This window comes from Paraburkholderia sp. BR14312, from assembly GCF_040948675.1.
GTDB classification, from domain to species: domain Bacteria; phylum Pseudomonadota; class Gammaproteobacteria; order Burkholderiales; family Burkholderiaceae; genus Paraburkholderia; species Paraburkholderia nodosa_A.
In genome coordinates this window covers 394,401-450,962 of record NZ_JBFPKI010000003.1, presented here as the reverse complement: position 1 = coordinate 450,962, position 56,562 = coordinate 394,401, and the positions used below count along the sequence as shown (strand labels likewise).

49 protein-coding genes (2 of these 49 running past the window's edge) are annotated in these 56,562 nt (G+C 63.7%); 29 read left to right on the top strand and 20 right to left on the bottom strand.

Annotated features, from left to right (window positions below):
* Together AB3X98_RS11290 and AB3X98_RS11285 are read right to left on the bottom strand one after the other, a co-directional pair.
* Positions 1-1,767 carry the 5' portion of a winged helix-turn-helix domain-containing protein gene (locus AB3X98_RS11290; RefSeq protein WP_368603948.1) on the bottom strand. The gene continues 51 nt to the left of window position 1, outside the view, so the window shows 1,767 of its 1,818 coding nt (coding positions 1-1,767); it begins with the start codon at positions 1,765-1,767; its stop codon lies beyond the left edge, outside the window.
* Positions 1,768-2,009: 242 nt separating this feature from the next.
* Complete coding sequence (locus AB3X98_RS11285) at positions 2,010-2,822, bottom strand: crotonase/enoyl-CoA hydratase family protein (RefSeq protein WP_368603947.1); 813 nt, start codon at positions 2,820-2,822, stop codon at positions 2,010-2,012.
* A gap of 119 nt (positions 2,823-2,941) precedes the next feature.
* Here AB3X98_RS11285 and AB3X98_RS11280 point away from each other — a divergent pair, with 119 nt between their 5' ends.
* The gene (locus AB3X98_RS11280; RefSeq protein WP_368603946.1) at positions 2,942-3,472 is read left to right on the top strand and encodes a hypothetical protein; all 531 of its coding nucleotides are present in this window, start codon (positions 2,942-2,944) and stop codon (positions 3,470-3,472) included.
* Positions 3,473-3,570: 98 nt separating this feature from the next.
* On the opposite strand, the gene AB3X98_RS11275 is transcribed toward AB3X98_RS11280, so the two are convergent.
* On the bottom strand, positions 3,571-4,533 hold the full coding sequence (locus AB3X98_RS11275) for a LysR family transcriptional regulator (protein WP_368603945.1): 963 nt from the start codon (positions 4,531-4,533) through the stop codon (positions 3,571-3,573).
* 588 nt (positions 4,534-5,121) lie between these two features.
* Between AB3X98_RS11275 and aspT (AB3X98_RS11270) the strand changes: the two genes are divergently transcribed.
* From aspT (AB3X98_RS11270) to AB3X98_RS11260, 3 genes are all read left to right on the top strand, one after another.
* Positions 5,122-6,804 carry an aspartate-alanine antiporter gene (aspT, locus tag AB3X98_RS11270; RefSeq protein WP_368603944.1) on the top strand — a complete coding sequence of 561 codons (1,683 nt, stop codon included), beginning with the start codon at positions 5,122-5,124 and terminating at the stop codon, positions 6,802-6,804.
* Positions 6,805-6,901: 97 nt separating this feature from the next.
* Positions 6,902-8,587, top strand: a complete 1,686-nt coding sequence (aspT, locus tag AB3X98_RS11265) for an aspartate-alanine antiporter (protein WP_368603943.1) — start codon at positions 6,902-6,904, stop codon at positions 8,585-8,587.
* 71 nt (positions 8,588-8,658) lie between these two features.
* Positions 8,659-10,320 (top strand): bifunctional aspartate transaminase/aspartate 4-decarboxylase, encoded by a 1,662-nt coding sequence (locus tag AB3X98_RS11260; RefSeq protein ID WP_368603942.1) that lies wholly within the window; start codon positions 8,659-8,661, stop codon positions 10,318-10,320.
* A gap of 144 nt (positions 10,321-10,464) precedes the next feature.
* Here AB3X98_RS11260 and AB3X98_RS11255 read toward each other — a convergent pair whose 3' ends face one another.
* Positions 10,465-11,049 carry a YceI family protein gene (locus AB3X98_RS11255; RefSeq protein ID WP_368610246.1) on the bottom strand — a complete coding sequence of 195 codons (585 nt, stop codon included), beginning with the start codon at positions 11,047-11,049 and terminating at the stop codon, positions 10,465-10,467.
* Positions 11,050-11,537: 488 nt separating this feature from the next.
* On the opposite strand from AB3X98_RS11255, the gene AB3X98_RS11250 reads away from it, so the two are divergent.
* The 3 genes from AB3X98_RS11250 to AB3X98_RS11240 are packed head-to-tail and all read left to right on the top strand — an operon-like array spanning position 11,538 to position 13,586.
* Positions 11,538-12,131 carry a cytochrome b/b6 domain-containing protein gene (locus AB3X98_RS11250; RefSeq protein ID WP_368603940.1) on the top strand — a complete coding sequence of 198 codons (594 nt, stop codon included), beginning with the start codon at positions 11,538-11,540 and terminating at the stop codon, positions 12,129-12,131.
* Between the two features lie 6 nt (positions 12,132-12,137).
* Positions 12,138-12,923 (top strand): molybdopterin-dependent oxidoreductase, encoded by a 786-nt coding sequence (locus AB3X98_RS11245; protein WP_368603939.1) that lies wholly within the window; start codon positions 12,138-12,140, stop codon positions 12,921-12,923.
* Positions 12,924-12,971: 48 nt separating this feature from the next.
* Positions 12,972-13,586 (top strand): hypothetical protein, encoded by a 615-nt coding sequence (locus tag AB3X98_RS11240; protein WP_069267741.1) that lies wholly within the window; start codon positions 12,972-12,974, stop codon positions 13,584-13,586.
* Positions 13,587-14,044: 458 nt separating this feature from the next.
* Here the strand turns inward: AB3X98_RS11240 and AB3X98_RS11235 are convergent, their stop codons facing one another.
* A complete protein-coding gene (locus AB3X98_RS11235) occupies positions 14,045-15,295 on the bottom strand; it encodes an MFS transporter (RefSeq protein ID WP_083245529.1) in 1,251 nt (416 codons plus the stop codon).
* Between the two features lie 475 nt (positions 15,296-15,770).
* Here AB3X98_RS11235 and xdhA point away from each other — a divergent pair, with 475 nt between their 5' ends.
* Genes xdhA through xdhC form a run of 3 tightly spaced genes read left to right on the top strand, consistent with a single transcriptional unit; the run spans position 15,771 to position 20,303 of the window.
* Positions 15,771-17,309 (top strand): xanthine dehydrogenase small subunit, encoded by a 1,539-nt coding sequence (gene xdhA / locus AB3X98_RS11230; RefSeq protein ID WP_368603938.1) that lies wholly within the window; start codon positions 15,771-15,773, stop codon positions 17,307-17,309.
* A gap of 40 nt (positions 17,310-17,349) precedes the next feature.
* Entirely contained in the window at positions 17,350-19,716 is a 2,367-nt protein-coding gene (xdhB, locus tag AB3X98_RS11225) for a xanthine dehydrogenase molybdopterin binding subunit (RefSeq protein WP_368603937.1), read from the top strand.
* On the top strand, positions 19,713-20,303 hold the full coding sequence (gene xdhC / locus AB3X98_RS11220) for a xanthine dehydrogenase accessory protein XdhC (RefSeq protein WP_368603936.1): 591 nt from the start codon (positions 19,713-19,715) through the stop codon (positions 20,301-20,303). The genes xdhB and xdhC overlap by 4 nt, the downstream gene beginning before the upstream one ends.
* A gap of 74 nt (positions 20,304-20,377) precedes the next feature.
* On the opposite strand, the gene AB3X98_RS11215 is transcribed toward xdhC, so the two are convergent.
* From AB3X98_RS11215 to AB3X98_RS11205, 3 genes are all read right to left on the bottom strand, one after another.
* Entirely contained in the window at positions 20,378-21,388 is a 1,011-nt protein-coding gene (locus AB3X98_RS11215; RefSeq protein ID WP_368603935.1) for a LysR family transcriptional regulator, read from the bottom strand.
* 159 nt (positions 21,389-21,547) lie between these two features.
* On the bottom strand, positions 21,548-22,201 hold the full coding sequence (locus tag AB3X98_RS11210; protein WP_342947738.1) for a 2-hydroxychromene-2-carboxylate isomerase: 654 nt from the start codon (positions 22,199-22,201) through the stop codon (positions 21,548-21,550).
* A 79-nt stretch (positions 22,202-22,280) separates the two neighbouring features.
* Entirely contained in the window at positions 22,281-23,780 is a 1,500-nt protein-coding gene (locus AB3X98_RS11205) for a TAXI family TRAP transporter solute-binding subunit (protein ID WP_368603934.1), read from the bottom strand.
* A 571-nt stretch (positions 23,781-24,351) separates the two neighbouring features.
* Between AB3X98_RS11205 and AB3X98_RS11200 the strand changes: the two genes are divergently transcribed.
* Positions 24,352-24,705, top strand: coding sequence for a BON domain-containing protein (locus AB3X98_RS11200; protein WP_368603933.1), 354 nt, complete (start codon positions 24,352-24,354; stop codon positions 24,703-24,705).
* 334 nt (positions 24,706-25,039) lie between these two features.
* A complete protein-coding gene (locus tag AB3X98_RS11195) occupies positions 25,040-25,300 on the top strand; it encodes a hypothetical protein (protein WP_158757093.1) in 261 nt (86 codons plus the stop codon).
* A 40-nt stretch (positions 25,301-25,340) separates the two neighbouring features.
* Here AB3X98_RS11195 and AB3X98_RS11190 read toward each other — a convergent pair whose 3' ends face one another.
* Positions 25,341-26,129, bottom strand: a complete 789-nt coding sequence (locus tag AB3X98_RS11190; RefSeq protein WP_368603932.1) for a sulfite exporter TauE/SafE family protein — start codon at positions 26,127-26,129, stop codon at positions 25,341-25,343.
* 323 nt (positions 26,130-26,452) lie between these two features.
* On the opposite strand from AB3X98_RS11190, the gene rarD reads away from it, so the two are divergent.
* A complete protein-coding gene (gene rarD / locus AB3X98_RS11185; protein WP_342947740.1) occupies positions 26,453-27,340 on the top strand; it encodes an EamA family transporter RarD in 888 nt (295 codons plus the stop codon).
* 173 nt (positions 27,341-27,513) lie between these two features.
* Complete coding sequence (locus AB3X98_RS11180; protein ID WP_342947741.1) at positions 27,514-27,894, top strand: DUF5594 family protein; 381 nt, start codon at positions 27,514-27,516, stop codon at positions 27,892-27,894.
* Between the two features lie 24 nt (positions 27,895-27,918).
* Here AB3X98_RS11180 and AB3X98_RS11175 read toward each other — a convergent pair whose 3' ends face one another.
* From AB3X98_RS11175 to AB3X98_RS11160, 4 genes are read right to left on the bottom strand one after another with little or no spacing between them, the layout of a single operon-like run.
* Positions 27,919-29,535 carry a sulfur transferase domain-containing protein gene (locus tag AB3X98_RS11175; RefSeq protein WP_368603931.1) on the bottom strand — a complete coding sequence of 539 codons (1,617 nt, stop codon included), beginning with the start codon at positions 29,533-29,535 and terminating at the stop codon, positions 27,919-27,921.
* Positions 29,536-29,575: 40 nt separating this feature from the next.
* Positions 29,576-30,028 carry a YeeE/YedE family protein gene (locus AB3X98_RS11170; protein WP_069267731.1) on the bottom strand — a complete coding sequence of 151 codons (453 nt, stop codon included), beginning with the start codon at positions 30,026-30,028 and terminating at the stop codon, positions 29,576-29,578.
* A 1-nt stretch (position 30,029) separates the two neighbouring features.
* Complete coding sequence (locus AB3X98_RS11165) at positions 30,030-30,464, bottom strand: YeeE/YedE family protein (protein WP_368603930.1); 435 nt, start codon at positions 30,462-30,464, stop codon at positions 30,030-30,032.
* A complete protein-coding gene (locus AB3X98_RS11160) occupies positions 30,461-30,796 on the bottom strand; it encodes a metalloregulator ArsR/SmtB family transcription factor (RefSeq protein WP_028202089.1) in 336 nt (111 codons plus the stop codon). Before AB3X98_RS11160 ends, AB3X98_RS11165 begins: the two co-directional genes overlap by 4 nt.
* A 116-nt stretch (positions 30,797-30,912) precedes the next feature.
* On the opposite strand from AB3X98_RS11160, the gene AB3X98_RS11155 reads away from it, so the two are divergent.
* Positions 30,913-31,800 (top strand): MBL fold metallo-hydrolase, encoded by an 888-nt coding sequence (locus tag AB3X98_RS11155; protein WP_368603929.1) that lies wholly within the window; start codon positions 30,913-30,915, stop codon positions 31,798-31,800.
* Between the two features lie 88 nt (positions 31,801-31,888).
* Here the strand turns inward: AB3X98_RS11155 and AB3X98_RS11150 are convergent, their stop codons facing one another.
* A complete protein-coding gene (locus AB3X98_RS11150) occupies positions 31,889-33,085 on the bottom strand; it encodes an acyltransferase family protein (RefSeq protein WP_368603928.1) in 1,197 nt (398 codons plus the stop codon).
* 176 nt (positions 33,086-33,261) lie between these two features.
* On the opposite strand from AB3X98_RS11150, the gene AB3X98_RS11145 reads away from it, so the two are divergent.
* Positions 33,262-34,230, top strand: coding sequence for a zinc-binding alcohol dehydrogenase family protein (locus AB3X98_RS11145; protein WP_368603927.1), 969 nt, complete (start codon positions 33,262-33,264; stop codon positions 34,228-34,230).
* A gap of 28 nt (positions 34,231-34,258) precedes the next feature.
* Positions 34,259-34,435 (top strand): DUF1427 family protein, encoded by a 177-nt coding sequence (locus AB3X98_RS11140; RefSeq protein WP_342947748.1) that lies wholly within the window; start codon positions 34,259-34,261, stop codon positions 34,433-34,435.
* Between the two features lie 70 nt (positions 34,436-34,505).
* On the opposite strand, the gene AB3X98_RS11135 is transcribed toward AB3X98_RS11140, so the two are convergent.
* Entirely contained in the window at positions 34,506-34,961 is a 456-nt protein-coding gene (locus AB3X98_RS11135) for a host attachment protein (protein WP_028202093.1), read from the bottom strand.
* 306 nt (positions 34,962-35,267) lie between these two features.
* Between AB3X98_RS11135 and AB3X98_RS11130 the strand changes: the two genes are divergently transcribed.
* Positions 35,268-35,960 carry a pyridoxamine 5'-phosphate oxidase family protein gene (locus AB3X98_RS11130; protein WP_368603926.1) on the top strand — a complete coding sequence of 231 codons (693 nt, stop codon included), beginning with the start codon at positions 35,268-35,270 and terminating at the stop codon, positions 35,958-35,960.
* A 35-nt stretch (positions 35,961-35,995) separates the two neighbouring features.
* Here AB3X98_RS11130 and AB3X98_RS11125 read toward each other — a convergent pair whose 3' ends face one another.
* The 3 genes from AB3X98_RS11125 to AB3X98_RS11115 all read right to left on the bottom strand — a co-directional run bounded on the left by AB3X98_RS11125 (position 35,996) and on the right by AB3X98_RS11115 (position 38,689).
* Positions 35,996-36,130: an entericidin A/B family lipoprotein gene (locus tag AB3X98_RS11125; protein WP_069267714.1), complete on the bottom strand. Its 135-nt coding sequence runs from the start codon at positions 36,128-36,130 to the stop codon at positions 35,996-35,998.
* A 159-nt stretch (positions 36,131-36,289) separates the two neighbouring features.
* On the bottom strand, positions 36,290-37,393 hold the full coding sequence (locus tag AB3X98_RS11120) for a glycosyltransferase (protein WP_069267713.1): 1,104 nt from the start codon (positions 37,391-37,393) through the stop codon (positions 36,290-36,292).
* A 90-nt stretch (positions 37,394-37,483) separates the two neighbouring features.
* Positions 37,484-38,689, bottom strand: a complete 1,206-nt coding sequence (locus tag AB3X98_RS11115; protein ID WP_368603925.1) for a calcium-binding protein — start codon at positions 38,687-38,689, stop codon at positions 37,484-37,486.
* A 755-nt stretch (positions 38,690-39,444) separates the two neighbouring features.
* Here AB3X98_RS11115 and AB3X98_RS11110 point away from each other — a divergent pair.
* From AB3X98_RS11110 to AB3X98_RS11060, 11 genes are all read left to right on the top strand, one after another.
* A complete protein-coding gene (locus AB3X98_RS11110) occupies positions 39,445-40,551 on the top strand; it encodes a sugar transferase (RefSeq protein WP_368603924.1) in 1,107 nt (368 codons plus the stop codon).
* Positions 40,552-40,828: 277 nt separating this feature from the next.
* The gene (locus AB3X98_RS11105; RefSeq protein WP_342947752.1) at positions 40,829-41,923 is read left to right on the top strand and encodes a polysaccharide biosynthesis/export family protein; all 1,095 of its coding nucleotides are present in this window, start codon (positions 40,829-40,831) and stop codon (positions 41,921-41,923) included.
* Positions 41,924-42,035: 112 nt separating this feature from the next.
* On the top strand, positions 42,036-44,234 hold the full coding sequence (locus tag AB3X98_RS11100) for a GNVR domain-containing protein (protein WP_368610245.1): 2,199 nt from the start codon (positions 42,036-42,038) through the stop codon (positions 44,232-44,234).
* Positions 44,235-44,624: 390 nt separating this feature from the next.
* Entirely contained in the window at positions 44,625-45,728 is a 1,104-nt protein-coding gene (locus AB3X98_RS11095; RefSeq protein ID WP_368603976.1) for a glycosyltransferase family 4 protein, read from the top strand.
* On the top strand, positions 45,716-46,933 hold the full coding sequence (locus AB3X98_RS11090) for a glycosyltransferase family 4 protein (RefSeq protein WP_368603975.1): 1,218 nt from the start codon (positions 45,716-45,718) through the stop codon (positions 46,931-46,933). Before AB3X98_RS11095 ends, AB3X98_RS11090 begins: the two co-directional genes overlap by 13 nt.
* A gap of 63 nt (positions 46,934-46,996) precedes the next feature.
* Positions 46,997-48,397 carry a hypothetical protein gene (locus AB3X98_RS11085; protein ID WP_368603922.1) on the top strand — a complete coding sequence of 467 codons (1,401 nt, stop codon included), beginning with the start codon at positions 46,997-46,999 and terminating at the stop codon, positions 48,395-48,397.
* Complete coding sequence (locus AB3X98_RS11080) at positions 48,390-49,688, top strand: oligosaccharide flippase family protein (protein ID WP_368603921.1); 1,299 nt, start codon at positions 48,390-48,392, stop codon at positions 49,686-49,688. Before AB3X98_RS11085 ends, AB3X98_RS11080 begins: the two co-directional genes overlap by 8 nt.
* Before the next feature lie 172 nt (positions 49,689-49,860).
* Positions 49,861-50,769, top strand: coding sequence for a glycosyltransferase family 2 protein (locus AB3X98_RS11075; protein ID WP_368603920.1), 909 nt, complete (start codon positions 49,861-49,863; stop codon positions 50,767-50,769).
* Between the two features lie 7 nt (positions 50,770-50,776).
* A complete protein-coding gene (locus tag AB3X98_RS11070) occupies positions 50,777-51,871 on the top strand; it encodes an acyltransferase family protein (protein WP_368603919.1) in 1,095 nt (364 codons plus the stop codon).
* 239 nt (positions 51,872-52,110) lie between these two features.
* Positions 52,111-53,217, top strand: a complete 1,107-nt coding sequence (locus AB3X98_RS11065) for a glycosyltransferase family 4 protein (protein WP_368603918.1) — start codon at positions 52,111-52,113, stop codon at positions 53,215-53,217.
* Between the two features lie 35 nt (positions 53,218-53,252).
* A complete protein-coding gene (locus tag AB3X98_RS11060; RefSeq protein WP_368603917.1) occupies positions 53,253-54,329 on the top strand; it encodes a glycosyltransferase in 1,077 nt (358 codons plus the stop codon).
* Between the two features lie 76 nt (positions 54,330-54,405).
* On the opposite strand, the gene AB3X98_RS11055 is transcribed toward AB3X98_RS11060, so the two are convergent.
* The gene (locus AB3X98_RS11055; RefSeq protein ID WP_368603916.1) at positions 54,406-55,320 is read right to left on the bottom strand and encodes a transcriptional regulator; all 915 of its coding nucleotides are present in this window, start codon (positions 55,318-55,320) and stop codon (positions 54,406-54,408) included.
* Positions 55,271-56,562, bottom strand: partial view of a hypothetical protein gene (locus AB3X98_RS11050; RefSeq protein ID WP_368603915.1) — the 3' portion only. It continues 613 nt past the right edge of the window; 1,292 of the gene's 1,905 nt are visible here — the last part of the coding sequence; the start codon falls outside the window, past its right edge; its stop codon occupies positions 55,271-55,273. Before AB3X98_RS11050 ends, AB3X98_RS11055 begins: the two co-directional genes overlap by 50 nt.

The following is a 56,562-nucleotide window of genomic DNA, read 5'->3' as shown; positions in this document are numbered from 1 at the left end:
CGTCGGGCGCCAGGGCGCGAACCATGGATTCGTGCGCAACTCACATAGCCGCGAACTGCGCTCGGCCAGCGCCGTTTCGAGCCAGCGGAACATTTCGTCGGGCTGCGCGAGCCGCGCGTGGGCCTCGGCGATGAGCAGCGGCGAGGTGTATCGCGCCCGCCGCCGCGCGAGCAGATCTTCCAGATACCAGCGCAGCACCGCGTCATAGCCGCCCGTTTCCCAGCGGGCGCGAATGGTGGTCGCACGCGCCTGCTGGTTGCAGCGTTCGAGCGCCTCCACGGTGGCGTCCACGGCCTGCGCATACAGCTTTTTCACTTCGAACGCCGTAGCGAGCAACTGATAGACGAGCGGCGGATGGTCCATGTGCCCCGGCGCGAGATATTCACTCACGACTTCCGCATGCCTGCCCGACATCACCATGCCGAACGCGCGCGACCCCTGGAACGCCAGCGGATCGATGCGCTCGGCGCGCTCCATCGCGGCGTCGCCTTCGGCGCGGCGTCCCGCCGCCACCAGCATGCGCGCATAGAGCCGATGCGCCTCCGGGTAACTCGGGTTGCGCCGCAGGGCATCCTTGAAGCCGGCCTCGGCCTGGTCCCAGTCCCAGTCGTAGAAGTAGCGCACGGCCGCGAGCGCGTGATGCGCCTCGGGCAGATCGGGGTCGAGTTCGAGCGCGCTTTCGGCGAGCGAGCGCGCAACCGGCCAGCCGTCGTCGGGCGCGACGAAGCCATGCACAACCGTCGATCCGTAGTAGTTCGAAAGGCCCGTATAGCCGAGCGCATAACTCGGGTCGTGCTCGAGCGCGGACTCGAAGTAGGTTCGGCTGCGCACGAAGTCTTCGCCGTCGATGCCGTGATGCGCGCAAAAGCCCGCTTCGAAATGCACGCGTCGATACCAGAAGAAACGCCCGCGCACATACGCGTCGTGCGCGGCGGGATCGACAGGCAGGCGCCGCTCGAGGCGCGTGCGCTGCTGCTCGGAAAGCGTGGTCGCCAGGTTCTCGGCGAGCGCCGCGACCGCTTCCTTGAGGATGTCGAGTGCGCCTTGCGTGGCGCTTTCGTGCGCGCGGCTCCAGATCTGCGCTTCGTCGGCGCAGCGGATCAGACGCGTGAGGATGCGGGTTTGCTGCCCCGCGCGCGTGAGCGAGCCTTCGAGCACGTAGTCGAGCTTCAGTTCGCGCGCGATCTCGCCGATACTCTTTTGTGTCGCGCGGTAACGCGCCGCCGTGGTGCGCGCGATCGTGAGGAGGCGCTCGGGGTTGAGCGCGCCGAGGGTAACTGAGATCTCATCGGCGAGGGCGCTGCACAGGCTGTCCTGGCTCGCGTCGCCGGTGTGGTTGGTGAACGGCAGCACCAGCATGCGTACGGCGGGCGGCGCGTGCTCGCTCTCGCGCGGGGTTAGCGGGTCGCGCGCGGCAGCCGACGCACCGTGAACCTCGGACGGCTCGGGCAGGATGCCGTCGAACCGGTAGCCCTTGCCCTTCACGGTGATGAGGTGGCGCGGTTTGGCGGGGTCGTCGGCGAGCGCGATGCGGATCTTGCGGATCGCCGTGTTCAGGCCGTTGTCGGTGTCGCGAAAGGGGCTGCCGGCCCACAGCCGGTCGACGATGTCCGCGCGCGAGATCAACTCGCCGCGGCGCGAGGCCAGCAGGATCAGAAGATCCATCGGCAACCGCTCCAGCTTGACCTCCATACCTTCTCGGCGCAACTGGTACCGCTCGACGTCGAGTTCGAAGTCCGCGAAGCGGATGATTCGATCCGTCGGCATGAGATCTCTCCCGTGATGCGGCATCAGGGAAGGGGGCGCCGGGGCGGTTCGTCTGAAGATTGCCGTTAGACGACGCAGCAGTCCTCAGCGTCATTACACATGGCGGCAGGGGCGGGGGCAGCGGCGCGGATCAGTTTCAATGTAGTGGGTCGGGCGCGCGCCTTCAAGCGTCAAGCGCTGCGCATTGTGGCCATCGACACGTCAATCGGCTGTCGCGACGTTCGCGTGCGATTTTGTTTAGCTCACTTCTGTTTCAGCGGATCGAGCGGTTCGCCGTGACGGCCCGCGCCGGCCGCGAAGCGCGCCGCGAGTGCGAGCCCCTCGTCGAGCACCGCGCGATAGCCGAGCGCGCCTTCGCGGCGCAACGCCTCGGCAGTGTCGGGCAGCATGCTGTGTTCGAGCGCCGAGCGGCGGTCCGCGAGCAACGCGGCTTGGGGCGACGCCGCGAGTTGTGCGGCAAGTTGCTCGGCGGCCTCGCGCGCGCCGCCTTTGGCGACCACACGATTGGCGAGGCCGAACGCGAGGGCTTCCTGCGCATCGACCGCGCGCCCCGTGAGGATCAGATCGAGTGCGCGCGATAGCCCGATCAGGCGCGGCAGGCGCACCGTGCCGCCGTCGATGAGCGGCACGCCCACACGGCGGCAGAACACGCCGAGCACGGCGTCTTCTTCGACCACGCGCAGGTCGCACAGGAGTGCGAGTTCGAGGCCGCCCGCAACGGCGTAGCCTGAAATCGCAGCGATTACGGGCTTGCTGAGCGACATGCGCGTGGGGCCGAGCGGGCCCGCGCCGCTGCCGTCCGCGCGGATTTCATTGCGGCGTTCGGGGTCGGCGAGCGCGGTGAGGTCCGCGCCCGCGCAGAACGTGCCGCCCGCGCCGTACAGCACACCCGCGAGCCATGCGGGATTTTCTTCGAAGCGTGCAAAGGCGGCAGCGAGTGCAGTCGCAACGGGTCTGTCGATGGCGTTGCGCTGCGCCGGGCGGTCGAGCACGACAATTGCTACGTGTTCCTGGCTTTCGATACGCACGTGCTCGCCGAAGGTTTCGATCGTCATGTGTCAGTCCTCGATGCGCCCCGCATTCGTCATAAAAATTTAATGGCTCATCCGTAGCTTAGGCCGGTTTCATTTCCTGAACTACGTCTCCACCAAAAGCACGCATGCAATCGACGTCCATGTCCAGCATCACCTCCCTTTCGGATTCCTCGCCGTATCCCGCTTGTGGACCTCTTTGGACTGTCCCGTTGCCCGACCACGACGCGTATGACCATGTGCGCTTCAAGCGCGTCTTCACGACCGACGGCACGCGCCACGTCGTCGTGATCGTCGATCTGCAAAAGCTGCTTCTCTGTGCCGACCGCGACGACACCGACTACGTGCTCAAGCCCGTCGACGACTGGCATAGCGGCAAGATTCGCGGCATACGCGAGTTTCTCGATCCGGACAACGAGCGCGTGCCGCAGATGCCCTACGTGACGATCAGCAAACGCCGCGTGGCGGGGCTGGCCGGATGGCTCGGACTTGCGCACGAGGGGGTAGTGGCGTTTCGCAACGGCCAGCATCGCGCGCGCTACCTCTCCTGGGCGGGGGCATTGTGGCTACCCGTGGAAGTGCACGAGCGCGAGGCGGCATTGCTGCGCGAACTGTGCGGCGCGGGCGACGGGGGCCTGCTGGTTCCGGTCGACGGCAGTTCGCCCCGACTCTGATGCATCGTCGCGCGAACGGCATGTTCGCTAACGGCGCATTTGCAAGCAGCATGTTCTCAAACCATCGGGTCGGCACACTACGCCCGCTCGCTGTGTGCTCACGCCACGCTCAGCGGCCGGCTCGCTGCGCCATTGGAACTCGCCGCGATGGGCGATCCATGACGCGCAAGCTCGAAATGCTCGACCGTGTAGTCGACGAAGCGACGCGTCTTCGCGGGCAAATACTGGCGGCTCGGATAGACGATGGACATGCGGGCGTCGGGATCGTCGATGTCATAGTCGGGCAGTAGCCGCCGCAACGTGCCCGCGGTAAAGTCGTCGGCGACGAGCGGCGCGGGCACGACCGCCACGCCCATGCCGGCCAGCGCGGCGAGCCGCACCATCAGCATGTTGTTGACGGCGTAGCCGGGCTGCAGCGTGACCTGCTGCGCTCGCTCGCCGGGCTTCGCGAACTGCCATGTCGCGCTGCGCTCCTCGGGAGGCAGCGCGACCGCCGCGCATTGCGCGAGCTCCTCGGGGGTATGCGGCTCGCCGTGCTCGGCGAGCCATGCGGGCGCCGCGCAGGGGACGAACGTCGTGGTGCCGAGCGCGCGCTCCACGCACTCGCCGTTGCGTGCGGGCGTGGCGCCGACGATGCCCACGTCGAAGCCGTCTTCCATGAGATCCACGGGCCGTTCGGCGAGCGTGAGGCGCACGTTCACGCGAGGATACAGACGCCGGTAGCCGTCGATGAGCGGCGTGAGCGTGGCAAGCGAGAGCGCGCCGGCGGCCACCACGCGCAGCGTGCCGCTCGGCTCGCTTTCCGTGTGCGCCAGTGAGCGCTCCAGATGATCGAGTTCCTCCAGCACGCAACGACAGCCTTCGAGGTAGCGCTGGCCTGCCTCGGTGAGCGCGAGATTGCGCGTGGTGCGATTGATTAGGCGTGCATTCAGGTGCGCCTCGAGCATCGCGACGGAGCGCGTGACGAGCGCGTTGGAGACGTCGAGCTGCTGCGCGGCGCGACGAAAGCTCCCGGTTTCCGCCACCCTGACGAAGACGCGCATGGCATGTATCTGGTTCATGTGTAGCCTCGTATGCTCGATGCATGGACCGGTTGAGGGACACCGCAACTGCTGGCGAAGTTGAGGAACGAAGCGATGTGTCGCGTTGTTCTGGTCAATGTGCCTCGAATGAACTACTGCGATGGACGACTGCGGGAATCTAACAAAAATAATATTGACAGTCCGTGAGAATTACAATATCTATCTCAACACACGGCAGCATTTCTTACTTGTAAAAGATCCAATACGCAGTCGGCATGTATTGAGTGAGGAATGCGTTGTGCGTTTTTGTCACTATCTAAATATTGTGCATTGCGGATAACGTGTTTGCGTAATTCACGCAAGCAGCGGATGTCTGTCAGAACTGCCAGCTTCCGGGCGGGGCGCCCTTTGCCTCTGGCGAATTGTGAGTCATTGCGGTCGGTGAATTTCCCGTCATTTACGAGCCGGAATTAAGCGCGTGTTGACGCTTTTTCTGTATGAATGAATCGTTGTGCGTGAGGGAAAATAACGACCGGGAATTAGCGCTGCATGTTATTTAATGTGCATTACCGCTCGTTTTTTGAGCACGCTTTCGGGCTAACTAAAACGTAAATCGGCAGACCAGACATGATCGTCGAATTGCTGAAGTCGCAACCCGAGATTGCCCTGTTCGTGAGCCTCGCGCTCGGTTATCTGATTGGTTCGATCCGCTTCGGTCCGATCTCCCTCGGAGGCGTGTGCGGCACGCTGATCGTCGCGCTCGTGCTCGGGCAAACCGGCGCGCGCATCTCGCCCGACCTCAAGAACGTCGCCTTCGCACTCTTCATCTTCGCGCTCGGCTTCACGGGCGGTCCGCAGTTCTTCGCGAACGTCGGGCGCGGCTGGCGCTACGGACTGCTCTCGATCGTCGAGATCGTCTCGGTCATGGCGCTCGTCATGATCGCGGTCGTCGTGATGAAGCTCGATGCGGGCACAGCGGCGGGCCTGCTCGCGGGCGCGGCGACCGAATCGGCCGTGATCGGCACGGCTTCCGAAGCGATCACGCGGCTCGGCCTGACCGACGCCCAGGTGAGCACGCTGCAGGCGCATATCGTGACCGCATACAGCGTGAGCTACCTCTTTGGCCTCATCACCATCGTGCTCTTCACGAGCCAGATTGCCCCGCTGATCCTGCGCGTGAACCTGCGGGAAGAGGCCGCGCGCCTGTATCGCAAGCTCGGCGGCGACGGCGCGCTCGACGAAGGACAGCGGCTCGCGCTCGCGCCGCTCGAAGGTCGCGCGTTCAAGGTGGGTCCCGCAGCCGGCGCCGCAGTCGCCGCCTTCGAGGCGCGTTTTGGCAACAACGTCACGATCGAGTACGTGCTGCGCGAGGGACGCCAACTGGATGCCAATGCGCAGTCCGTGCTGCAGCCGGGTGACATCGTGCTGATCGCCGGGCGCCGCGAAGCCGTGATCGAAGCAGCAGGCAGTCTCGGCGAAGAGATGCCGGGCGAGGGCTTGTTCAAGCTGCTCGCGAAACGCGTGGACGTGATGGTCACGCAGCGCGACGTCAACGGCCTCACGCTCGCGCAAATGCGCGAGCGCGCCGCGCCGGAAGCGGGCCGCGGCATCTACGTCGGCGCGATCACGCGGCTCGACAACACGGTGCCCGCCTTGCCCGGCATGGTCGTGCATCGCGGCGACGTGCTGACGCTGGTCGGCACGCCCAGCGACGTCGCGCGCGGCGCGAAGCGTCTTGGCTACGTGATCCAGCAGACCCAGAAGACCGACTTCGTCTATCTGGGCCTCGGCGTGCTGGTCGGCATGATGATCGGGCGTTTCGGCGTGAACGTGGGCGGCGTCACGCTGGTGCTCGGCACGGGCGGCGGGTGCTTGCTCTCGGGTCTGTTCTTCGGCTGGCTGCGCTCGCGTTACCCCCTGGTAGGCTCGCTGCCCTCGGCCGCCGCGCAGGTGCTCAAGGACTTTGGTCTTGCCACCTTCATCGCGGCCGTCGGGCTTTCCGCCGGCCCCGACGCCATCAAGCTCGTGCGCGAGTACGGTCTCGCGCTGCCGCTCGCCGGCATTCTGATGGTGCTGATTCCCGGGCTCCTCTCACTGTGGATCGGGCACATGTTCCTCAAGCTCGAAGCGCCGATGCTGCTCGGCGCCATTGCCGGCCAGCAGTGCAGCACGCCGGCGATCAGTGCGCTCGTCGGCGTAGCCGGCAACTCGACTCCCGTGATCGGCTACACGATCACCTACGCGCTCTCGAACATCCTCTTGCCGCTCATGGGCCCCGTGGTGGTAGGGCTCGCGGCGAAGTTTGGCTGACGAATTTTGGCTGGTGTTTTCGGCTCGATCTGGCCGGCGGTGTTTCATTGCCGGCCATCCCCAGCAGCAAGGGGTTCTTTCTCAAAGCGAGGACACGATGGAATGGCTACATGACATCTTTCACAAATCCCCGGAAATCGCGCTATTTCTTTCTCTGGCCGTTGGCTACTGGATCGGTCAGATCAATTTCGGCAGGTTCCAGCTAGGCGGCGTGGGCGGCTCGCTGCTCGCCGCCGTCGTCGTGAGCCAGGTGGGCGTGACCGTCGACAACGGCGTGAAGGCGGTGATGTTCGCCGTCTTCATCTACGCCGTGGGCTACGACTCGGGCCCCGGCTTCTTCAACTCGCTGAACCGCAAGACGCTGCGCGAAATCGCCATGGCCGTGTTCATGGCCGTGGCGGGTCTCGCCACCGTGCTGGTTTGCGCGAAGCTCTTTCACCTCAACAAGGGCCTTGCCGCCGGTCTCGCGGCGGGCGGCATGACGCAGTCGGCCATCATCGGCACGGCCGGCGACGCGATCGCGCGCCTGGGCTTGCCGCCCGATCAGGTGAAGGCCATGCAGGCCGACGTCGCGATCGGCTACGCCGTCACCTACGTGTTCGGCTCGCTCGGCGCGATCATCGTCTGCGTGAACATCCTGCCGAAGTTCATGGGCCGCAGCCTCAAGGACGCCTCCGCGGACGCCGAGCGCGAGATGTCGGGCGGCAACGCCGCCGCGGGGCCGGGCCAGATCACGGCGCTGCCTGAGTTGTTCGGGCGCGTGTTCCGTGTCGAGAAAGCGGCGGGCAAGACCGTCAAGCAGATCGAGCTGGCCGAGAGCGATTTCGTCGCGGTCGAGAAGATTCGCCGCGCCGGCAAGGTGCTCGACGCCACCCCCGACTTCGTGCTGAGCCGCGACGATGTCGTGCTGGTGGTGGGCCGCCGCGAGCAGATGGTCGAAGTGGGCGCGCTGATCGGGCCGGAAGTGCCGGACTCGGGCGGCATGAGCCTCGTGATGCAAACGCGCCGGCTCGTCTTCACGCGCAAGGGCATGAACCACACGACGATTGCCGAAGTGCGCAGGAACGTGGACCGCGATCTGCGTCACGGTGTGTACATCGAGAAGATCGAACGTGTTGGCCAGCCCGTGCCGCTCCTGCCCGAAACGAAGCTCGAGCACGGCGACGTGGTGACGATCTATGGCACCGCAACGGATACGAAACGCGCCGTGCAGGCCGCCGGCTACGAACTCGCGTACAGCAACAAGACCGACTTCATCTACATGGGCGTGGGCCTCGTGCTCGGCCTGCTGGTGGGCCTGATCGTCGTGAACGTGGCCGGCATTCCGCTCACGCTCGGCTCGGGCGGCGGCTGCCTGCTCGCGGGTCTCGTGTTCGGCTGGATGCGCGGCAAGCACCCCATGTACGGCGTGATGCCGCCCGCGGCTTCGCTACTGCTCAAGGACTTCGGGCTTGCGGCGTTCGTCGCGGTGGTCGGCCTGAACTCGGGCCTGCAGGCCGTTGTGACGGTCAAGCAGAGCGGCATCACGATCTTCCTGCTAGGCGTGGTGGTGACGCTGGTGCCGCTCTTCCTCACGATGCTGTTTGGCCGCTACGTGCTCAAGTACAACAACGCGGCCATTCTGGCGGGCGCGCTGTCCGGCGCGCGCAGTGCGAACCCGGCGTTCGGCGGCATTCTCGACAAGGCGGAAAGCGCGGTCCCCACCGTGCCGTTCGCCATTACCTATGCGATCGCGAACGTGCTGCTCACGCTGCTCGGGCCGCTCGTGGTCGGTCTTGCATGACATGCACTCAACGTGTGCTGCGCGAGGAAAAAAGCGCGCGGCACACGCAACGTCTTCCAATGGAGAACACCATGGCAACGAAAGCGAAGGGTAACGGCGCGAAAGAAAAGTCGGGTCTCGATGCACTGAGCCCGTTCGAGCTGAAGGACGAACTCATCAAGGCGGCCGGCGGCGGCGCGACCGCGCGCCCGGCCAATCTCGCGATGCTCAACGCGGGCCGCGGCAACCCCAACTTCCTCGCCACGATTCCGCGTCACGGCTTCTGGCAACTCGGCCTCTTCGCCATGCGGGAGTCCGAGCGCTCGTTTGCCTACATGCCCGAGGGCGTGGGCGGCTTCCCGCAGCGCGACGGCATCGTCGAGCGCTTCGACCTGTTCGTGCGCGAGAACAAGGGGCAGCCCGGCATCAGGTTCCTCGCGGGCGCGGTGTCGTACGTGCGCGATCAGCTGGGGCTCTCGGCGGGCGACTTTCTCTATGAGATGTGCGAAGGCATTCTCGCCTGCAATTACCCGGTGCCGGATCGCATGCTCAAGCTTTCGGAGATCATCGTCGGGCAGTATCTGCGCCGCGAGATGATCGGCAAGCATCCGTTCGTCGGCGAGTTCGACGTGTTCGCGGTAGAAGGCGGCACGGCGGCCATGACGTACATCTTCAACACGATGCGCGAGAACTTCCTGATCAAGGCGGGCGACACCATCGCGCTCGGCATGCCGATTTTCACGCCGTACATCGAGATTCCGGAACTCAACGACTACCAGCTCAACGTGGTGCATCTGAACGCCACGGTGGAAAACAACTGGCAGTACTCGAAGAAGGAGCTCGACAAGCTGCGCGACCCGAAGGTCAAGGCGTTCTTCCTCGTGAACCCGAGTAACCCGCCTTCGGTAAAGATCGACGACGCGAGCCTCGAGTACATCGCTGAGATCGTGAAGGAGCGTCCGGACCTCATCATCCTGACCGACGACGTGTACGGCACCTTCGCCGACAACTTCGTCTCGCTCTTCGCGCTCGCGCCGAAGAACACGATTCTCGTGTACTCGTATTCGAAGTACTTCGGCGCGACCGGCTGGCGTCTGGGTGCGATCGCCACGCACCGCGACAACGTGCTCGACCACACGCTCGCAAAGCTGCCGAAGGACGAGAAGAAGGCACTGCACAAGCGCTACGAGTCGATCACCACCGAGCCGGACAAGCTCAAGTTCATCGACCGTCTGGTGGCCGACAGCCGTACTGTCGCGCTGAACCACACGGCCGGTCTTTCGACGCCGCAGCAGGTGCAGATGGTGCTGTTCTCGCTGTTCTCGCTCATGGACACGCCCGACGCGTACAAGAACGCGCTCAAGCGCCTCATTCGCAACCGCAAGCGCGCGCTCTTCGAGGAAATGGGCGTGCCCTACGGCGAGGGCGATCCGAACCAGGTCGACTACTACACGATCCTCGACATGGAATACATGGGCGAGAAGCGCTTTGGGCGCGAATTCGTCGACTGGCTGCTCAAGCAGGTCAAGCCCAACGAGTTGCTGTTCCGTCTCGCGGAGGAAGCGCGCGTGGTGCTGCTGCCGGGCAAGGGTTTCGGCACGCCGCATCCTTCGGGCCGCGTGTCGCTCGCGAACCTCAACGAGTCGGACTATCGCAAGATCGGCCGCGCGGTGCGCAAGCTCACCGAGGAATACGTGCAGCGCTATAACGAGGCCACCGGCAAGAACCTCGATCCGACTGCCGTGAAGAAGTAAGCGCAGGCGGCGCCTGGCCACCTCGAGTCCCCATACGTTTGCAGTCCGGGCCGCATCCGGCGTAGTTGCCGCGTGCGGTTTTTTTATGGCTCCTGGCAGATTCCCGGGATAGGTCTCTGTTCGAACCGGAAGCAGACCGCCGATTCACGGATCGGCACGTTCCTTGACGAATTCGGCGCGGATTCTCATGTGCACGTCATCCCCGACTGCCGAGGACCATTTCGTCAGCCCGAACGCTGCCCGGCTGAAATGGCCGTCGGCGGAGAAGGCCAGCGTCTCGGGAGCGCCCGGTGGATCGTCCGGAGCTGTGTCGAAGGTGACATCGAGCGTGACGGGGCGAGTCGTCGTGCGGATCGTCAGATCCCCTGTCAACAGGCCATTGAACGGACCGATCCGGACAAGGCGGGTGCTGACGAAGCGAATGGCCGGATAATGCGCCACGTCGAGCATGCCGCCGCTTTCGACGATTCGGGTGACAAACGGCGCGTTCGCTTCGAGGCTTGTCGCGTCGATCGTCACCACCACGCGGCCCGAAGCCGCGCCCTGGAATCCATCGAGCTCGGCACCTACGCGGCTAAAGCGCATCGTGAGATTCGAGTGCCAGGCGTTCGCGACGTCGAATGTCACACCGGAACGGGCCGGATCGAGCCGATACTGGGCCAGCGGTGCGGACGTGTCGACAGGATCGGCGCTGACCCCGACAGCTGCAATGGCAGTGCAGGCAAACATTGCGATTGCGCTTGCGTGGGGTTTGAGACAAACCAAGGTCACGCCACGCCGACGGATGGGGTTGCGACCCAGCACGCTCTTTACCTCCACTTTTCCGGGCGGGAGCCGCCCGCGGCGAGCAGCAATCGCATGTGCTCGGACGCGCGCAAAAGTTGTGCCGCCGCCGTACTGACAGGTGGACCACTCTTTTGTTGCCGGCATGCCCCGTTCACGCGGAAAGCATCTGTCGAGATAGCACCACGGCCTTGTGACGAAATGAGGACACCGGGAAAACGTTCTGCATGCTCCCTTTATTCCGCTGCGCTTCAAAGCCCGATGCGCTCAACGTGATTTCGGTGTTCGTGCCTGTCGGAAAACTGAAAGGAAAAATTCCCCGGCAGCAGTGGAATAGGGACGTGAGTAGGAGGTTTACCCACCAACAAGGAGCCGACCACGGAACGATCGGGCCAGATCCGATCGCAGACGAACAACTTCCACGAAACCTGCACATGAGCCGAACGATCATTCAGCCTCTCCGGGTCCGCGCGACACACTGGATCAACGCCGTCGCGGTCGTGCTGATGGTGACCAGCGGCTGGCAGATTTACGATGCCTCGCCTATCTTTGCCGGCCTGAAATTTCCCGCGAGCATGACCTTGGGCGGCTGGCTGGGCGGCGCATTGCAGTGGCATTTCGCGATCATGTGGGTGCTGGTCGCGAATTACCTCGTCTACGTGTGCCTCAATCTCCTTTCAAGGCGCTTGTGGAGAAAGCTTCTCCCGATCCGCTTGAGTACGCTACGCCGGGACCTTGTCGCCGCGCTGCGCGGCAAGCTGGCACACGAAGATCTGGCGCGCTACAACGCCGTTCAGAAACTGGCGTATGTCGTGGTTATCGTCGACATTGCAGTCGTGATCCTTTCCGGCCTCGCGGTCTGGAAATCGGTTCAGTTTCCCCTGCTGCGAACGCTCATGGGGGGGTACGACAACGCACGGGTCGTCCACTTCTTTGCCATGAGCGTTCTCGTAGCGTTTTTCGTGGCGCACGTCGTCATGGTCGCGCTTGTGCCGCGCTCGCTGCGCCTGATGGTTCGCGGACGGTGATCGAACATGAACCCTCGAAAAAAGCCACTTAATGCGTTTCTCGTTTCAAACGCGGATTCGATCATCAAGGACGCGCGCAGCGAATTGAAGAGTCCCGCTCGCAGGTTGCTCGGCAGACACATACTCTCGCTCGGCGGCATTGCGATGCTCTCGGGCTGCGATCTCTCGAACGACAAGTCGGTGAATACCATGCTGCGCAAGATGTCGTTCTTCAATGATCGCGTGCAGGCGCTGCTGTTCGATCCGAACAAGATGGCACCGATGTATCCGCAGTCGATGATCACACGGCCTTTCCCTTTCAATGCGTTCTATGACATCGACGACGTGCCGGAAGTCGACGCTGCGACTTATCGGCTGCAAGTGGGAGGACGTGCGAACGGCAAACGCATATGGACCCTCGACGAACTACGAGCGCTGCCACAAGAAAGCCAGATCACGCGTCATATCTGCATCGAGGGCTGGAGCGCCATTGGGCACTGGGGCGGTGTGCGTTTCTCCGATTTTCTCCGCCGTGCCGGGGCCGACACGACAGCGAAGTACGTCGCGTTCCATTGTGCCGACAACTATTGGACCAGCATTGATATGCCAACAGCGTTGCACGCGCAAACGTTGCTTACGCTGACCTATGACGGGGACGTGCTGCCGCCGAAATACGGCTTTCCGATGAAGCTGCGCATGCCGACCAAACTCGGCTACAAGAATCCAAAGCATATCGTCGCCATCACGGTGACGAACGAGTATCCCGGCGGTTACTGGGAGAACCAGGGCTACAACTGGTTCGGCGGTTCCTGAAGTGCAATCGACTCTTTCCTCAACGCATATCCGCTACATGGAGCATTCATGACCATTCGACTCAAAGTTGCAGCGACTCTTGCCGCAATGGCGCTTGCCGGCAGCGCGCTGGCGCAAACGCCTGACGCGAAGCCCGTGCGTATTCGCGGCAGTATCGTTTCTCTCGATGGCGATGTTCTCAAGGTCCATCGACGCAGTGGCGATACGGTGTCGATCGATCTTGCGGCCAACGTTCCCGTCTCGTCTGTCAAGGCGATGCAGCTATCCGACATCAAGCCGGGTACGTTCGTCGGCACGGCCGCGACGACCGGTACTGATGGCAGGCTGACGGCGACCGAAGTCGTGGTCTTCCCGGAAGCCGCGCGCGGCACGGGCGAGGGACACTACGCGTGGGACCTCGGCCCGAACAGCACGATGACCAACGCGAATGTCGATACTGTCGTGCAGGGCACGGACGGCCGCAATCTGAAGCTGTCGTACAAAGGCGGCAGCAATGAGGTCACGGTACCGCCCAATGTACCGATCGTCACCTTCGTGCCGGCTGCGCGCTCCGATCTGGCGCCAGGCAAGCAAGTGTTCGTGGTCGCGAAATCCGCGTCACAGGGTGCGTATGCCGCGCAGCGCGTGGTGGTCGAAAAGAACGGCGTCGTCCCGCCGATGTAAGCGAACGCGTCCGGGTTTCCCGGAAGTTCCTGGGCAACCACACAATCCGCGCGCCGGACCGGAACGCGAACGAATTTACAGTCCGGCGTGCCTTGTGGGCCAGGAAGTTTGCGCCCGGCGACGTACCGCGCAATGCGGCTTGCGGCGCTCAATAGCCACCGCCTGAAGAGTTGGTTGAACTGCTCGACGCGCCGTTACCGCCTTGATTCATATCGCCACTCGCGGCAACGGACCCGGAAACCGCGGCCATGCCGAGGCAGACGAGACACGCAAGAACCATCCTGAATCGCTTCATGATGATTTCCTCCTGGGTAAGCTCGCAGGAAGTCCCGCGCAGGGGCATCCGGCGAAGCATTAGCCGCGCTATTGCCAACGACGCCGACCTGCGGGTGCATTGCGGACGCGTCGCGCGGCTTGTCGCGAACGCTGGCATCGACATAGTAACTAACGCCGCGCGCCTACGACTTATTCCCCGCGGCGGGGTTTGCGTTGCTCGTGCTTTGCGTATCTTGTCCCGCGTGCGCGCGCACGCTCTTGCGATGAAGCGAAACCGAAAGCGCCACGGCGGACGCTGCGGCGATCGCGGCGAAAAGAAACACCGACCCATAGCCGAACAGATTCGCCACGTAGCCTGCGAGCGGGCCGGTAATGCCCAGCGAGAGATCGAGGAACACGGAGTAGGCCGAGAGCGCCGCGCCGCGGCTGGCGGGCGGCACGAGCCCGACCGCCTCGACGCCCAGCGCCGGGAACACGAGTGCGAAGCCGAAGCCGGTGAGCGCCGCGCCCGCGAGCGCGACTTGCGGCGTGGGCGCGAGCCACAACAGCAAGAGGCCCGCGCATTCGCACGAGAACGAGACGATGGCGACGCGGAAGCCGCCGAAGCGCTTGATGGTATTGGCGAACAACAGACGCGCGCCGATGAACATCAGACCGAACACCGTGAGCGTGAACGCGGCGTTGGGCCAGTGGCGCGCGGCGTAGAACAGCGTGATGAAGGTCGCGATGGAGCCGAAGCCCGCCGAGCCGAGCGCGAGGCCGATGCCGTGCGGCAGCACGCGCGTGAACACGCTGCGGTACGACATGCGCTCGCCGTGCACGACCGGCACCGGCGCGATGGGCCGCGCGAGCCAGAAGCCGAGCGCGGCCATTGCGATGACCGAAATGCCGAGCATCCAGTATCCGAGGGCGTGCGCCATCACGACGCCCAGCGGCGCGCCGATCGCGAGTGCGCCATAGGTGGCGATGCCGTTCCACGAGATCACCTTCGCGTTGTGCGCGGTGCCCACGCGGCCGATGCCCCAGAGGATCGCGCCGGTGCCGCACAGGCTTTCGCCGCAGCCGAGCAACAGGCGGCTCACCACCAGCAGCGCGAGCGAGAGGCCGGGCCAGTGATCGACGAGCGTGCCGAGCAGCAGCAGCACGCCGCTCGAGCCGCAGATCGTCAGGCCGATCGTCACGGTTTTCTTGGGGCCGAGCGTATCCGCCGAGCGGCCCGCGAGCGCGCGTGAGCAGAGCGTCGCGATGTACTGCACGCTGATGGCGGCGCCCGCCACCACGGTGCTGAAGCCGAGGTCGTTGTGCACGTAGCCCGGCAGCACGGCGAGCGGAATGCCGATCGTCAGGTAGCAGAGGAAGGTGAAAAAGACGACCGGAATGATCTGCAGGGTCGTCGACGCGGCTTTGCGCGGGGGCGCCAAATCAGCGGACATGGGGAAAATGCGGATGGAAAACGGCGGGAAAGGCGTGATTCTCCCATGGAACCGGTTTTTATGCAGAAACTGAAAAGCTGTTCCGGCGGGCAGAACACGCGTTTTCTGCGCTGATGACGGCCTTTTGCAACCGGGAACCCAGATGCGAAGATCCCGCGATTTTGCGCGACGTTGGCGGCAATTCGCGTTGCGGCGGCGCCTTGGCCCGACCGTGCGGGCTGAGAAATCAGCGTCCGAACGGGTTAATAGTCAGTCGAATATGTCCGATATTCGCAAATTGGCCCTGAAATCGCGCAATCGAGACGCTTCGACATAAGCACAGCCTCACTGCAGCACACCGATTTATCGACTCAACGATATATCCCCCATGCTCCTGTAGCTATGGGTTGCCAATATTGGCAGTGATAGTTTTCGAACCGTCCACTCGAGCGGCATACGCCTTTTGCGAGCTGCATCCAACGACGAGCCAGAAACCATGAGCCAGCCGATCCGCTTTTACCACCGCAACGCGATTCGCGAAATCAGCGACGCGGGCGTCACCCGCACCGTTCTCCAGTACCTGCGCGAAGACGCGCGCTGCACCGGCACCAAGGAAGGCTGCGCCGAAGGCGACTGTGGCGCCTGCACGGTCGTGGTGGGCGAGCGCAACGAGGCGGGCGGCGTGAGCTTCAAGGCCGTCAACGCCTGCATCCAGTTCCTGCCGACGCTCGACGGCCGCGCGCTCTTCACCGTCGAAGACCTGCGCCAGCCCGACGGCTCGCTGCACCCCGTGCAGCAGGCCATGGTCGACTGCCACGGCTCGCAGTGCGGTTTTTGCACGCCGGGCTTCGTGATGTCGATGTGGGCGCTCTACGAGAAGCATGGCCACGAGCACGCGGGCCAGCCCAACCACGCCTGTGCCACGAAGGGCGCGTGCAGCGTGCCTTCGCGCGACGAGATCGCCAATGCGCTCACGGGCAACCTGTGCCGCTGCACGGGCTACCGGCCGATCCTCGACGCCGCCGAGCAGATGTTCAAGGCCGATGCGCCGAAGCAGCCCATCGACGTGAAGGCGCTCGCCCAGACCCTCGCCACGCTCGAGCGCGAGGACACCTTCCACTACGAGAGCCGCGGCCAGCAGTACGACGCGCCGCGTACCGTCGACGCGCTCGCCGCCATCAAGGCCGCGCGCCCCAACACGCGCATCCTCGCGGGCAGCACCGACATCGGCCTGTGGGTCACGAAGCAGATGCGCGAACTTGGCGACATCGTCTACGTGGGCCAGGTCGACGCGATGCGCCGCATCGACGTGAGCGACGACTGGATCGAGATCGGCGCGGGCGTAACCGTCGAGCGCGGCTATGCGGCACTCGCGAAGCATTACCCGGAACTCGAAGAGATGTGGCAGCGCTTCGCCTCGCTGCCGATCCGCAACGCGGGCACGATCGGCGGCAACGTCGCGAACGGCTCGCCCATCGGCGACTCGATGCCCGGGCTCATCGCGCTCGGCGCGCGCGTGGTGCTGCGCGGCGGCGAGATCGAGCGCGAAATGCCGCTCGAAGACCTCTACCTCGCCTATCAGAAGAAGGACATGGCCGAGCACGAGTTCGTGCTCGCGCTCAAGGTGCCCACGCGCACCGGCGCGCGCGCGAACCTGCGATTTCGCACCTACAAGGTCTCGAAGCGCTTCGACTCGGACATCTCGGCCGTGTGCGCCGCCTACGCCTATATCGCCGATGGCGACGTGATCCGCGAGCCGCGCATCGCGTTCGGCGGCATGGCCGCGACACCAAAGCGCGCGACTCACGCGGAAGGCGTGCTGGCCCATGCGCAGTGGCACGAAGCCACCGCCCAGGCCGCGATGATCGCGCTCGGCAAGGACTACGCGCCGCTATCCGACATGCGCGCGACGAGCGACTACCGCCTCGAAGCCGCGAAGAATACGCTGTACCGTTTCTGGCTCGAAACGCGTCCGCATAACCCGCTCGCGCCGCAAGCGCTCAATGTGCGCAACGTAGCCGCAGAAACCGCTTGAGACATTCGGGAAACGGAAAAGACATACGGAGAACGAAACAATGAACCAGCAAGCCGAACCGTTCCTGGACGAACTCAAGGCACGCGAGCCCTTCGCGCAAGTGCACGTCTCGCGCCCGCACGAATCCGCGCATCTGCACGTGAGCGGCCGCGCCACCTATACCGACGACATTCCGGTCGTGGCCGGCACGCTGCACGCCGCCCTCGGGCTTTCGCAGAAGCCGCACGCCCGCATCGTGTCGATGAACCTCGCGAAGGTGCGCGCGACGCCGGGCGTCGTAGCGGTGCTCACCGCCGAGGACATTCCCGGCGTGAACGACTGCGGCCCGATCATCCACGACGATCCGGTGCTCGCCGACGGCGTCGTGCAGTACGTGGGCCAGCCCATGTTCATCGTGGTGGCGGCGTCGCACGACACGGCGCGCCTCGCCGCCCGCCGCGCCGAGGTGCAGTACGAAGAGCTGCCCGCCGTGCTCACGGCGCAACAGGCGCGCGCCGCGCAGCAGTCGGTGCTGCCGCCGATGAAGCTTGCGCGCGGCGAGGCGTCCACGCGCGCGGCACGCGCCGTGCATCGGCATGAAGGCGAGATGCTGCTGGGCGGCCAGGAGCAGTTCTACCTCGAAGGCCAGATTGCCTACGCGGTGCCTAAGGACGACGATGGCATGCACGTGTGGTGCTCCACGCAGCACCCGAGCGAGATGCAGCACCTCGTCGCGCATGTGCTGGGCGTCGCCTCGCACAACGTGCTCGTGGAATGCCGCCGTATGGGCGGCGGCTTCGGCGGCAAGGAATCGCAGTCGGGCCTCTTTGCCTGCTGCGCGGCGCTCGCCGCCTGGAAGCTCCTGTGCCCCGTGAAGCTGCGCCCCGACCGCGACGACGACATGATGGTCACGGGCAAGCGCCACGATTTCCACTACACCTATGAAGTGGGCTACGACGACGAGGGCACGATCGAAGGCGTGTCGGTCGACATGACCTCGCGCTGCGGCTTTTCCGCCGACCTGTCCGGCCCGGTGATGACGCGCGCCGTTTGCCACTTCGACAACGCCTACTGGCTGCCCGACGTGTCGATCGCCGGTTTCTGCGGCAAGACCAACACGCAGTCGAACACGGCGTTTCGCGGCTTCGGCGGCCCGCAGGGCGCGTTCGCGATCGAGTACATCATGGACGATGTGGCGCGCACGCTCGGTCTCGATTCGCTCGACGTGCGCCGCCGCAATCTCTACGGCAAGACGCAGAACAACGAAACGCCCTATGGCCAGGTCGTCGAGGACAACGTCATTCACGAGCTGATCGACGAGCTGGTGGAAACGAGCGGCTATCGCGCGCGCCGCGCCGCGATTCGGGAATTCAACGCGAACAACGATGTGCTCAAGAAGGGCATTGCGCTCACGCCGGTCAAGTTCGGCATTGCGTTCAACGTCACGCACTTCAACCAGGCGGGCGCGCTCGTTCACATCTACACCGACGGCTCGGTGCTCGTGAACCACGGCGGCACCGAAATGGGCCAGGGCCTGAACACGAAGGTCGCGCAGGTGGTGGCGCACGAACTGGGCATCGAGTTCGGCCGTGTGCGCGTGACCGCCACAGACACCAGCAAGGTCGCGAACACGTCCGCCACGGCGGCATCGACCGGCACCGACCTGAACGGCAAGGCGGCGCAGGACGCCGCGCGCCAGCTGCGCGAGCGGCTCGCCGCGCTGGCGGCGACGACCTACGGCAAGGGCGAAATCAGCGCCGCGGACGTGGGCTTCGCCAACGACTCCGTGATCGTGGGCGAGACGGTCGTGCCGTTCGAGACGTTGGTGTCGAAGGCCTACCTCGCGCGCGTCCAGCTCTGGTCCGATGGTTTCTACACCACGCCCAAGCTGTACTGGGATCAGGCCACGCTGCGCGGGCGGCCGTTCTACTACTACTCGTATGGCGCGGCGGTGTCGGAAGTCGTCATCGACACGCTCACGGGCGAAATGCGCGTGCTGCGCGCCGATGCGCTGCACGACGTGGGCGCGTCGCTGAATCCGGCGCTCGACGTGGGCCAGGTGGAAGGCGGCTTCATTCAGGGCATGGGCTGGCTCACCACGGAAGAACTGTGGTGGAAGCCGGACGGCAAGCTCATGACGCACGCGCCGTCCACCTACAAGATCCCGACCGTAAACGACACGCCAGCGGAATTCAACGTGCGGCTCTTCAAGAACCGCAACGCGGAAGACAGCATCCACCGCTCGAAGGCCGTGGGCGAGCCGCCGCTGTTGCTGCCGTTCTCGGTGTTCTTCGCGATTCGTGACGCCGTGGCGAGCGTGGCCGATTACCGCTTCAATCCGCCTATGAATGCGCCGGCCACCGCCGAGGAAATCCTGAAGGGCGTGCGCGCGGTGCGGGCGATGGCGCGCGAGGGGGCTGCAAAATGAATCGTCATCCTCAGCATTGCGTGCGCGTCGACGAAACCGGGCGCGTGATCATCGGCCGCCGCAGCACGCCGGTGCCGCACTACGGGCCGATGCACATCGTGCTGTTCGGCGCGGGCCACGTGGGCCATGCGCTCGTCACGCTGCTCGGTATGCTGCCGTGCGTGGTGCAGTGGGTGGACGAGCGCGACGAGCAGTTCCCCGACGAGGTGCCCGCCAACGTGCAGATCGAAGCGACGGACACGCCGGCGGCCATCGTCGACGAAGCGCCGGCGGGCGCGTACTTCCTCGTGATGACGCACAATCACGCGCTCGACTTCGAGTTGAGCGAGCGCATCATGCGGCGGCGCGATTTCGCATGGTTTGGCCTCATCGGCTCGAAAACGAAGCGCGTGAAGTTCGAGCGGCGGCTCATGGAGCGCGGCGTGGAAGCCGAGCGCATGGACGAGATGACGTGCCCGATCGGCGTGACGGGGATCGTCGACAAGGCGCCTGCGTCGATTGCGGTGGCGGTCGCCGCGCAACTCATGCAGATGCGGGTGGTGCAGCGCCCGGCGGTGGTGAGAACGGTCGCGCTCGAGCGCGCCTGATTCCACACGCCATACAAGCGAAACGGGCGCGCCTCGATGATGAGGGCGTTCGTTTGCGTTTGCTTTGCGTTATTTCAGGCAGCTTCGAGCGGCGGCGTGGGCGTCGCTTCGCTCTTCGCGCTCGCGGCCTTCTTCGTCGCGGCACGCTTCGTCCCGCGCTCGGCGGTCAACGATCCCGACACCTCTTCGATCAATCCGCGCAGCCATCCGACATCGCTCGGCCTGTCCGGCTGCGGATGCCACATCTGATAGCAGTGAATGCGCGGAAACGCGAACGGCGTCTCGACGACGGCGATGGGCAAGAGCTTCGCGTAGTGCTGCGCGAAGCGCCGGGTCGTCGTGAAGATCAGATCCGATTGCAGCAAGACCTGCGGCACGAGCCCGAAGTAGGGCAGCGTCGCGACGATGCGGCGCTCGGCTTTCGCCTTCGCAAACCCCAGATCGATCGCGCTCGCATGGGAGCCCGTGTAGGGCGTGGGTGCGAGATGGGGAGCTGCGAGATACGCCTCGCGCGTGAGTTCGCGGCGCGCGAGTGGATGGTCCGCCCGCATCATGCAGACGACCTTGTCGGAGAAGAGGTCGCTGCGCGCGAAACGCGCCTCGGGCTTCGGCCAGTTGCCGATCACGATGTCGAGTTCGCCCGCGTCCAGCGCGCCGTGATGATCGAGCGTGGGCGAGAGTGAGAGGATCTCCAGCCGCGCCGCCGGCGCCGTCTCGCGAAAGCGCGCGATCAGCGTCGGCATGAAGAAGTCGTTGAGGTAGTCGGGGGCGGCGAGGCGGAACGTGCGCTTCGAGCGTTCCGGGTCGAAGTCGCCGTGCGGCGTGGCCACGAACTCCACGTCGCGCAGTATGCGCTGCGCGTGCTGCAGCAGCGACTCGCCGTACTCGGTCGGCACCATGCCGGCCTTGCCGCGCACGAGGATCGGATCGCCCAGGATCTCGCGCAGCCGGCGCAGTGCGGTGCTGATGGCAGGCTGGGTCTGGTTCAGGCGCAGCGCGGCCTGTGTGACGCTGCGCTCGACCAGCAGCGTGCGCAGCACGCGCACCAGCCAGATGTCGAGGGTGAGGGCGTTATCGTCGTCCATGGGGTGTGGCGGGCAAGGGCGCGTGCGCGACGACGCATAGCGTTGCGCGCACGGATTCAGCCATAACCATATGCCTGCTCGCGCGCCACCGCCATAGGGTGCGCGGCATGACCGACATCAGAACGGCACGCGTTGGATGGTTCCGCGGCGCGCAGCCCGTCACTCGGTAACCGGTTTCGCGAGCCCCGAAGGCAGCGTGCTGATGCGCTTGACCTCGCGCGAGTCGAGCCAGTTCGGGCTGCGTGCGCAGTAGAGCACCATCGGCAAGGCGTCTTCGCCCCAGAAGAGCTGCTTGTTCATCCAGAACGTCGGCACGCCGAATACGCCCATCGCGATCGCGTCGTTGGTGTTGCGGCGCAACTGCGCGCGCACGACTTCTTCCTCGATCAGCGACTCGCCGTGCGGAATGCCCACGCGCTCGCAAAGCTGCTCGAAGCCCTCGTCGCTCGACGGGTCGCGCCCCTCGCGCCAGATGAAGCGGAAGATCTCGCGCACGCACGCGAACTCGCCGCCCGCCGCAATGGCGAGCAGCATCGGCCTGACCGAGTCGAACGGATGAGCGGGCGGCATCTTGAACGGAATGCCGAGTTGCTCGGCGCGAAAGAGCGCGTGCCGGTACGTGAACACGCGCTTGGCCGGGACCGCGGAGCCGAACGGCTGGCCCCAGTGGCGGTATAGCTCGGAAAGCAGCACCGGCGTCGGCACGAAATCGAAGCCGGGCCACTTGTCTTGCTGCTCCAGCAACAGATACGAAAACGGCGACACGAAGTCGTAGAACCAGGCCGGCTGGCTGGCGTCGATGCCGTCGATCATGCTGTTTCTCCTCTCCAGGGCGATGTCCGGGCCATTGCTTGCATGGCCCATTGTTCGGTTCAAAATGCGTGCAGCGGCGCTAATGCGTGCGCTCGCCTGTTTCATTGCCGCCGCTTTCGTTTGCATGGCTCGCCTCTGTACCCGCTGTGCCTGCGTCGTTGCTGCCGCCTTCCGGCGCCTCTGCCTCTTCTGCGCTTTCCGCTGTCTGCTCTTCTTCTGCCCCAACGCCTGCGTCCGGCGCTTCGCGCGTGCCGGACAGCCGCGCGCGCACGAAGCCGATATGCTCGCGCAGCACGTAGAACTGCTCCGCGTAGGCGAGCGGCATTTTCATGCCGTTCACCGATTCCTCGATCTTGTCGAGCTGGCGGATCAGCGCCCGGCGCTCGGTGGGCGAGTTGTCGGCCATCGCGGCGCGCTCGAGTGCGATGAGCGAGCCGTACCAGCGGTAGATGCGCGATTTTACCCGCCAGGCGTAGAGCGAAGGCACGATCCGCAGGCCCGGAATCAGCACGACGATGATCGGCACGAGCAGCACCACGAGCCGGTCGGCGAGGCTCGCCACCCAGAAGGGCAGCACGCGGTAGAGGAAGCTCTTGCCCGACTTGTAGTAGCGCGCGGCGTCGGCGCTGATCGGGAAGTCCTGGGCGCGGGGCGCGGGGAATTCGCCGGCGCGCTGCAAAAGGGTGGAGCGCCCGTGCACTTCCTTGGCCGCTTCGATCAGGAGGTCGGAGAGCGCGGGATGCAGTGAGTCGCGCGCGACCAGTTCTGCCGTCGGCGCGATGAAATGCAGGGGCGCTGCCGGCAGGTTGCGGCCGAAGTCGAACGCGCCCATCGGGATCGTGATGGCCGTGAGGAACGGAAAGCGCCGCGCGTAGGCGTCGGCCTGGACGAAGTCGAAGAAGCGCACGCCCGGCATGCGCATGAGGCGGCCCATGACGGGCGGCTGCGCGGAGTCGCCCGCGAGAATCGCGACGTCGATCTTGCCGGCCACGAGTTCGCGCGCGGCGTCGTCGCCGGAAAGCGGCAAAAGCCTGGTCGGGCCGCCGGGCTCGATGCCGTTCGCCTTGAGCAGCGTGAGCGCGAGCTCGCGCGTGCCGCTGCCCTCGGCGCCGATGGCGATGCGCTGGCCTTCGAACTGCGAGAGCCGCGTGGCGACGGGGCCGTGATAGAACACAACGAGCGGCACGTAAGCGACGCTGCCGAGCGACACGAGGCCGCCTGGCACCTTGCTCGCGAGACCGTCCTGCACGAACGCGACGTCGACGTTCGACTTCGGGTCGGCGAGACGCTGCAGGTTCTGCGCCGAGCCTTCCGATTCGAGCACGATCAGCGTGATGTTGTTGCGCGCGAGGATGGCCTTGTACTTTTCCGCGGCGTTCCAGAAGGTGCTGCCCTTGGGCCCGGCGCTCATGGTCAGCGTGCTGGGCGGCGCGGGCTGGATGAGACGCACTGCGAGCCAGATGGCCGCCGCGCTCACGAGCAGGATGGGACCGAACGTGACAGCCAGGTCGCGCCACGAGATCGCCACGAAGCGCGCGACGAGACGGGGAGGAGGTTTGCGGCCGGTGCGGGACTTCATCGGGGTGGGGCGGGCCTCGGGTAGTTCGGGGGAGTGCGGGTCGGGTCCGCGTCGGGTCCGGCGCTGGCGCCGGGTCGGCTCAGGCGCGCGCGCCGCGCGGGCTCTGTGGTGCCGATGGTACATGAGATTCGGCGTTGCGGCGGCATGCCCGCGTGCCTCGCGGAGCAGCTTAAGCGCATGCCGCATGCGCCTGAGCTAAACTCTTTGCGCTTGCGCCACAGCCAGGCTAAATTGTGGTTCGCCTGCTGCGCTTCGCAAGGCGCGCCGGGGGCCCGGGAGGGGTGGAGAAGTTGAACGAGCGGGCTCGCGCGAGCATCAATTCAAAACAACAGGAAACGGGCGCAGACCTGTTCCGGCGGGTGTAATTCGACGTCCTTTCATCCTTTTGCCTCTCGCATCGCGTCCAGACCCTGGCCGTGCACACGCGCATTGCGCGCTGTGCACGGCCATCGGTAGTGGTAACAGCCGTCAGACCATGGCTGACGGGCGGCCTCCGAGCCGTCCTCCGGCAAGGCAGGCGGTCCTATTGCAGACAACAACCCGCAACAACGCGAAGACACAAGGAGAAAATATGAAATCGGTCGCTATTCTGAAGACGCTGGGCGTGGCGCTGTGCCTGTCGGTAGCTTGCAGCGCGTCGTACGCGCAGGACGAGTCGGCAAGTGCTCCCGCCGCCACCACGGCCGCTCCGGCCACCTCGGCCAAGAAGGCCGACCGCAAGCTGGGCTACACGGTGCGCAAGGCGCTCTCGAAGACCCAAGGCCTCGACGTTTCCAAGCTCAACGTGCGCTCGCACGGTGGCGCTGTCACGCTGAGCGGTACGGTGCCGGATCAGGGCCAGATCGACAAGGCTGGAGAAGTCGCGAAGGGTGTGCCTGGCGTGACGTCGGTGTCGAACAAGCTGACGGTCAGAGTGGAGCAATAAACGCAGCGCACGCCCGGGAAACGGGGCGTCTGCGGTCATGTAGCAGCAAAAAGCCCGGCCTCGACAGGCCGGGCTTTTTTTATGCTCTGAGGTTGGGCAAGCGCACGGTTGGCGTGCGTCTGGGGCTGTTGCCGCTCGAAGCCGTCGGCTTGTACGCGTCGCGCGTGAACCCGTTGCGCGGATCGCTCCCCGCATGCGATTGCGTCATGTTGCACTGCAGCCGCCAAAGTGTAGTTTGACACACAGTCTTCCCGCCGTTGGGGGTATACCGTGGGTATCGCGCGTCTTTCCCGAGGTCGAGCGCGGCCTCATCGCTGGAAAGCAGGAAATCGCCATGACCATTCACACCTACACCGACTTGCCGCTCGTCGACCGGGCGGCCTTCGAGCTGGCCTGTGCGCGGCACGGCTTTGCGCCCATGCAGTTCGACATTCGCGGCGAAGCCGATCCCAACGACCCGGACCATGGCGACATGCTGATCGTGCGGCGCGGCGCCTGGGCGCAGGCTTACCGCATCGACGCCCGCGGCCAGTGGCTGCGCCAGTTCGAGGTCGATCTCAACGGGAGATTTTTCCGCCAGGCGCCCCACGCCTGAGCGTGCGCGAGGTGCGCGGCGGGCGCGGCGTGTGCCGCATTCAGGAGAGCACGAGCCGCACGCCCACGAGCGTGAGCGTCGCGGCGAGCAGCACGCGCAGCAGCTTTTCGGGAGCCTTGGTGGACAGCAGGCTACCGATCGCGATGCCGGGCAGCGAGCCGCACAGGAGCGAAAGCAGCATGTGCCAGTCGATCGAACCGAGCAGCCAGTGGCCGGCGCCCGCGAGGAGCGTGAGCGGCACGGCGTGAGCGACATCGGAGCCGACGATGCGCACCGTCGGCAGCGCCGGGTAGAGCAGCAGCAGTACAGTCACGCCGATGGCGCCCGCGCCCACCGAGGTGAGCGAGACGAGCGCGCCGAGCACCGCGCCCGTGAGGATCGTGAAAAAGAGCGTGCGCGCTTCGCCCGGCTCATGCCGGTGGCGCGAGGCGAACGCGGCGAGCTGCGGGCGGAAAATGAGCGCCACGGCCGTAATGAGCAGCGCCGCCCCCAGCACGGCCTGGATCAGATGCCCCGCGCGCGGCGTGTCCATGCCATAGCGGTGCAGCAGGATCAGCGTGATCGTCGCGGCGGGCACGCTGCCGGCCGCGAGCCGCAGCGTCACCCGCCAGTCCACCGAACCCTTGAGCCCGTGCACGAGCGTGCCCGCAGACTTCGTCGCGGCCGCATAGAGCAGGTCGGTGCCGACTGCCGTGGCCGGGTGCACGTTGAAGACGAGGACCAGGATCGGCGTCATCAGCGAGCCGCCACCCACGCCGGTCAGGCCGACCAGAAATCCGACGAACAGGCCGGACAGCGAATACAGCAGATCGATATGGGGGAAGGACATCGCGCGCGAAGAGGCCGGTTCAGGGGGCTACGCCGTCGCCTGCCGTGTCGGGAACAGCGCGCGCCGTAAGCGGCGCGTCAGGCTGGACAACGGCCAGGGCTGGCGGCGAAAATCCGCTATTGTCGCAAAACCGGCGGCTTGGCGCTGGGTTAAGCGAAATCAGCCGCGTTGCGCCTGGCTTTCAATTACCTTGACTCCGTCCCACTGGCAGGATGCGGGCCAGATGCCGGCTCGCAACTTCACGTGCCATGAGCGTCCTTCGCGCGCAGGCACGTGCCGAACAGCGCCACGCAGCACTGGCGCCACCATAACCAGAACCCGACATGAATCCCGGCATCCTCTACGCGTTCGCTGCATTCGTTCTCTGGGGGCTCTTCCCCATCTACTTCAAGACGCTGCATCAGATCCCCGCACTCGAAATGCTCGCGCACCGCATGGCGTGGTCGCTCGTGTTCGTGATCGCCGTGCTCGTCGTGCGCCGTCACTGGCGATGGCTTGGGCCCACGCTGCGCGACCGTCGCCTGCTCGGGCGCTTCGTGGCGAGCGCCGTGCTGCTCTCGGCCAACTGGGGCATCTATATCTGGTCCGTCAATGCCGGGCACATCGTCGAGGCGAGCCTCGGCTACTTCATCAATCCGCTCATCAACGTGTTGTTCGGCTATGCGTTCCTGCGCGAACGCCTGCGCCCACTGCAATGGGCCGCCGTGGCGCTGGCCACCGCGGGCGTCGTGTGGCTCACCTGGCAGAACGGTGCACCGCCCTGGATCAGTCTTGCGCTCGCCGTGACCTTCGGCGGCTACGGGCTTTTGCGCAAGACCGCGCAGCTCGGCGCGCTCGAAGGCCTCGCGCTCGAAACCGTGCTGCTCTTTCCCGTTGCGGTCGTTTATCTGACGATCGTGGGTCTCGCCGGCGCGAGCCACTTCACGCATGCCTCGCGCGGGCTGCAGCTGCTGCTCGCGGCCTCCGGCCCGATCACGGCGGTCCCGCTGCTTCTCTTCGGCGCGGCCGCGCGGCGCATTCCGCTGTCGATGCTCGGTCTGATCCAGTACGTCACGCCCACGCTGCAGTTGCTCACCGGCGTGCTCATTTACGGAGAGCCGTTCGGCGCGGTGCGCGCCGTGGGTTACGGCGCGATCTGGCTTGCGCTCGGCGTGTATTCGCTCGAAGGCGTGCGTAGCCTCGTGGCTGAACGGGAGCGCCGCGCGGCGTGAGGGGGCTGAGAGGTGCTGCTGCCCTGTCGGGCATTGGCTGACCTGCCGGCGGCGCGGTAGGATGCCAGCACAATGCGCTGCGAGGTCGCGGCGAATCGCGTGCCGGTTGCGCGATCCAGTCGTGACCGGCAGTGCCTTAACCCTTGGCCAATCCTCAGTGGAGTGCCCCGCGCATGAGTATCGAAGCCGTCCGCCGGTTCGAGGAAGAATTCGCACCGCGCATTGCGGCGAAGCTGGCGAAACAGTTCGGCTCTTCGGTGCACGTCGATGTCGTGCCCAACGCCGGGCACGGCCACCCTACGCGCGTGCGCCTGCGCGGCGTCGCGAACGAGCACCGGCATCCGTATGTGTATCCGCTGAACGTCTCGCTGACCTGGGACACCGAGGAGATCGAGCGCCTCATGGAGCCCGGCGGCGAAGCGCGCTTCGAGCACTACCTCGAAGCGACCGGGCGCAAGCTTGCGTCATGGGAGTCGGCGCGCTCTGTCGATTTTGCTTCGCGCACGCAAGGCGAGCCCGAGGTGCTGCTAGGCGGGCTCGATTTCGAGGGCTAAGCGCGCCTTGGCCCTCGAGGTTCATCAGCCGCGCGCAGCCCGCGTGAGCCACTCGCGGCCCTTGAGCATGCCCCACCAGTAAAAGCTCGGCAGCACGCTCGCCTTGAGCAGCCACATGAGGCGGCGGGGCCGCGTGGGGTCGAGCAGGAAGGTAGGCAAGAGACGCCCGCCATAACCGAACTCGGCCAGCACGACTTTGCCCTTCTCCACGGTGAGCGGGCACGAGCCGTAACCGTCGTAGCGATACGCCAGCGGTGCGCCCGCACGCGCGGCGAGCAGGTTCTCGGCCACGATCACGGCCTGCTTGCGCGCGGCCGCGCCGGTCTTGGCGTTCGGTGCCGAGCACACGTCGCCGAGCGAAAATACGTTCGGATAGCGCGGATGCTGGAGCGTGGCGTGATCGACTTCGCACCAGCCGGCTTCGTCGGCGAGCTGGCTGTCGCGGATGAAGTCGGGCGCGACCTGCGGCGGCACGGCGTGCAGCATGTCGAAGCGCTTCTCCACACGCGTGACGTTGCCGTTCGCATCTTTGACCTCGAAGGTGGCGATACGCGCGGGGCCGTCTACGGCCACGAGATTCGACGAGAACGCGAGGTTCGCGTTGTAGCGCTTCACGTGCTCCATGAGCGGCGGCACGAAGGTCGCCACGCCGAATAGCACGGCGCCCGCGAGATTGAACTCCACGTTGACCTGGCCGAGTACACCCTGGCGTCGCCAGTGGTCGCACGCGAGGTACATGGCCTTTTGCGGCGCGCCCGCGCACTTGATCGGCATGCCGGGCTGGCTGAAGAGCGCGGTGCCGCTCTTCATCTGCTGCACGAGCTGCCAGGTGTAGGGCGCGAGGTCGTAGCGATAGTTCGAGGTCACGCCGTTCTTGCCGAGCGTTTCCGTGAGGCCCGCAATGCGCTCCCACGCGAGCCGCAGTCCCGGCGCGACGATGAGCTGGCGGTAGGCCACGCGCACGCCGCTGTCGAGCTGCACGACGTTCGCATCCGGCTCGACGCGCGTGGCGGCCGCACGGAACCACTTCACGCCGGCGGGGATGACGCTCGCCATGGGCCGGCGCGTTTTCGACACGTCGTATGCACCGCCGCCGACCAGCGTCCACGCGGGCTGATAGTCGTGGTGATCGCTCGGCTCGACGATGGCGATCTTCAGGTTCGGGTCGCGGCGCAACAGGCTCGCCGTGACGGCGATGCCCGCCGTGCCGCCGCCGATCACGACGACGTCCCAGGTTTCGCCTTCCCACGCGCAGGCCGCCGTCGCGGCACGCGCGGCATTCGCGGTTTGCGCGGCCTGGGTGGGCGCGCCTTGCTGCGCGAGCCGATAGAGGCTCGTGGCGCGGTTGCCGCTGCGGCAATACGCGAGCGCGGGGCCGGGCAGGTCGATCAGCAGCTGGGCGAAGCGCGCAGCGTCTTCGGCGGTGATCTGGCCGGGCGTTACCGGCAGATACGCGAACTGCAGACCGAGCTGCGAGGCCGCGGCGCGCAGCGCCTGCGACGTGGGTCGCGAGTCGCCGCCCTCGCCATCGGGCCGGTTGCAGATGATCGAGCGATAGCCCGCCGCCTGGATGGCGGCGAGGTCGTCGGGCGTGATCTGGTCGGCGCTCCCGAAGCGCGCGTCGTGTTGCGTGATTTGCATGTAATTTTTGTCCCGAGGCTGGTGCGGCGTAGTGCTGCTTTTATTGCGGTTTGGTATGGATCGATGCGGCTTCTTGCGAGCGGCGGCGCTGCTCCAGCACGGCGAAAATTGCCATGCCCGCGAGCATGGCGGCGACGAAGAGCCAGGCGCGCGGCTGGCCGCCGCCCGCGGCGACGAGCGCGGGGCCGGGGCAGAAGCCCGCGAGCCCCCAGCCCGCGCCGAACAGCAAGGCGCCGCCAACCAGTCGGCCATCAATTCGACGCGACGTGGGCAGCTGAATCGGGGCGCCAGCGAGGCTCGACGCACGCCGGCGCGCGAGCCAGAAGGCGGGCGCGGCGAGGGCGATGGCGCCTGCCATCACGAAGGCAAGCGACGGGTCCCAATTTCCGGCGAGATCGAGAAAGCCGAGCACCTTGGCCGGGTTGGCCATGCCCGAGACGAGCAAGCCGATGCCGAACAGCAGACCGCACGCGAATGCGCTGAGTTTTCGCATCTCAGCCTCCGATCAGGTGACGCACGGCGAATACGGTGGCGAAGCCCGCCGCCATGAACGCGCCCGTGGCGACGAACGATCGGCGCGAGCCGCGCGCGATCCCGCACACGCCGTGGCCGCTCGTGCAGCCCGAACCGTAACGCGTGCCGATGCCGACCAGCAGGCCCGCCACGACGAGCGTGAGCGTGGACGCATCGATCTGCGTGACCGGAAGCGTCGCGCGCAGCCGCCACAGCAACGGGGCGGCGATGAGGCCGATGACGAACGCGGCATTCACGCCGCGCTCGCCGCCCGAGCCCGGCAGCAACCCACCGAGCAAGCCGCTGATCCCGGCGATGCGCCCGTTCACGAGCACGAAAAGCGCGGCCGCCGCGCCGATCATGAGGCCGCCCGCGAACGAGGCGTAGGGCGTGAAGTGAGCGAGGTCGAGACTCATGCCGGATGGACCTTGAGCCGCCCGCAATAGAGGCTCGAGAGCGTCTGCATGACCTGAATGACTTCGGGGCTCGCGAGGCGGTAGTAGATGTATTTGCCTTCGCGGCGCGTATCGACGAGACCTTCGTCGCGCAGCTTGCCGAGGTGCTGTGAAAGACTCGGCTGATGCACGCCCACCAGTTCTTCGAGCTCGCCGACGTTGCGCTCGCCTTCGGTGAGTTGGCAAAGCAGCAGGAGACGGTCTTCGTGGGCAAGCGCCTTGAGCAGCGCGCAGCACTTTTCGGCGGATTCGCGCAGGGCCGCGAGCGCTTCGGGAGTCAGTGGTGAATTCACGGGTCGCCTCGTGGGACGAGGTTGCAAGTCAATGCGCCAGATTATACTTTGTCTAAAAACATTATATAAATTTATAATATGTGTTTCAATAGAGGGTCATCTTTGCGGAGTCGTTGATGTCCCACCCAGCCCAGCTACCCACACCCGAGCCCACCGTCGAGCCCTTTTTCGACCCCGTCACGGCCACGGTCACCTACGTCGTGCACGCCGGGCGCGGCAGCGCCTGCGCGATCGTCGACCCGGTGCTCGACTACGATCCGAAATCGGGCCGCACCTCCACGGAATCGGCCGATCGCGTGAACGCGTTCGTGCGCGACTACGAGCTTCGCGTCGAGTGGCTGCTGGAAACGCACGCGCATGCCGATCATCTCTCGGCGGCACCGTATCTGAAGGCGCAGCTGGGCGGGCGCATTGCCATTGGCGAGCACATTCGCGACGTGCAGGGTGTATTTAGCGCGGTGTTCAATCTCGCCGAGACGCTCAGCCCGGACGGCAGTCAGTTCGACGTGCTGTTCCAGGACGGCGAGACATTCCGGGTCGGCGCTTTGGAGGCGCGCGCGCTGCACGTGCCCGGCCACACGCCTGCCGATCTCGCGTATCAGATCGGCAACGCCGTGTTCGTGGGCGACACGCTTTTCATGCCCGACGTGGGCTCGGCGCGCTGCGACTTTCCGGGCGGCGACGCGCACACGCTTTACCGTTCGGCGCGCAAGCTGCTCGACCTGCCTGGCGACACGCGGCTCTTCATGTGCCACGACTACCCGCCGGCATCGCGCGGGCCGTGTTTCGAGACCACGGTGAGCGCGCAGCGCAGCGGCAATATCCACCTGAACGAGACTGTGAGCGAAGAGGCGTTCGTGCAGATGCGCACCGCGCGCGACCGCACGCTCGCCATGCCGAACCTGATCCTGCCGTCGATCCAGGTGAATATCCGCGCGGGTCGCCTGCCGGAGCCCGAAGCCAACGGCGTGCGGTATCTGAAGATTCCGATCGACGCACTTTGAATATGTGCGGCGTGAGTTCCGCTAAGTGCCTCTGGGAGCGCGGGAAAACGTCGTTGATCGCTTGCTGCCCGCGCGCTTCGCTGTTCAGTTAGCAGTGAGCGTCCTCGTTGACTGGCAAGTTGCCGGCCGGTTCCTCCTGCAAGCCTGTGCCTGCATCGCTCGCGCCGGCAGTGCGCGATCTGCGCAACCGTATGGCCGGCACAGCGTGCAACAGACGACGCGCGCGCCTATGCAGCGGCCAGTCGACGAACTGGTAGAGCGCGGCGCCCATCGCCGTAGCCACGATCATCGTGAGCACCACCCCGAGCGGCGCAGTCGGATCAAAGCCGCCGAGAGCGCCCGGCAGCAGCTTGCGCGCAGCTTCCACACAGTATGGATGGCTCAGATAGATGGCATAACTCGCATCGCCGATGAATATGGCTGCGCGTGTCAACGAGCCCGAGCCCATCGCCGGTTCCAGGCTCAGTGTGCTACCGATCAGTACGAAAGCCGGCAGGCCGTAGTAAAGCAGCGGTGCGTTGGAAAGGTTGTGCCAGTTGATGTAGGCCATCCACGCGTAGGCCGCTACCGCGATGCACCCCGCAAGCGGCAGCTTGATTCGGACTCCGGATTTCCAGATCTGGTAGGCCATGAAGCCGAGCGGGAACTCGAATAAACGCTGATTCGCATAGAACGCGGTGAATACGCCGTGCGAGTTCGATGCCTTCGCCGCGCAAAAGATCGCAAGGATCAGCGCAGAAGTGAACAGCAGGCGGCGACGGCGCACCAGCATCAACGAAACGGCTGTGACCACGTAAAACAACATTTCGTAGTTCAGCGTCCAGCCGACGAACAACATCGGGAATATCTGGCCGCTTTCCTTGCGATAGGGAATAAAAAAGAGCGACTTCAGCAGATTCCCGAAGTCGGCCGTCGTCGAATTCAACAACGCGGGAGCGGCGAGTGCACCGAGGAATACGCCAAACGTCAGCACCCAGTACAGCGGCACGATGCGGGCAACGCGGTCCGCGAGAAAGCGCTGTGTGGTCAAATTCGGGTTGTCCAGCACGAGGGCGATGACGAAACCGCTTATCACGAAGAAAATGTCGACGCCGAATTCACCGAGCGTATGTCCAGTCGGCGACATGATGTGAAAGAAGATGACCGTTGTCGCTGCAACAGCGCGCAGCACGGTAAGGGACTTTAGCTTTTGCATGGTGGATGCGCGGTCTGCGCGTTCGCCAATGGCGGGCGGGACGGATGCTCTGCGTTTGATCGAGGCTATTCTGACATCGCCAAAACGCACGCGTGTGCGTAGTTTTGTGTGTGACCGTACACAAGTCAGCAATTAGTTAAAGAGTTACCTTGTCCGAAATTCGAAAGCGTCTGTCCACACGACCGGCCTGCAGCAAACTACATTGACAGTTCGATAACGCGTTCGCGTAAGGCGTTGCGCAAAAACTGATTGCACGGAGTCCCGCCATGAAAGCCATCCAGTTCAGGACCTTCGGCAAGCCCGAGGTGCTCGAGTATCTCGATCTGCCCACGCCCGCGCCAAAGGCCGGCAGCGCGCTCGTGCAGGTGCGCGCCGCCTCGGTCAACCCGAGCGATGTGAAGAACGTCGCCGGCCATTTCGAGCACACGGTGCCCCCGCGCGTCCCGGGGCGCGACTTCAGTGGCGTGGTGGTGGCGGGCCCCGCAGAGTGGCTCGGCGCCGAGGTCTGGGCCACGGGCGGCGACATCGGCTTCACGCGCGACGGCACGCATGCCGAGTTCATCGAGGTGCCCGAGGCTGCGCTCGTCCGCAAGCCCGCGGCGCTCTCGCACGCGCAGGCCGCATCCATTGGCGTGAACTTCGTCGTAGCGTGGCTGGGCACCGTCGATTACGCGCGCCTCGCCGAGGGTGAGACGATCGCCGTGATCGGCGTGTCGGGCGGGGTGGGCGGCGCGGTTACGCAGATCGCGAAGGCGCGCGGCGCGCGCGTGATCGGCGTGGGCCGCGAGGCGCCGCTTGCCGGCTCGCCGGCCGCGCGTCTCATCGACGCCTTCGTTCCCATGAACGAGCACACCGCCGAGCGCGTGCGCGAACTGACGGATGGCGCAGGCGCGGACGTGGTCTACGACGCCGTGGGCGGCGTGGCGTTCGAACTGGCGCTCTCGCTTGCGAAGCGGCGTGGCCGCGTGGTCGAGATCAGCGCGACGGGCAAGCGGCGCGTGGAGTTCGACCTGATCGACTTCTATCACAACGAGACGCAGCTGCTCGGCGCCGATAGCGCGAAGCTCGGCGTAGCCGAATCCGCGCCGCTCATGCGCGCGATTGCCGAAGCGTTCGACGCGGGCCAGTTCGAGCCGCCCGTCGTGGCTGCGCACTTTCCGCTCGCGCGGGCACGCGAAGCCTACGAGGCGGTCGCGGCGGGCACGCCGGGGCGCGTCGTGATCGACATGGCGTGAGCGCCCGAAGAACGAACAGGAGATAGAGATGAAGGCCTATCTGGTGTCGTTCGCGGTCGGCGCGCTCGCGGGCCTGCTCTACAACGTGCTGCAGGTGAAGTCGCCCGCGCCGCCGACCATCGCGCTCGTCGGGCTGCTCGGCATGCTGGCGGGCGAGAACGTCATCGGCGTCGTGCGCGCATGCGTCGCGCATCTGGCGGGGTGAGCGGGGCAATCCTCACTCACCGCACCGGATATCGCCTTGCGGCGCGGATTTTACCGACTGACGGGCTGGCTCACGCCCCGGCCCGCACGAGCCGCTCAGGCAAGCGCGTGCGCAGTTCACGTGCGTCGAGCGCCGCGAGATCCTTGTCGAGTTCGAGCGTGACGAGGCTGCGCGTTTGTGCGTCGATTGCCTTGCGCAACGCGCCGAGGAACGCGGGCGGCGCCGCGAGGACGAGCGTGCCGTAGCGCGCGTCGTTGCGGGCCTTCGCGAGCGTCGTCGCGATCTCGGCCGCGAACACGGTGGCTTCGTGGTCGTGCTGGCTGGTGTCGGGATCGGTCGCGCTGCGGCCGAAGCCGACGCGGTCGGTGGTGCGCCCCGGCTTGTCGGTCACGAGGTTCTCGTCCGACATGCGGCCTTGCAGATGGAGCAGCGTCTCGACCTCGTCGATGGCGCCCAGCGGGCTTTCGGCGGCGAAAATGCGCGCGGTCACACGGTTGGCGACAACAATCCAGATCGTTTTCGACATGTTCGACTCCCTGCCATGGCACCCGGCGCATGCGGCCGCCGGGCGGTTGAGTGGACTCGGGCCTCGCGGCGTAAACGTCAAGGGTAGCGCGCTTCGGGCCGCACGGCACGGGAAGTGCCGCCACGCTCGTCGGCGCACCGCTGGCGCTCGCGCGGGACGCGAAAGTGTCGCAACAGCGAGCCGCGTGCCCGCAGGCCGCTTGCCCTCCCAGAATTCGGAAGGATGATTCTTGCTGGCGGTGGATTATCTTTTTCTGTGCAAGCGCCTAGCCTTTAGACTCCGCAGCGCGCTGCACAGGAGTCCGCCATGAGCCCGAACGACTCGACCGCCTCGACCGCCGATCGCATCCTCCGTTATCCGAGCGACATCGCCTTCACGCCGACGGTCAAGGCGATGCAGGAGCGCCTGGGTTCGCGCGAGCTCTATGCGAGCGTGGAGCGCGATCACGCCTGGGGCGTGGCGCTCACGCCCAAAATCCAGGAATTCATCGCCGCGCAAACGAGCGTATTCCTCGGCACCGCGAATACCGAAGGGCAGCCGTACATCCAGCATCGCGGCGGCCCGGCGGGCTTTCTGCATGTGGTGGACGAGCACACCATTGCCTTCGCGGATTTCATCGGCAACCAGCAATACATCACGCTCGGCAACCTCACCGATAACCCGAAGGCGCATTTGTTCGTCATCGACTATGCGCGGCGGCGGCGCGTGAAGATTTGGGGCCGCGCGCGCGTCGTCGAAGACCCGGCGCTGGTCGAGGAATTGATGCCTGCGGGCTACAAGGCGCGCGCCGAGCGGGTGATCGTCTTCACGGTGCACGCGTGGGACATGAACTGCCCGCAGCACATTCCGCAGCGCTTTGAGGCCGCGGACGTGAAGGCCGCGTTAGACGAGCGCGACGCGCGCGTACGCGAACTGGAGGAGGCCGCCGCGCAACGCGAGGCCCGCGTACGGGAACTGGAAGCGGAAATCGCGCGCCTGCGCGAGGGCGCCGCGGTGTGAGCGGGTGCTCGCACCGCGATTCGCGCACAGACTGCTTACTTGGCCTTTTCCGCCGAATTGGTGATGGCCTGACCGCCCTTCGAAAGGTCCTCACCCGCGCCTGCGATGGTGTTGCAGGCGGCGAGTGTCACAGCGAAAAGTGCAAGCGCAAACGCGAGATAACGGGTCATCCTGGCTCTCCCTGAATCGAATAGGCGGCAAATAAGCGTCGAATGGAAGCGGCGGCGGGCATGGGGAATGCGCGGCGTCCTTCCTTTCAATTCTACGCGCGAAGCGGGGACACATGCGCCGAGGCTGCGCGCCGGCGCATGCGTGACATCGAGCCGTTTTCAGCGCTTGCGCGTCCTGCGCACGACGAGCCACTTGGGCGATCGAAAGCGCACGATGCTCACATAGAGCCAGACATAGGTGAGCGCGAACAGTACGACGAAGCAGAACAGATGGAGCGTGTGGCGCCAGAACAGCGTGGCCGGAATCACGGCGATCAGGCAGAGCAGCCACAGGTAGGGCGAAGTGAGCGAATTGCGCCGCGTGAGTTCTCGCGCATTGCGCGCGCCCACGACCCAGCGCATGAGACGCTTGTACACGAGCATGTGCAGGTGCACGCCGTCGGGGATGCCGGGCGACATGCCGCGCACGAACTTCTTCCGGTAGATCGAAAAGCAGGTCTCGAAGATCGGATACATGAAGAGCAGCACCGGGTACCACGCCGACACGTCGCGGTTGCGCATCACGAGCAGGATCGACAGTTCGGCGAGCATGAAGCCGATGAAATACGCGCCGCCGTCGCCGAGGAAGATCAGGCCAGCGGGGAAATTCCACATGAAAAAGCCCAGCACCGCGCCCATCATGATGAACGACGCGGAGAGCACCACGGGGTCGTGCACCTGGAAGGCCACGTAGGCGAGCGAGGCGAACATCATGAACGCGACCATCGAGGCGAGGCCGTTGAAGCCGTCGATGATGTTGATCGCGTTGGCGAGCGCGGCGACCGCGAGCACGGTGATGACGAAGGAAATCGCCGCGTAGGAAAGCAGAAAGTCGAGCGGCGGCACGCTGATACGCGTGACCGCGATGCCGAGGAACCAGAACGCGAGCGCGGCGGCGGCCATCGTGCACAGGAGGCGCGCAAGCGGCGAGACGCGCTTGGTCAGGTCTTCGATGAGCCCCGAACCGAACGCCGGCAACCCGCACGCGACGATGCCGAGTATGCCGCCGGAGACGGCCGGATACGCCCCGTGCAACTGCGCGGCCGCCACGATCAGCCCCGCGAGGATGCCCGTTCCGCCGATGCGCGGCACGGGACGCACGTGGAATTTCTGCACGCCGACGAGATCGGAATCGACGGAAAACCTTTCATGCAGATGCGCGTAACGCACGATCAGCAGCGTGACCAGCAAGGAAACGAGAAAGCCGAGGGCAAAACTGAGCATGAAAGGAAACCGCGACCGGAAGAAGGAATGCGCGATTATACAAAGGCGGACAGGCTGCCCGCCCCGAACCTCTTGCGGCCGGCGCCGCGCTCAGGTTCCCGGCTCGTTCGCGGGTGTGACTTCGAGCAGGATGACGTGGTCGGGTACTTCCACGGTGAGTTGGCGCACGTCGCGATGGATTTTGCGCGGCTCCGCTGAAGCGAGCGGATCGTAAAGCTCGACGCGTTTTGCTGTTTCGCCAAAGTCGAGATCGACGCGCGCGGGCGGGCTGGTGAGCGGCTTTCCTGTCGCACGGTCCCAGATGAGCGTTTCGTTCCAGAGCACCAGCACGAAGCGGCCATCCTTTTTCTGCAGCAGCAGACTATTCGCCGATTGCGGCATATCCGAAAGCGTATAGGCGAGCGTGTTGCTCGCCGCTGCGCTTGCGCGCCGTGTGATGTTCGCGTTCAGGATCGACGTGAGATTGCGAATGGCGTAGGCCACCGGCTTGGGACTGTTGTCGTTGCGAAAGAGCCCGTAGTGCATTTCGTCGTTCTTGTGCGCCGGATCGGGCTTTTGGTCGAGCAGTTCATAAACATAGAGCCGCTTCACGCCCGCCGACGCCGCATCCATATAACCGTTGAGAATGCCCTTGGCCTGCGTGTCCTCGTCGACGCCGAGCATGTACCAACCCGCCTGCGGCAATGAAAAGTAGCCGAACTCGGTGATGACGAGCGGCAACTGAAATCTCTGGCCCAGGTGAATCGCCGCAAGCATCCACTTGTCGCCGTTCGCGTTCCAGAGGGGCTGCTCGCCGTTTTGCGGGTAGACATGCTGATTCGCAAAGTCGGCCGAAGCTGCACGCGTCTCGACTGACTTGGGGTCGAAGCCGGTCGCGTCGTATACGGGCACTGCTTTGAGCTCCGGCATGCCGTGTACGCGTGCGTAGAGGTCGCGCTGCACAGCGAGCCCGGCTGCAGCGCCGGTCAGCCCCTGGTAAGCGACTGGAAAGTTGTTGAGTTCGTTGGGGCCTTCGATGGCCGCAACGCTGCCGGGCACCTCGGTATTCAACTGCGCGACCTGCCCGATGTGTTTCTCGAAGTCCGCGCCCATCAGGAAGTTGAATTTCACCCCGCGCTGCGCGAGATAGACATAGCTGGAGAACGGGATGGAAGAGCCGGGCGGGTAGTCGCGGACGTGGTGAATACCGAGCCACGCCATATCGTCGGCGACGTTGTGCACGTTGACGTACGCGCCGTCGGTATAGCTGACGTGGGTGTCGACAGCGAGCGTCTGGAGGAATTCGTCGGCTGGCATGGCGTGCACAGCGTCGCCCGCGTGCACCGCCGATACACATGCGAGTGCGCAGATACCTGCCGCGAAGCTTTCAATGGTACGTATGCCGAATGGCCAGGTCCGTTTCGCGTGTCTCGCGTCTCGCGAACGGGCGGTATCGGTGGGCAGACGATGGGTGTTTCCTGCGGAATGCATCACGGCGTATTCCTCGCGTGGAGCGGTTGCCGGCTACCGATTACGCGCGCTTGCTCGCTCCACGCCGGCATTTTCAATTGGCTTACCCCCGTTGGAGGCGCAGCCAGAAAGCATTTTGCCGCGTCATTGGCCACATCATGTGTGCGACGGCGAACGGATAGGCACTCCACAGGAGACTAGATTCCGTCTATCACAGATGTCGCGATCAAATCATGAAAATAGAGTCGATTGTCGCGATCTCCAGGGTAAACATTAAGGAATCCTTTCTATCAATCAGGCGAACCGGGTCCGAGAGCCGTTGCGTTATGTGCGGTTGCGCACATAACGCAACGCTCGCATTGTGACTTGCAGAGCGCCCCCAGCGTGGTTCGCATCATAAGGCAGCGGCGATCGGAAACTGTTGGTGGGATTGCGCACGGTTCCTGCGTCGCTCGCGCCGTAATGTGTTGTCGTGGGTTATCGGGGCAGGCGGCACGTGACGTAGGGATCGCCTGAGACGGGGATTTCCGTGCGTTCGCCGATGGCGGACGACTGCCAGCCCATGAATGTCTGACGAACACGACACGCACTGGGGTAGGGAAATGTCAGAGTTAACGCAACGGTCAGAGTTTGCGCAACGTACGGTCGACATCGTGCTGCAGCGTACGGTCGATGTCGTGCTGATCGTGCTGGGCGCCATTTGCGCCGTACACCTGAATCTGAATTCCGGACAGGTGGCCGAGGTGCATCACCCCGATCCCACGCTGGTGGCATTTTGCGCGGCACTCGCGCTCTCGGTCTTTCCCGCTTGCGGGACCTATGGCACGCGCGGCAGCCGGTCGCTCTTCAGCGTCGCGGGCCGCACGGCGTTCGCCTGGCTCGCGGTGCAGCTTTGCGGACTCGTGCTGCTTTATGCGATTCATCACGATCATCTGCTGGCGTTGCCGTGGTTCATGTACTGGACACTGACGACGGGTATTTCGCTGTTGCTGTCGCACACGCTGTTCTTTTCGGAATTCAGCGTGCTGCGAGTGACCCGTGAATGGTGGCGCGGGGAAGCTTACGAAATCGGTTCGCGCGACAAGGTTCGCAGCGCTGTCATCGGGCACGCCTTGAAACGCGTCTTTGACATTGTGGCGGCAGTGAGCGCGATCGTGCTGCTCTCGCCGCTGCTCGCCGTGCTCGCGCTGCTGGTCAAGCGCGATGGCGGTCCGGCGCTGTACGGCCATACGCGCGTAGGCCGCCATGGCAAGAAATTCCGCTGTCTCAAGTTCCGGTCGATGGTGGTGAACTCTGAGCAGGTGCTCAAGGATCTGCTCGAGCGTGATCCCGAAGCCCGCGCGGAATGGGAGCGTGAATTCAAGCTCAAGAACGACGTGCGCGTAACGCGGATCGGCCACTTTCTGCGCCGCTCGAGCCTCGATGAACTGCCGCAGCTCTGGAACGTCCTGCGCGGCCAGATGAGTTTTGTCGGCCCGCGCCCGATCATCGACCAGGAGCTGGAGCGCTATGGCGAGGCGAGAAAGTACTACCTGATGGCCACGCCGGGTATCACGGGTCTGTGGCAGGTGAGCGGACGCAACGATATCGACTACGCGACGCGCGTTCTGCTCGACGTTTCCTATGTGGAGAACTGGACCTTCCGGAAGGACATCGGGATTCTGTTCAAGACGTTTTTTGTCGTGATTCGCGGAACTGGCGCGTATTGAGCTGCGAGCGAGCCGAAAAAGAGGGTGAAAGCGGGCTGCAAACGTGTTAGCACGAGACGCGATTGACATATCAGGTATCCGGTTCACACGGCATGACCCGGGACGCATGTAACGGATTGGGGGTGTTGCGATGGGACTGAATGCGATGAACTGGATCGGGAGTGCGCACGCGCGTGTCGGGCGGGATTTTGGACTCGCGGGCGCGCTGCGCCGCGGGGCTGCGTGTGCCGTTTGCCTGGCGCTCACGGCGCTGAGCGGCTGTGCTCTGGCGCCGGGCATGACCTACACTTCCGGAGCGGCGGGCTCCACGGCGAACCCGGGTGCCGTTGCGGCATCTGGCGCAGCGGTGCCTGATAGCGTGGCGGCCAAGGGAATCGCTGGTGCACCGACCGGTACGCTCGTCGAGATCACGAGGGACCTCGTCGACAAGGAGGCCGCGGCGCGGCCCAAGGGCATTCCGGCAGACGTGCAGCAGATGTTCGCCAAAGCCACGCCGTATGAAATCGGCCCCGGCGATATTCTCACCATCGTCGTCTGGGATCACCCCGAACTCAACCTGCCCGCGGGCGGCGGCGGCGGCGACGGTCCTTCGGGCGCCAGTTCGGTTGCGTCCGGCTACACCGTCGATAACAACGGCTTTATTCAGTATGCCTATATTGGCCCGTTGAAAGTCGCGGGTCTTTCGGAAATGGGTGTGCGCGACATCCTCGCGGAGAAGCTCGCGAAATACGTGCGCCAGCCGCAGATCACCGTGCGCATCGAAACCTATCGCAGCAAGCGCGTGTATCTCGACGGCGAGGTCAAGACGCCGGGCGTGCAGGTGCTCAACGACCGGCCGATGACGTTGCCCGAGGCGATCAACCGGGCCGGCGGCTTCACGAGCAATGCCGACCGCTCGCATGTGTCAGTGACGCGTGGAGACACCACAGTGGATATCGATATGCCGGCGATGATCCGCAAGGGGTTCAATCCCGATCGGATCGTTCTACACGATGGTGACCTCGTGCGAATCTTCGCGCAGACGGACAGCAAGGTTTTCGTGGTCGGCGAGGTCGAGCGTCCTGGCGGCGTGATGTTCAATAACGGACGCATGTCGCTGAACGAGGCACTTGGCAATGCGGGAGGGATCAACCAGTCGTCGGGCGACGCCTCGCAGGTGTATGTCGTGCGTGGACGCGATACCAGCCAGCCGACCGTGTTCCATCTCGACGCGAGCAGCGCTTCTGCAATGGCAACGGCCGATTCGTTCGAGCTCAAGCCCAACGATGTCGTATTCGTCGATACCTCTACTCTCGTGAAGTGGAGCCGTGTCATCAGCCTGATTTTGCCGACGACCCAGGCCGCTGCGACGAGCCGAGCGATTGGATACTGATGTACACATGAACAATACAAACCACACGAACCGCGTCAGCCGACCTGTTCGCTTTCGGGGGCACAAAATGAATAACCGCGACTATCTGCTTGAAGGGCCTGCGGAGACGATCATGCCGATCGCCCCCGACGGCGGACATATGGGCAATATGCTGGATACACTTTACGCGGGCCGCAAGACGATCCTGATCGTTACGCTGATCTTTACGCTTTTCGGCACCCTCTATGCGGTACTGGCATCCCCTGTCTATCAATCGGACATGCTCATTCAGGTGGAGGAGAGCCCGAACGGGGCAAAATCGGCGCTGGCCGATCTTTCCTCCCAGTTCGCGGTCAAGACCCAGGCATCGGCGGAAATGGAGGTATTGCGTTCGCGGATGGTCGTGTCGTCCGCCGTGGATGCGACCAAGCTCTATATCAAGGCGACCCCACGCTATTTCCCCGTCGTGGGCCGCTGGGCTGCGCGACATCTGAGCCTCGGCAACTGGTCGGGATGGGGCGGTTACGCCTGGGGCGACGAGGCGATCGAGGTCACGCAATTCGACGTGCCGACGCGCCTCCAAGGCAGACCGTTTGTCTTGACCTACCGGGGCGAGGGAGCCTACACGCTCGAGGGGGGCGGCATCACGCTCGAAGGGAAAGTGGGAGAAGCGCTGCACGCGCCGACGGTGGGTGGCGCCATCGACCTCGTCGTCGGCAGGATCGACGGGCAGCCGGGCACGGTCTTCAACGTGATGCGCCTGTCCGAACTGAGCGCGATCCAGGGGTTGCAGACGGCAATCGCCATTACGGAAAAGGGCAAGGAATCCGATGTCATCGGCGTTGCGCTGGATGGCGAAGACCCGGTACTCACCAGCAACATTCTCAACGCGGTCGGCAACGAATACATCCGGCAGAACGCTCAGCGCACGCAGGAAGAAGCGCAAAAGCAGATTGCCTTCCTCGACCGTCAGTTGCCTCTGCTCAAGGCCCAGCTGGAGAAAGCCGAGGACGAGTTCAACGCATTCCGCTCGGCGCACGGCGCCGTCAATCTGGATGCCGAAGCTTCGGCACTGTTGCAGAGTTCGGCGCTGGCGCAGCAGCGTATCGCCGATCTACAGCAGCAACGCGCGCAGGCGATGGCCCGTTTCACCGACGACAACCCGGCTCTCGTCGCCATCAATGGGCAACTGGCCGAAGCGCAGAAGTCGCTGGAACACCTGGCCGGCCAGACTCGCGCCCTGCCGCCGGTGGAGCAAGAGGTCGTGCGCCTGCAGCGGGAAGTGACCGTCGATACGAACATCTACACGAATCTCTTGAACAACCGCGAGCAGCTGCGTCTGATCAAGGCAGGCCGCGTGTCGAATGTCCGCATGATCGACGCCGCGGTGCCGCCTGAAGGACCGATTCGGCCGAAGCGCGCCATTATCGTGGTCGCGGCCGTGTTCACCGGCTTGTTTGCCGGCGCCGCGCTCGTGCTGCTGCGTCAGAGGCTCAACCGCGGCGTCTCCGTCGTGGACGAGATCGAAGCGGGCACCGGGCTGGCAGTCTTCGCGGCCGTACCGCGCAGCCGCATTCAGCATTCGCTTGCGCGCCGTTTGCCGTACGGCGCGCCGGGTGCGAACACGGTGCTCGCGCATACGGCCGTTTTCGACCCGGCGGTCGAGAGCCTGCGCAGCTTCCGCACCGCGCTCGAGCATTCGCTGGAGGACGCGGATAATCGTGTCGTGCTGCTGGCAGGGCCGACACCGATGGTCGGCAAGTCGTTCGTCTCGGTCAATCTGGCCGCCGTATTCGGTGCGTCGGGCAAGCGTGTGCTCCTGATCGACGCGGATCTGCGGCGCGGCTCGCTGAACCAGCATATGGCGGTGCCGAGCATGCCGGGCGTCACCAACATCTTCGAACCCTGCCAGAGCTACGACCACGTGGTGAATCGCGACGTGATGCCGGGCGTCGACTTCGTTGCGACCGGGGGTTATGTCACCAATGCCAGCGAGCTGCTGCAAAAAGATGCTTTCCGGAACTTCGTGGCGTGGGCCAATTCGACGTACGAACTCGTGCTGATCGACGCGCCGCCGATTTTGCCGGTGGCCGACGCCGGGATCATCGGAAGACTGGCGGGCACCGTGTTCGTGATCGCGCGCCAGGGCGCGACGAGCGTGAGCGATCTGCGCGAGTCCGTGCGTCGCTTCGAACAGGTTGGCGTGCCGATTCGCGGCGTGATCTTCAATGACATGACATCGCGTCCGGGGCGCTATGGCAACGAATATGCCGCGTACGGCTATTCGAGCTACGGCTTTGCCAAGGATACGGGGAGCGCCAAGGCGGAGTAGCGCACTGCGAGGTGTGCAAAATCGCCCGATCTTTTCGTCGATGACTGCGCCGCGGTCCATCGAATTGCCAGTCAAGCGGCGCCTGATGGGCTGGAGCGAATTCGCCCTGCTTCAGCCCGCTTCACCGGCGGCAGTGTGATTGTCTGCCCGCACGAGGCGCGAACTCATCACGCGCTTCAGTCGTCCGTGATTTGACCGTATCCGTCAATCGCAGTAGCGGCGACTTTCCATCGTAATTCGCCACTGACTCTCCGGGACCGGCTTCGGATGCGTGAGTTGGCGTGACATGAGCGACGGCGAACATTCGCCGGTGCGAAGACCGGCCACACTTCAAGACATACGAATTGCATGGCGCGGCCCGTTGAATCCGGCCGTGCCTTCTACCTTGGGATGAATCACGTGCTTGCCCCCAATCTGATGATTAACGGCCGCTTCCTGGGTCGCCGCGCGACGGGTGTCGATCGCTTCGCGTTCGAGACGATCCGCGCACTCGACCAGCTGATCGAGCTGCGCGATCCACGCGTCGCCGGATTGCGGACCGAGATCATCGTTCCCGAAGCGCTGGCCGCCATGCCGAATCCGTTCCGGCACGTCGCGTTGCGCGCGAGCGGAAAGGGCGGTGGCCTGCGTTGGGAACAACTCGCGCTGCCGCAAGCCGCACGCGGCCGGTTGCTGCTCAATCTCTGCAACTCCGGGCCCCTGTGGTATCGCCGTCAAATCACGGTGCTGCACGACGCGGCGCCCGCGCGCGTGCCGGACAGCTACAGCCGGTCCTTTGTTGCCTGGTATCGCCTGATGGCGCCGCGTCTTGGCCGCATATCGCGGCGTGTCATTACCGTGTCGGAATTCTCGCGGCGTGAACTGAGCGACGCTTACCGGATTCCGGTAGACAAGATCGGCGTTGTTTCGGAGAGCGGCGAGCACATGTTGCGTGTGCAACAGGATGCGGCTCCAACGTCAGTCACGCGCGACGAGCGTCCATTCGTGCTTGCGGTGGGAAGCCTCAATCGTCACAAGAATTTTCAGCTCGTGGCCGAGGCGGCGCGCCTCATTCGTGACGCGCAGTTCGACATCATCGTGGTAGGCGGGGGCGACGCACGAGTCTACGGTACGGGCCAGGATGCGTTGCCTGCGTTCGTGAAGCATCTCGGCTATGTAAGCGATAGCGAACTCGCGGCGCTCTATCGGCGCGCGGCGTGCTTCGTGTATCCGTCACGCTACGAGGGCTTCGGGTTGCCGCCGGTCGAGGCGCTGGCGCTTGGCTGCCCGGTCATCGCTTCGCGGCTGCCGGCTGTCCAGGAAGCATGCAGCGACGCCGTGCTCTACACCTCGCCGGACGATCCTGCGGAACTGGCGAGCTTGCTCGAGCGAATCACGCGCGATGCCGCGTTACGCGAGAATCTGCGCGAACGGGGCCGCGCACGGACTGCGGAGCTCACCTGGCGAGCGACTGCGACCAGGTTGATCGAGGAGATCTCGCCGTGGCTAATGTGACGCTTGCATCCAATCTTGCGAAGGACACTCGCCGTTTCGGCCGCGTCGCGCTCGTGCATGAGTGGCTTGTCACTTATGCGGGGTCGGAGAAGGTCGTGGAGCAGATTCTTCAGCTCTTTCCACAGGCCGATCTATACAGCGTTGTCGACTTCTTCCCGGAGTCGCAGCGGGGCGTGCTGGGCGGCAGGCATGCAACGACTTCGTTCATTCAGCATCTGCCGCGGGCGCGCAAATCGTTTCGCACTTACCTCCCGCTCATGCCGCTGGCGATCGAGCAGTTCGATCTCTCGTCCTACGATCTCGTGATCTCGTCTAGCCATGCTGTGGCCAAGGGCATTTTGACCGGTCCGAACCAGGTGCATGTCAGCTATGTGCACTCGCCGATCCGGTATGCGTGGGATCTGCAGCATCAATATCTGTGCGAAGCCGGGCTGCAGCGCGGTATGAAAAGCTGGATCGTGCGCGCGTTGCTTCACTACATGCGGATCTGGGACCAGCGTACGGCGCATGGCGTGGATGCGTTCGTCGCCAATTCTGCATTCGTGGGGCGACGCATTCGCAAAGCGTACGGCAGCGAGGCCACGGTGGTCTACCCGCCGGTCGATGTGGAGCGGTTCGAATTGGGTGACCAGCACGAAGACTTCTATTTGATTGCCTCGCGCATGGTGCCATACAAACGCATACCGCTCATCGTCGAGGCATTCGCCACGATGCCATCGCGGCGTCTCGTGGTGATCGGTGATGGCGCCGACTTTGCGCGTGTGAAGGCGTGTGCCACGCCCAATGTGACGTTGCTCGGCTATCAGCCCGATGAGGCTCTGGTCGACTACATGCAGCGTGCGCGGGCGTTCGTCGTCGCCGCGGAGGAAGACTTCGGCATTTCAGTTGTCGAAGCACAGGCCTGCGGCACGCCGGTCATCGCTTTGGGTCGTGGAGGCTCGCGGGAGATCGTGGTGGATTCGCCGGACCCCGAACGCGGCACGGGGCTCTTCTTCAGCGAGCAAAGCGTGGAATCAATCGTCGATGCGGTGGAGCGCTTTGAGCGGCAGCCGCCGCTCAAAGCGGAAGTTTGCCGTCGTAATGCGATGCGCTTTACGGAAGAGCGGTTCAAGCAGGAGTTTCTCAGTGTAGTGGAACGCGCGATGGATGCCGACAAAGTGCTCGCCGACACGCCACCTGTGGTGCGGCGCTGGCATTCAGCCTGAGTTGACACAATAACGAGATCGTTCACGCACGAATGCTGCGTGAACGCATAGGGGTTTCGGCAAGTGGAACTGACGATATTCGGAGTCATCGTGTTCGTCGCCGGACTGGCGGCGCTCTACGTGTCGTATCGCGGCGCGATTTACGGCATGGCGGCGTTTTCCCTGTTTGGATGTACGCTCGCGCTCGGCCTGGGCGGCATCGGCATTTTGCCGGCGCAAGTCTTTCTCGCGTTCTTCGCACTCAGGGCGTTCAATCTCGTGGGCGGGAAGGGGCTCGCTGACGCGGTCTCGCAGGGCAAGCCCGGCTTCTGGCTGTTCTGCACCTGCCTCTGGGGCGTTACGGGTGCCCTCATGCTGCCACGCTTGCTGAGCGGCGCGACACTCGTGTTCCCTGTCGACCGCAGCAGCCAGTTCATCGTATTGCAGCCGCTTGGCCCTGTCTCCGGCAATCTGTCTCAGACGATCTATTGCATCGCCGACGTCATAGTGTATTGCTCCATGTTCGCGTTTCTGCAATATCGCGGTGTATACCGGACGCTCGCCAACGCCATCTTCCTGCTCGCCTCGCTTGACGTGCTTGCCGGCGTGATCGATATCGTTGCGCACGCGGCGGGCCTCGACGTTCTCTCCGCTATCAAGACGGCGCAGTTCGCCGATTTGACCGGCCAGGAAATGGCCGGGATGGTTCGCATCAGCGGTACGTTCAGTGAAACGTCTGGCTTTGCGGCTTTTACGCTGCCGATCTTTGTCTTTTGCCTGAATCTCTGGCTCGTCGGCTATCGCCCGAAACTGGCCGGTCCGCTTTCGATTGCAACAGGAAGCCTGCTGCTGCTGTCGACTTCGGGAACCGCCTATGTCGGTTTAGGCGCATATCAGCTGGTACTGTTCTTTAGCCGGCCCGCGGTGATCTCGCGTTTCGCCCCGGTACGCAAGCAACGGCTGTGTGTTATCTCGGCATGCGCGGGTCTGTTGGGCGTGCTCTACGTGATCGTCTTTTTGCCGGGGGTGGTGAAAGTGCTCAGTGATTTCGTCGATGCCGCGATCCTGAGCAAGGCAGGTAGTGACTCCGGTGTCGAGCGAATGGGCTGGAATTCTCAGGGCATCACCAACTTCTTCGATACGTACGGAATAGGCGTTGGACTGGGAAGCATTCGTGCGTCGAGCTTTCTGGTGGTGCTGGTGGCAAGCCTTGGCGTCGTGGGTGTGGTGTGTTACGGGACGTTCCTTGGCAAGACGCTGCTGACGCCGGTGCCTGGCCATTACCCGTTCGCGGAGCGGGCCATCGCCTATGCGGCGCGTCACGCCATGATCGCGACGTTGATCGTCGCCTCTGCTTCGCTTAGCGTCTTCGAACTCGGTACGTGTTTTTATTTATTTGCGGCCGCAGCGGGCGCACTCTCGCCGCGTGTGCCGCGACGTGTGCCCGCGCGCGGCGGATGGGTTGCCAGGGGGGCTCATGAATAAGGTTCACTCGTCGCTGTCAAAGCTTGAACTGCTGGCAGTATATTTTTCGTACGCAATACGCTACCTCTACCCGCTCGTTCTCATTCCTTATTACGGAAGAGTGCTGGGCTCGAGTGGTTACGGAGTGGTATTGGCCGGACTGTCGCTTTCCAGTGCACTCTGGCTGCTCGTCAACTTCGGATTTTCTACCATCGGCGGACGGGATATCGTCCACACCGAAGTCGCGAGCGAACGCGATACGATTTTTCGGGATCAATTCACGGCCCGGCTGCTATTGTCCGTTCCCGGTGCGATCGTCGGAGGCATCGCGGTTTGCAGGTCGGACATCATTGCCAATGTGCCGCTTGCGGGGTTTTTCGTCGTTGCCGGAGGGCTGCTGTCCGCCTTTAACATTGGCTGGTATTTCACCAGCACGGGACGCCCGCGCACGAATGTACTGATCGAAGTCATGGGGCTCCTGCTTTCGCTCGCACTGATCTTTACCTTCATTCGCAAACCGGCTGACGTCGACCGGGCGTTTCCTGTGATTTTTACCTCCAGCATGATCCAGACGCTGGTGGCATATTGGCTTGTTCGAAAAGAATACACGGGCTTCATTGCACCCATGCGGGCCGCCGTGGGTCTGATCAAGCGGTCGGCCACGATCTTCATCTACAGCGGAACAGCGGTCCTGGTGCTGGATGCCTCCACCTACATTCTGTCGCTGCTGGCCGCGGCCCCCGAAGTGAGTGCCTTTGGTCTCTCCGAGCGCCTGGTGGGTGCCGCGTTGAGCATCATGGCGCCCGCCGCCCAGATTCTGGCGCCGAAGGTCATGTACTTGGTTACCCGTAACCCGGACCGAGCGAATCTGCTTGCCCGGCGAACTTTTGCCGTCTTCTTTGTCGGCGCGGTGGCGGGCGTGATCCTCACGAGACTGCTCTCTGAATGGCTCATACCGCTGGTATTTGGACCGGAGCTCCGCCATGCCGTCCCGGTTCTGAATATCATGATCTTCATTCTGCCGCTTACCGTTTGCACGCGGGTACTCGGTATCTATTTCCTGATTCCCCGAAAACTCGAAAGGCAGCTTGCCTGGAGCGGTGTGATCAGCGCGGTGGTGAACCTGATGGTGGCCATTCCCCTTGCCAGCCACTGGGGGGCCACAGGTATGGTCTACGCGCGAATCCTCGCGGAAGGATCATTGCTGGTCATGCTGATTTTCGGAATCTGGAAAGCCGGCTTGTTTCGCGAGATTCTCGGAATCAACGAAGGTTTCTCTTTGCCGGCGAGATTTGGAAGATGGCTCGAATGACGAACACCGCGAATCGCTTTGCGCGTGCGTTGTGGTGTACGCGTGAGATCTGCGGGTGCATGCGGCAGGCAGGAGTGCGATGCCTCGCGTGTCGATGCCGCGTCCCCCGCATTCCTGCAGGCAATGATCGATGAGGTCAATGATGGAATCGAGCTTCAGTTCACGAGTCACGATGGCCGAGCCGATGAGTCAGCCTTCACCTGACCAAGATCCGAGAATCTGCCTGATCTTCGCCACTCGTGGTCGCGCAGACATTCTCAAGGACGTCGTTGCCTTCGTCGACTTGCAAACGGTTAGACCCGATCTGATCATCGTCTCCTGCGTCTCGGACGAGGACGTTGGCAACCTGTCAGTCCAGCCTGGAATGATCGTGCTGAAGGGGCGGCCTGGACTGACGACGCAACGCAATCACGCGTTGAACCATGTGCCGGACGACGTCGACGTCGTGATTTTTCTGGACGATGACTTTCTGATGCACAGCGAGTGGATTGCGGAAGTCCTCAAGGCGCTGGATAGCGATCCATCCATTGCCTGCGTCACCGGAACCGTCATCGCCGATGGCATTCATGGGCCGGGTTATTCCTTCGAAGAAGGGCAGGCCATCGTTGCCAGCATCGGCGATCTTCCGGAACGGTTGATCGTCGCTCCGACCGGTGGCCCCTACGGGTGCAACATGGCATTCCGCGCCAGCAGCATTGCTGGTCTACGCTTTGACGAGCGCCTCGTTCTCTATGGTTGGCAGGAGGATCGTGATTTCGGAGGCCAGATCTGGAATCGGGGCTATCTCGTGGTGCGTATCAATACTGCGCTCGGCGTGCACATGGGAGTCAAACGCGGCAGGGTATCCGGATGCAAACTGGGTTATTCGCAGGTCATCAATCCGTTCTATCTGGTGAAAAAGAAAACGATGCCTCTGCGCCCGGCGGTCGACCATGTCATACGCAATATCGCGAGCAACATAGTGCGAAGCTTTGCACCGGAGCCGTGGATCGACCGGCGAGGACGTCTAATGGGGAATCTGATCGGATTGTGGGACTTCTTTCGTGGAAGGCTCACGCCTGAGCGACCCGAGAGTTTTTAGCAATCTGATGAACAAAGATTCTCATTTGGCGGTGCCCGATTGCCTGCGCGGCCTCGCAGCCATATCGGTCCTGCTCTTTCACTTTAATCACTGGCTGGGGATCCCATGGTTGGCCCCCAACGCCGGTATTGCTGTTGACTTCTTCTTTGGCCTGTCGGGTTACGTCCTGTGCGTGGCGTATCGTGGCCGCTTCGAAAGAGGGCTGAGCGGTGCGCTTTTCGCGCGTATCAGACTCATACGTCTGATGCCGATGATCGTGATCGGAACGCTGTTGAGTGCATCGTATCTGGCGGCGAGATATGTTCTGCTTCGCGATTCCGACATCTCTCCGGGCTGGCTCGCGGCCGCCACGCTCTTTGGCCTATCGTGCATTCCGGTCTTCGGTGCTCCGCATGCAATTGGAGGGCCGCAGGTGTTCCCGCTCAATGGCCCCGAATACACGCTGTTCCTCGAGCTGGTCGTCAATCTCTTCTGGATGCTCACACGCCGAGTCGACGGAATAAAGTTCGCGCTCACCATGGCGATCGGGGGCTACGCGCTTACCGCGGTATCCGGTATGGGAGGCGATACGCCGCAGACTTTCCTTTCTGGCTTTCCACGTGTATTCGGCGCTTACTATCTGGGCGTCCTGCTTTATCACGCTCATATGAAATTCGGGCTGCTCTCGTTGAAGATCTGGAGGTCGCTATTTGTTCCTGCGTGCGTCACAACGATGGTCATTATGGGGTGGAATGGCCAGATCCCATTTTTCGTACAGTGGCTGTGGGCTGCCGCTGTGATGCCGTTGCTGATCCTCGGCGGATCTTCGGTTACGCTCACCGGGCCCGTACGGACGGTCGCGCTCGTTCTTGGGGAACTGTCGTATCCCGTGTACGCGTTGCATTACCCCACGTTTGTCTGGCTCAACGGCGTCTATCAGGAGTTGATGCACAGAAAGGATCCGATTCTGGAGGCCGCCGTGTTCTTGCCCGCGATCCTGCTGACCAGTTATCTCATCATGCGTTTCATCGATACGCCCCTCCGTGCGTGGCTCGTGTCCCGATTTGGCCGATCGACGCCTAAACCGGTTCTCGACACCACGGCCGCCGATACACCCGTTTGAGCCGGTGCGCGGAGGCTGGCTATGCACGCGTTTGCGTGCGGTATCCAGCAGTGCTGCGCGGCGTGCGTCGATAGCATACCTGTCGAAGCAAGCGGCACTTTCCTGCGTCAGGGCGGGAATCGCGTAGCGCGAATCTTGCTCGAAACCTCTGGGCTAACGTTGCTGCCGCTTGAGTTGGCATCTGATCGATTGCCGGGCCATTGACTGAAGAGCATTGACGCTTGAACGTGGAGGGGTTTATGAAAACGATCGCGTCGAAGACGATAGCGTTCAATGGCAAGTTCTTCGGGGCAGCGCCGACGGGCGTGCACAAGGTTGCCGAGCAACTCGTCGCCGCGACCGATGCGCTGATTGCCGGGCAGGCTGGCAGCGGCGTCGATTGCACCCTCGTAGTCAGAGACCGCGTCAAGATTCCGCGTTACCGAAACATTTCGTGCGTTCGCGAGAGTCGCTGGGTTCGCAGGATTCATCGGATCGCGTGGGAGCAATGCTATCTTCCACTGGCTCGCAGAAGGGATTTCATTCTTAATCTATGCAATCTCGGGCCTTTGCTTCATCGGGATTCGGCGACGATGATCCACGACGCACAGGTGTATTCGGCCCCAGAATCCTATTCGCTTCCTTTCCGGCTTTGGTACAAATCGCTCTACTTTTTTATCGGTAAACGTCACAAGATCATCTTTACCGTATCCGAGTTCTCTAAAGCCGAGCTTGTGCGCTATGGCATTGCCAACGCCGACAAGATTGTCGTTGTACATAACGGCTGCGACCATGTTCTGCAGGTCCAGCCGGACGCGCGACAACTCGCGGCGTTGAGCCTGAAACCGCGGCGCTACGTGCTCGCGCTCGCGAACACCCAGAAGCACAAGAACGTCGGCATTTTGCTCAAGGCGTTCGCAAGCGCACAGCTGAGCGACGTCGAACTGGTACTGTTCGGCAATGCGACGCAGGCCGGCTTCGAAGGTCTCGGGCATGTCGTGCCTCCCAACGTGCGATTTACCGGCCGCATTAGCGATGCCGAGCTCGTAGGGCTGATGACCTACGCCGGCGCACTTGCCTTTCCCTCACTTACAGAAGGGTTTGGTCTGCCGCCGCTGGAGGCAATGGCGCTGGGTTGCCCGGTCATCGCCGCACCGTTTGGCGCGCTTCCGGAAGTTTGTGGCAAAGCGGTGCTTTATGCCGATCCGTTCGACGCGGACGCCTGGCGAATGAATATTTTGGCGGTACTCAACGATGAGTCCGTGCGGCAGTCACTGATATCCGCCGGACGCCGGCAGGCTGGTGGCTTCACCTGGAGACAGGCGGCGCGCAGCATGTTCGAGACCGTGAAGGCCGTGAGCGGCTGAATTCCTTATAGAAAAGCGATGTTGGGGGGCACGTAATGTCTATTGATGTCGACTTCTCATTGGCGCTCAATGATCGAACCGGCAAGCTCTTTTTGGGGAAGGACATCATTTCAACGCTCGGCGCCAGGGTGACGAGGGTCCACTACGGCCGATTTCACGAATTTCCCCATAGTGATCTGATGCGCCGGATTGCGGGCCGCTTGACCCAGAAGGAAACCATTGCGCGAGTGAACAGGTCGCGGCTGGTTTCACTTTTGCCGGTCATTCGCGATCCACGCCCTACGCTGCATCTCGATCCGCTGAGCGTCGTGCGCCATCGCCTGGAAGCACGCGACATCGTGCTCTGCCACGATGTGGGTCCGATCACCCATCCAGAATATTTCGCGCCGGGTGTCAACGAACTGTACGTTCGGGCTTATGACGAGATCCGGCGAACGAAGCCCCATATGGTTTTCGTCAGCAAGACGTCGCAGCGGGAATTTCACGCGCTGTACGGCAATGACTTTGCCTCGTCGAACGTCATCTATATTCCAACCCGTTTGGGAGTCAAGAAAGGAGAGGGTCGTCCGGTGGAAGGCGTTTCGCGTCGTTTTCTGCTGACGGTGGGCAGTATCGGCGATCGGAAGAACCAGGCCCGTTCTATCGAGGCGTTCTCGGCAAGCGGGCTTGTGGAGAAAGGGTGGCAGTATGTCCTTGTCGGAGGGCGCGAGTCTGGCGCCGACGTCGCGATTGAACTCGCCAGGCAATCACCGGGTGTGGTGATGCCAGGTTATACGAAAGACGAAGAGCTTCGCTGGCTTTATCGCAACGCATCCGGCTTCGTTCTGATGAGTCTGCTTGAAGGATTTGGAATGCCGGTGATCGAGGCGATAGAGCACGACCTGCCATGCCTCGTTTCCCGCGGGAGCATTTTGACGGAAGTTGGCGGCGGCGCGATGCTGTGCGCCGATCCGCTTGCTCGAGAATCCATCGCGTATGGTATGCGGTCGCTAGCCGAAATGCCGGACGAGGAGCGTGATCGGCGGATTTCGGAGGCGCGTGCGCATCTCGCGCTCTTTGCGCGCGAGCCGATACTCGCTAGCTGGCGAGCACTGGTTGAAAAGGTCGGGTGATTCGCTGGGTCGGGTCCGCGGGCAGCATGTGCGTACAACAACAAGGCCCGCCGTGGCGGGCCAGGGCGACGTAAGACTAGTCGCTGCCTTGCATGGCCGACTTCGCAACGCGGCGGGCGGTATTCACCGCCGAGAAAGCCGCGGCCTTGGCGCGATCCCGCACGCCGCTTCGTCCAGGCGGCGTGGGTTTGAGACCAAGCTTGCGCAGGTAATAGTTGGCCCGATAGACATCCGCGCGCAGCGTGTTGAGAAACTGAAAGTTCACGCTCAAGGTCACCGAGATATTGTCCCCGTTCTTCAACCAATGGGGGCAGTTGACAGGAACGTGAACGCCGTTTCCGGGTGCCAGTCTGTACGTCTTCGCCCTGTCCTGCAACTCGGGTCGATAGTTCGGCGCGTTGTGGTCGATCGTCCAGAATCGCTCGAGTTCCTCTTCCGGAAGTACCTGCCGGTCTTCCCGATCAAAGACGTACAAATCCTTTTGCCCGTGGATTTGAAAAATGAAATTGCATTCCCGATCGATGTGATACGCCGTCACCCGCTTCGGTGACGTCACGAAAATGATGAGGTCTTCGCGCTTGATCTGCGATTCGATGTCACCGCCAACCATACCCTTGATCTCCGCCATCGCATGCCTGTACAGCTCGGCATAGGCCGGGTCTTGTTGCGGGCCTCTGAAAATGAACCAGGCGTTGGAGTCTTCCAGTTGCTTTAATGCGTTGAGCGGCGAGAACGCACGATTCGTATCTTTCCATTTCTGACCGGGCGCGACATCACCCATGTCGAAGTAGAGGTCATCTGGACGTGTTTTCAGGGTTCGCTCCGCCAATTCCAGCAATTGAGGAAGCTCAAAGAGCGGATGAGACGCCAGGTGGTGGGAGACGTCGAAGCTCTTCCGCTCGAAATTCTCCCGAAACACCGAGGAATCCGCGTCGATCCATTTATCCGGCAATTCCGCTTCGAGAGCGGGGGGAACCGCAGTAGTCTCCATGTGATCGCTCCTCTTGGTCAAATGGGGGATAAGGAATACCCCTTGGCACCGTCGAGACGTCGGATAACGAATTACTTGCGATCGTGGATTTATTGACCACATCGTCGAACTTGTAAAGCCACGCGGGCGTTCCCTTTAGGGCTACCCAGCCAGGACCGGGCTGAATATTCGGCATTGCGAGGGACACGACCGCTCGCGCTCCGGTTTGATGGAACGCTTGCATGATCTCTTCACGCTGTTGCGCCGTAAGCTTCGTCCAGAATGTTTCACTAAAATTCGGCCAGAGGACTTCGTCTTTGCGATCAAGGCGGTTGCGATCCTGCGGCTCGATACGGTACGGGAGACCGCCGAACTCGGCGACGATGCGCAAGCGTGAGACATAGGCCCAGCTGACCCTGACAGTGGGATAGCTATCCCGGATCACGGCAACTGGATCCCCCGGCTGCAACCCTGAGGCAGTGAGCGCGTCAGCAATCCGCCATTTCGGGTCGTCGTGAAAGTCCGATCGATTAACCGCCGCCACGAACGAAGGCCCGTCGGTCATCGCAAGCTCACCGAGAGCGCCTGCACCATAGATGATGACGAGCGCTGTCGCGAGCAGGCGGCGCGATTGCAGGGTTGCGTCGAGCAATGGCGCCCATGTCAGGAGCGCGATAACCATAACGAACGCACTGAGATAACGATCTTCAACGTGGACAATAAAATAGGTGGCGAAGCCTCCGACGGTTGGCAGCAGCAATGGCCAAACGCGGGTTATTGTCTTGAGGAGCGATGCTCGCCATGACCGCCTGGCAACGATAAACAAGAGCGCCGCGGCGAGCGAAAGCACCGTTGGGTGTTGCTTGAGTATCTGCTGCAAGCTCCACAGAGACCGGCCCATCGCTATCAATTGCATCTTCAAACTGAAGAACGTCTTGAAGCCTTTGTACCAATATGCGACGTCGTTATAGGGTGGGTACGTCGTGTGGAAAGGCGTACCGAAGCCGAACACCGGCAAGCCCGCTACAAGTTGACTGGTCGGGTGGATTGGCCGACCGAATTGCGCCGGTCCGCCTTGCCAATTGGTCAGGTGAGGAAGCTCGTTTACGTGCCAGGGGACATTCAAGGCACCCGAGGCGCCAAGCGTAAATTCCCCATAGGACCAGGAAATCCCGGCGATGTAGACGGCAAAGAGAACACCGAAGGTTCCCGCAACCGCACCGAATGACTTCCACAAGCCGCCCCTCATGCAGCAATAGATGA

What these genes read in the sequence shown, in the direction of transcription:
- AB3X98_RS11105 (WP_342947752.1), top strand. Translation starts at nt 40,829, where the DNA reads ATGACCTACACTTCCGGAGCGGCGGGCTCCACGGCGAACCCGGGTGCC.
- AB3X98_RS11095 (WP_368603976.1), top strand. Translation starts at nt 44,625, where the DNA reads ATGAATCACGTGCTTGCCCCCAATCTGATGATTAACGGCCGCTTCCTG.
- xdhB (WP_368603937.1), top strand. Translation starts at nt 17,350, where the DNA reads ATGAACCAGCAAGCCGAACCGTTCCTGGACGAACTCAAGGCACGCGAG.
- AB3X98_RS11250 (WP_368603940.1), top strand. Translation starts at nt 11,538, where the DNA reads ATGAGCCGAACGATCATTCAGCCTCTCCGGGTCCGCGCGACACACTGG.
- AB3X98_RS11070 (WP_368603919.1), top strand. Translation starts at nt 50,777, where the DNA reads ATGAACAAAGATTCTCATTTGGCGGTGCCCGATTGCCTGCGCGGCCTC.
- AB3X98_RS11140 (WP_342947748.1), top strand. Translation starts at nt 34,259, where the DNA reads ATGAAGGCCTATCTGGTGTCGTTCGCGGTCGGCGCGCTCGCGGGCCTG.
- AB3X98_RS11240 (WP_069267741.1), top strand. Translation starts at nt 12,972, where the DNA reads ATGACCATTCGACTCAAAGTTGCAGCGACTCTTGCCGCAATGGCGCTT.
- AB3X98_RS11280 (WP_368603946.1), top strand. Translation starts at nt 2,942, where the DNA reads ATGTCCAGCATCACCTCCCTTTCGGATTCCTCGCCGTATCCCGCTTGT.
- AB3X98_RS11055 (WP_368603916.1), bottom strand. Translation starts at nt 55,320, where the DNA reads ATGGAGACTACTGCGGTTCCCCCCGCTCTCGAAGCGGAATTGCCGGAT.
- AB3X98_RS11120 (WP_069267713.1), bottom strand. Translation starts at nt 37,393, where the DNA reads ATGCTCAGTTTTGCCCTCGGCTTTCTCGTTTCCTTGCTGGTCACGCTG.
- AB3X98_RS11130 (WP_368603926.1), top strand. Translation starts at nt 35,268, where the DNA reads ATGAGCCCGAACGACTCGACCGCCTCGACCGCCGATCGCATCCTCCGT.
- AB3X98_RS11100 (WP_368610245.1), top strand. Translation starts at nt 42,036, where the DNA reads ATGCCGATCGCCCCCGACGGCGGACATATGGGCAATATGCTGGATACA.
- AB3X98_RS11190 (WP_368603932.1), bottom strand. Translation starts at nt 26,129, where the DNA reads ATGTCCTTCCCCCATATCGATCTGCTGTATTCGCTGTCCGGCCTGTTC.
- AB3X98_RS11065 (WP_368603918.1), top strand. Translation starts at nt 52,111, where the DNA reads ATGAAAACGATCGCGTCGAAGACGATAGCGTTCAATGGCAAGTTCTTC.
- AB3X98_RS11245 (WP_368603939.1), top strand. Translation starts at nt 12,138, where the DNA reads ATGAACCCTCGAAAAAAGCCACTTAATGCGTTTCTCGTTTCAAACGCG.
- AB3X98_RS11110 (WP_368603924.1), top strand. Translation starts at nt 39,445, where the DNA reads ATGTCAGAGTTAACGCAACGGTCAGAGTTTGCGCAACGTACGGTCGAC.
- AB3X98_RS11235 (WP_083245529.1), bottom strand. Translation starts at nt 15,295, where the DNA reads ATGTCCGCTGATTTGGCGCCCCCGCGCAAAGCCGCGTCGACGACCCTG.
- AB3X98_RS11080 (WP_368603921.1), top strand. Translation starts at nt 48,390, where the DNA reads ATGAATAAGGTTCACTCGTCGCTGTCAAAGCTTGAACTGCTGGCAGTA.
- AB3X98_RS11115 (WP_368603925.1), bottom strand. Translation starts at nt 38,689, where the DNA reads ATGCCAGCCGACGAATTCCTCCAGACGCTCGCTGTCGACACCCACGTC.
- rarD (WP_342947740.1), top strand. Translation starts at nt 26,453, where the DNA reads ATGAATCCCGGCATCCTCTACGCGTTCGCTGCATTCGTTCTCTGGGGG.
- AB3X98_RS11195 (WP_158757093.1), top strand. Translation starts at nt 25,040, where the DNA reads ATGACCATTCACACCTACACCGACTTGCCGCTCGTCGACCGGGCGGCC.
- AB3X98_RS11075 (WP_368603920.1), top strand. Translation starts at nt 49,861, where the DNA reads ATGGCCGAGCCGATGAGTCAGCCTTCACCTGACCAAGATCCGAGAATC.
- AB3X98_RS11210 (WP_342947738.1), bottom strand. Translation starts at nt 22,201, where the DNA reads ATGATCGACGGCATCGACGCCAGCCAGCCGGCCTGGTTCTACGACTTC.
- aspT (WP_368603944.1), top strand. Translation starts at nt 5,122, where the DNA reads ATGATCGTCGAATTGCTGAAGTCGCAACCCGAGATTGCCCTGTTCGTG.
- AB3X98_RS11205 (WP_368603934.1), bottom strand. Translation starts at nt 23,780, where the DNA reads ATGAAGTCCCGCACCGGCCGCAAACCTCCTCCCCGTCTCGTCGCGCGC.
- AB3X98_RS11255 (WP_368610246.1), bottom strand. Translation starts at nt 11,049, where the DNA reads ATGTTTGCCTGCACTGCCATTGCAGCTGTCGGGGTCAGCGCCGATCCT.
- AB3X98_RS11200 (WP_368603933.1), top strand. Translation starts at nt 24,352, where the DNA reads ATGAAATCGGTCGCTATTCTGAAGACGCTGGGCGTGGCGCTGTGCCTG.
- AB3X98_RS11285 (WP_368603947.1), bottom strand. Translation starts at nt 2,822, where the DNA reads ATGACGATCGAAACCTTCGGCGAGCACGTGCGTATCGAAAGCCAGGAA.
- AB3X98_RS11125 (WP_069267714.1), bottom strand. Translation starts at nt 36,130, where the DNA reads ATGACCCGTTATCTCGCGTTTGCGCTTGCACTTTTCGCTGTGACACTC.
- AB3X98_RS11155 (WP_368603929.1), top strand. Translation starts at nt 30,913, where the DNA reads ATGTCCCACCCAGCCCAGCTACCCACACCCGAGCCCACCGTCGAGCCC.
- AB3X98_RS11145 (WP_368603927.1), top strand. Translation starts at nt 33,262, where the DNA reads ATGAAAGCCATCCAGTTCAGGACCTTCGGCAAGCCCGAGGTGCTCGAG.
- xdhA (WP_368603938.1), top strand. Translation starts at nt 15,771, where the DNA reads ATGAGCCAGCCGATCCGCTTTTACCACCGCAACGCGATTCGCGAAATC.
- AB3X98_RS11180 (WP_342947741.1), top strand. Translation starts at nt 27,514, where the DNA reads ATGAGTATCGAAGCCGTCCGCCGGTTCGAGGAAGAATTCGCACCGCGC.
- AB3X98_RS11165 (WP_368603930.1), bottom strand. Translation starts at nt 30,464, where the DNA reads ATGAGTCTCGACCTCGCTCACTTCACGCCCTACGCCTCGTTCGCGGGC.
- AB3X98_RS11275 (WP_368603945.1), bottom strand. Translation starts at nt 4,533, where the DNA reads ATGAACCAGATACATGCCATGCGCGTCTTCGTCAGGGTGGCGGAAACC.
- AB3X98_RS11060 (WP_368603917.1), top strand. Translation starts at nt 53,253, where the DNA reads ATGTCTATTGATGTCGACTTCTCATTGGCGCTCAATGATCGAACCGGC.
- AB3X98_RS11175 (WP_368603931.1), bottom strand. Translation starts at nt 29,535, where the DNA reads ATGCAAATCACGCAACACGACGCGCGCTTCGGGAGCGCCGACCAGATC.
- xdhC (WP_368603936.1), top strand. Translation starts at nt 19,713, where the DNA reads ATGAATCGTCATCCTCAGCATTGCGTGCGCGTCGACGAAACCGGGCGC.
- aspT (WP_368603943.1), top strand. Translation starts at nt 6,902, where the DNA reads ATGGAATGGCTACATGACATCTTTCACAAATCCCCGGAAATCGCGCTA.
- AB3X98_RS11170 (WP_069267731.1), bottom strand. Translation starts at nt 30,028, where the DNA reads ATGCGAAAACTCAGCGCATTCGCGTGCGGTCTGCTGTTCGGCATCGGC.
- AB3X98_RS11215 (WP_368603935.1), bottom strand. Translation starts at nt 21,388, where the DNA reads ATGGACGACGATAACGCCCTCACCCTCGACATCTGGCTGGTGCGCGTG.
- AB3X98_RS11260 (WP_368603942.1), top strand. Translation starts at nt 8,659, where the DNA reads ATGGCAACGAAAGCGAAGGGTAACGGCGCGAAAGAAAAGTCGGGTCTC.
- AB3X98_RS11135 (WP_028202093.1), bottom strand. Translation starts at nt 34,961, where the DNA reads ATGTCGAAAACGATCTGGATTGTTGTCGCCAACCGTGTGACCGCGCGC.